Genomic DNA, 50,737 nt, shown 5'->3' on the forward strand with positions numbered 1-50,737 from the left:
CTTGGCGATTTCGGCGCGGATGGCGATCATGGCGTCGATGAAGCGGTCCAGTTCAGCCTTGGATTCGGATTCGGTCGGCTCGATCATCAGCGTGCCCGGTACCGGGAAGCTCATGGTCGGTGCGTGGAAGCCGAAGTCCATCAGGCGCTTGGCCACGTCTTCGTTGCTGATGCCGGTGGCATCGGTCAGCGGACGCAGGTCGATGATGCACTCGTGCGCCACCAGGCCGTCGTGGCCCGAGTACAGCACTGGGAAGTGCGGCGCCAGGCGGCGAGCAACGTAGTTGGCGTTCAGGATCGCGGTCTCGGTGGCGGCGGTCAGGCCTTCACCGCCCATCATGGCGATGTACATCCAGGAGATCGGCAGGATCGATGCGGAGCCGAACGGTGCGGCCGAGATCGAGCCGATGCCGTCTTCGCTGCGTACGTAGCCGTTGGAGCGCTGGTTCGGCAGGAACTTAGCCAGGTGGGCGCCAACGCCGATCGGGCCGACGCCTGGGCCGCCACCGCCGTGCGGGATGCAGAAAGTCTTGTGCAGGTTCAGGTGGGACACGTCGCCGCCGAACGAGCCTGGGCCGGCTACGCCAACCAGTGCGTTCATGTTGGCGCCGTCCACGTACACCTGGCCGCCGTGCTTGTGGATGATGTCGCACAGTTCGGTGATGCCGTCTTCGAACACGCCGTGGGTGGATGGGTAGGTCACCATCACGCAGGCCAGGTTCTTGGAGTGCTGTTCGGCTTTGGCTTTCAGGTCGGCCAGGTCCACGTTGCCCTTGTCGTCGCAGGCGGTGACCACCACCTGCATGCCGACCATGGCGGCGGAAGCAGGGTTGGTGCCGTGTGCCGAGGATGGGATCAGGCAGATGTTGCGGTGGCCTTCGCCGCGCGATTCGTGGTACTTCTTGATCACCAGCAGGCCGGCGTATTCGCCCTGCGAACCGGCGTTAGGCTGCAGCGAGACGGCGGCGTAGCCGGTCACGGCGCACAGCATCTCTTCCAGCTGGGCGATCATTTCGCGGTAGCCCACGGTCTGGTCGGCTGGCGCGAACGGGTGGATGGTCGAGAACTCCGGCCAGGTCACCGGGATCATTTCGCTGGTGGCGTTCAGCTTCATGGTGCAGGAACCCAGCGGGATCATGGTGCGGTCCAGCGCCAGGTCCTTGTCGGCCAGGGAACGCAGGTAGCGCAGCATTTCGGTTTCGCTGTGGTAGCGGTTGAAGGTCGGGTGCTCCAGGTAGGCGGAGGTACGCACCAGCGCTTCCGGGAAGTTGCGGTCCACGCTTGCTTCGACAGCGTCGAAATCAGGGGCAGCCTTGCCGCCGCTGAATACATTCCACAGTGCTGCCAGGGTGTCGCGGTCGCAGGTTTCGTCCAGCGATACGCCGATGTGGCGGCTGTCGATCTTGCGCAGATTGATGCCGGCGGCAACAGCGGCTGCGTGCAGCGCGTCGGCCTTGTCGGTGGCGATGGTCAGGGTGTCGAAGAAGGTGTCGTTGACCGAGTAGCCCAGCGACTTCAGGTTGGCAGCCAGGATGCCGGTGTAGCGGTGGGTGCGCTCCGCGATCTGCTTCAGGCCTTTCGGGCCGTGGTAGACGGCGTACATGGAGGCCATCACGGCCAGCAGTACCTGTGCGGTACAGATGTTGGAGGTCGCTTTTTCGCGGCGGATGTGCTGTTCGCGGGTCTGCAGGGCCAGGCGGTAGGCTTTGTTGCCGTTCTGGTCCACGGTCACGCCGACCAGGCGGCCCGGCATGGAGCGCTTGTACTCGTCGCGGGTGGCCATGTAGCCGGCGTGCGGGCCGCCGAAGCCCAGCGGTACGCCGAAGCGCTGCGAGTTGCCGACTACAACGTCGGCACCCCATTCGCCTGGAGGGGTCAGCATGGTCAGGGCCAGCAGGTCGGCAGCCACGATCACCATGGCGCCGGTGGCCTTCACGGTTTCAACGGCGGCGCGGTAGTCGCGCACCACGCCGTTCACGCCTGGGTACTGCAGCAGCACGCCGAAGGCGTCGGTCACGCCAGCCAGTTCGGCCGGGTCGAAGGTCTTGACGGTGATGCCCAGCGGCTCGGCGCGGGTCTGCACCACTTCCAGGGTCTGCGGCAGCACGTCGTTGGCGACGTAGAAGGTGTTCGACTTGGACTTGCCGACGCGCTGGATCAGGGTCATGGCTTCGGCCGCGGCGGTGCCTTCGTCCAGCATGGACGAGTTGGCGATGGCCATGCCGGTCAGGTCGATCAGGGTCTGCTGGAAGTTCAGGATCGCTTCCAGGCGGCCCTGGGAAATCTCTGGCTGATACGGGGTGTAGGCGGTGTACCAGGCTGGGTTTTCGAAGATGTTACGCAGGATCACGCCCGGGGTGTGGGCGTTGTAGTAGCCCTGGCCGATCAGGGATTTCAGCACCTTGTTCTTGGAAGCGATGCCTTTCAGCTTGGCCAGTGCTTCGTTCTCCGGCAGCGGCTGGAAGAACTGGCCCAGTGGCAGTTCGTTCTTGTTGCGGATGCCCGGCGGGACGATGGCATCGATCAGGGCGGCGCGGGTGGCGTAGCCGAGAACGTCCAGCATTTGCTGCTGTTCGTTGGCGTCCGGGCCGATGTGGCGGGCGATGAAGGCATCGCGGGCTTCAAGTTGGGTCAGGCTGGTGCGGGTCATGGTGAAAAATCTCTTGGCCAGAATGTGGAAAGGGCCGGCATGGAGCCGGCCCGATGATGCGGTGTTTACTGTGCTACTTTGCCGTAGGCTGCTGCGTCCAGCAGGCCGTTGATGGCGCCGGCATCGCTTGGCTTGATCTTGAACAGCCAGGCAGCGTAGGCGTCGGCGTTGATCGACTCTGGTGCGCCGGCCACGTCTTCGTTCACGGCCACCACTTCACCGGCGATCGGTGCGTAGATGTCGGATGCGGCTTTGACCGATTCCACCACGGCGGCGTCGGCGCCGGCGTCGTAGGTCTGGCCGACTTTCGGCAGCTCGACGAACACGATGTCGCCCAGTGCGTCTTGCGCGAAGGCGGTAATGCCGACGGTCACGGTGCCGTCTGCTTCAGCGCGTACCCACTCGTGGGACTCGGTGTACTTCAGGTCTGCTGGAATGTTGCTCATATTGGCTCCAAGGCTAGGTGATGTTGTTCAGTTTCTGGTCAAGCAACCAGGATTTTACCGTTACGGACGAAAGGCAGCTTGACCACGGTGGCAGCCAGCTTCTTGTCGCGGATCTCAACGTGCACGGTGTCGCCGACCTGCACGCCCATCGGCACGCGCGCCAGCGCGATCGCCTGTTGCATGGTCGGGGAGAAGGTGCCGGAGGTGATTTCGCCTGCTTCGCCGTTGGCGGCGATGACTTTCTGGTGGGCGCGCAGCACGCCGCCTTTTTCGCGCAGGATCAGGCCCACGAACTGGGCGTTCTGGCCTTTGGCTTGCAGGGCCGCTTTGCCGATGAAGTCGCGCTCGGCCACCAGGTCGATGGTCCAGGCCAGGCCGGCGTCCAGGGGGTTCACGGTTTCGTCCATGTCCTGGCCGTACAGGTTCATGCCGGCTTCCAGGCGCAGGGTGTCGCGCGCGCCCAGGCCTGCAGGCTTCACGCCGGCGGCGTTCAGGGCGTTCCACAGTTTTTCAGCCTGGTCGGCTGGCACGCCGATTTCGAAACCGTCTTCACCGGTGTAGCCGGTGCGGGCCACCATGGCTTCGCCGAAGGCGGTGCTTGGCACCAGCGCTACGTTGAATGGTTTCATTTCGGCGGTTGGCGCCTTCGCTTCAGGGATCACTTCCCATACCTTGGCGCGGGCGTTCGGGCCTTGCACGGCGATCAGGGCCATCGCGCCTTCGCCGTCGCGGCGCTGGGTGATGGTGATGCCGGCGCCGGTGGCGGCGTTCTGCTGGTTCATCCAGGCCACGTCTTTTTCAGCGGTGCCGGCGTTGACCACCAGGCGGAACCATTCTTCGTTGATGAAGTAGACGATCAGGTCGTCGATGACGGTGCCTTCCGGGGTCAGCATGCAGGAGTACAGGGCCTTGCCCGATACCTGCAGCTTGTCGACGTTGTTGGCGATCAGGCCGCGCAGGAAGGAGCGCACGTTCGCGCCTTTCAGGTCCACCACGCACATGTGGGCCACGTCGAACATGCCGACGTCGGTGCGCACGGCGTGGTGTTCTTCGATCTGGGAGCCGTAGTTGACCGGCATGTCCCAGCCGCCGAAGTCGACCATACGGGCGCCGAGGGCACGATGAGCGTTATTGAGTGGGGTTGCTTTGAGCGTCATTGATACCTCGGGCCTTAAGAGTAGGGTGTTAACTGAACGTAATTTCGCCTACCCCTCTGTCCTTGGTACCTGAGAGATAGCGGGAAGGTATTCCCGCACGCCCCTTCGGTGGGCCCTGCGCTGTGGCGGGCCGCTCTCCAGAGTTCAGCCCTATCGGGCCCCTGACCGGTCCTTTTGCCTGAGAGTTTCTGGGTTATGCCCCTTCGGCGCCAGCCTGTGCTGGTCTCTCCCGATCAAGACTTGGGACTATATGACAGGAGGGCAATAAAGTCAATCTTGCGGGCTGGTGGGAACTCGGCGCCGGGACGCTGGTCAAAGGGGCATGGAAACGCTAAATGACGACTATGACAACCCTTGGAAGGCCGGTCTCGAACGGTATATCTGGGATTTTATTATGCTGTTTTGCCCAGGGTTGGCTGCAGAAATCGACTGGTCGGTGGAGCCGGAATTCCGCGACCAGGAATTGCGCCAGGTGGTGCGTGACGCAAAGACGGGCTTGCGGCGGTTGGACAAGCTGGTGCGTGTGCAGTTGCGCGATGGGCGCGAGATGTTTATCCATATCGAGATCCAGCTGTCGCGGCAGCGCGGGTTTGCGGAGCGTATGTTCACCTGTTGGGGGCGCCTGTTCGACCGGTATGCTGCTCCGGTGTTCAGCATTGCTGTGCTGGCTGACCGCAGCCCGCGCTGGCGGCCGAGCGACTTTTCCTGGGATGTATGGGGGACAAGGGTGCGCTTTGAGTTCAATGTGGTGAAGCTGCTGGACTTCGTTCCTGTGGCGCCGGGGCTGGCGGCGAACTTCTTTGCCCTGTTTGCCGAGGCGCATTTTGCGACCATGCGCACCAAGCGTAATCCGGCGGCGCGTCTTGTCGTGAAGACGCTCCTGACACGCCGTGCGTATGGCCTGGGGTGGGGGCAGCAGCGCATCCTCGATTTTCTCAATGTACTAGACTGGTTGATGCGGCTACCCAGTGAGCAGGAGGCGAGCTATCGAGACTTCCTGCGAGACTTGGAAAGGAGTACGAAAATGCCTTATGTTCATAGTATGGTGCGCGAGGGGCGGCAGCAGGGGCTGCTTGAGGGGCGCCAGGAGGGTTGGCAAATCGGCTTGCATGAGGGGCGGCAAGAGGGCAGGCAAGCTGGCCTGCAGGAGGGCCGGCAAGAGGGCAGGCAAGAGGGCAGGCAAGAGGGCAGGCAAGCAGGGCTGCGAGACGGTCAGCTTGAGGGGCGGCGCCAGATGCTGGAAGAGTTCCTTTCCTTGCGTTTCGGTCCGCTGCCGGAGGTCGTGCGGCAGCGGCTGCAAGGAGCGTCGCATGAGCAATTGTCGCGTTGGGTGCGCCGGGCCGTAGGGGCAGGGACGCTGGCCGAAGTCACGGAGGAGTGATGCGGGCGTAGCAAGGAGCGCGCCTGCGCTAGAATGGCCTTTCCATCCATAGCCATAAGTGGAGCGACCATGAGCGAAAAAGAAGACAAGGCGGCCTGGTTTACCCTGTCCGGTGACGTGAACAGCGACATGGTGCACCGCGTCTTTGATGCGGTGGCGGACATGACGGAAGACGGCATTGAAACCGCCCATATCCTGATCCAGTCCAACGGCGGCTACGTCAGCGATGGCCTGTGCCTGCACAACTACCTGCGCAACCTGCCGATCAAGATCATCACCTATAACGGTGGGGCGGTGGCGTCGATTGCGGTAATCCTGTTCCTGTCGGGGAGTGAGCGCTATGCCAGCGAAACCGCGCGCTTCATGGTGCACAAATCGCATGCCAGCGCGCCGCATGGCGCCCGGCCCGACGCGCTGCGCATTATCGTGGAAGGCTTGCAGGCGGACGATGCCCGCACCGAGGCGATCCTGCGCAAGCATGTCCAGTTGACGGACGAACACTGGAACATCCACGCCTATTCGGACCTGCACCTGACCGCCACCGATGCGGCCAAAGTGGGCCTGATCAACGAAGTGGCCGACTTCCGCCCGCCCAAGGGCAAGCGCGTCACCAATATATAAGGCAAAGGGCCTGGCAGGGATCTGCCAGGCCGTGGCCGGCGCCAGTCAATCAGCGCTTTCCGCTGCGGCTGGCGGGCGTTTTCTTGTCGGTCTTGGCCTGGCGGCCGGTATCCGACTGCTCATTGGCCTGCTGTGCGCCCGAGCGCGATCCCTGGTCGGCCGACTGGCGGGTGCCGGAACTCGAACCCTGCTTGCTGGATTTTTGCTTCGATTTCATGACAGCTCCCTTTCAAAAGGATGGGAGCTTCATCATGCTTTGTGCAATAGTAAAGGTGTATCGGAATACAAGCGCAGGCCTTGTAGGACTAGGCCTTGCACTTTGTTGGTGTAAACGCAACTGTGTGCAACTTTTGCGTAAATATTTAGCGTTTCTTTGCTTTTGTGTATTGCCACGTGGCAATAATCTGCGACAATATGGATAACCCTCAAAGTCAGGTTCAATCATGATTCCAGAAAACCCATCATCTGCGGCGCCTAAAAAAGCGGTCACGCCGCGGCATGCGCTTCTGGAAAACCTGATCAGCCTGGTGAACAAGCACATCAGCGAACAGTTCAACGAACTGTCCACGAGCTGGGCCGCGCGCCTGGTGGATGTGACCGATGCGGGTGACTTGAAAGACCTGCAGGCGCGCCTGCGCTCGGGCAACCTGCTGCGCACCGACCATTACGCCTTCCTCGGCCTGTTTGCCAAGCAGCTGGAGAGCGACCTGCGCCACGAGATCGCCCAGCTGGCGCCGGGCCAGAAGGCCCAGGTGCGCAAGCTGGCCGAGCCGCTGTCCCTGGTTTCCATGGAAGAAATGGACACCAAGGTCACCATGGGCGGCTTCAGCAAAGCCTTTGAGGTCAAATATTCCGATGCGCTGGCGACGCTGAACGTGCGGCTGGCCTTCCTGCTCGACCGCGACATCCTGCGGATCAACCAGAACCCCTTCCGGCCCGAGGTCTTCCTCGGCGCCTTCCAGCAGGCCTGGATGGATTTCGTGAAGGATGAGGAGTCGAACGAGCTGGTGCAGGGCTTTTACAAGCCGGACGAGTTCTTCAACTTCGCGCCGATGCTGGAGGACCTGAACCTGGCGCTGGAACGCAAGGGTGTCGGCCCTGGCTCGGTGGAAAAGCACAAGTCGCGTCGCGCCGATTCGCATGACGCTTCGCAAGCGCCGAACCGCAAAAAGAACCAGCAGGCGGCGCTGGCCGAACAGCTGCGCCAGTTCTTCGCCGGCGCAGGCGATGCGCCGTCCGGCAAGCCATCGCCGACCGGTTTCGACCAGCTCGGCGACCTGGACCTGTCGCTGCCGACCATGAATGTGGCGCCCGGCCTGTATGGCACGCCAGCCCACACCGCGGCGGCCAGCGCGCTTGGCACCGGCGCCGCACCGGCGCTCGGTGCGTCCACCCCGGTCACGCCGGCGCCAGGATTTGCCACCGCCGGCATGCCCATGATGGCGCCGGGTGCGATGCCTGCGGGCGTGGCGGTGCCGGGCGGGGTGCCAATGATGCCGGGTGCCGTGGCAATGCCGGCTGCGGGCGGCGCGATGCCGATGATGGCTGGCGGCGGGAGCGCACTGCCTCCGGCGGCCGGCGTGATGAGCGGCATGCCGCTGGTTGCCGGCGGCGTCATGCCGGCGGGTGCCGGCGCTGGCGCCATGCCGGCTGGCGCTGGCGTGGGTATGCTGTCTGGCGTAGCCGTGCCGGGCGTACCGGGCGGCGTGGCGGTGCCGCCAGGCGGCTGGACCCAGGGCGCGGCCCAGGGCTTCCATGGTGGCGCCAACAATGAGGCTGCACAGCGCGCCTCCCTGATGTCGGCCAAAGAGCCATTGATGAATTTCCTGGCACAGCTGCAGCGCGGCGTGCCGCAAGGGGCCGTCTTTGCCAGTGCCGAAGGCGGCGCCATGCCGGCCGGCGGCTTTGTGGGCGGTGGCGCCGTCGCGGGCCAGGCTGTGGCTGGCGGGATCGCGGCCGGCGCGGGCGCGATGTCGGGCCCTGGCTTTGCGGCGGGCGGGTCCATGGGCAACGTCTTCATCCTGCCGCAGATTAAGGAGCAGGCCCCGGCCGGCAGCCTGACGCGCGCCGATGAGGGGACGATCGACCTGCTGTCGGCGGTGTTCGATACCGTATTCCGCGACCAGAGCATTTCGCCCGAGATCCGCGACCTGATCCGCTTCCTGCAGATTCCGGTGCTGAAGGCGGCGCTGGTCGACAAGAACTTCTTCTTCCAGGAGGCGCATCCAGCGCGCCGCATGATCGACCTGTTGTCGCGCATGGGATGGGAGCAGCACAAGGACCCGGACGATCCGCTGTACCAGGCCATGCAGCGCAGCGTGGAAAAGGTCAGCAAGGACCACGAGGAAGAGATTTCCGTCTTTACCGAGGCGGTGAATGAGCTGGAAGCCTCGATCAAGGCCGAGGAGGCCGCCGCTGCCGCCGCCATGGCGGAGCCGATCGCCAAGGCCCTGAAGCAGGAAAAGATGTCGGTGGCCGCCAAGTCGGCCAAGGATGCGGTGGCGCTGCGCATCGGCACCGGCGAGGTGGTGGCGATCGTCGAAGCCTTCCTCGAGAACAAGTGGGTGTCGGTGCTGACCATCGCCTACAGTGTGGAGGACGAAAAGCCGGGCGCCGTCAACAACGCGACCCAGACCATGGATGACCTGATCTGGAGCGTGCGCCCGAAGATCACCCAGGACGACCGCAAGAAGCTGATCGCCAAGCTGCCTTCGCTGCTGTCCACCCTGAACAAGTGGCTGGACGTGATCAAGTGGCAGGACTCGGACCGCCTGCAGTTCTTTGCCGAACTGGCGGAATGCCATGCCTCGATCGTGCGCGCGCCAATCGAGATGTCGCCTGAGCGCCAGGTGGAAATCGCCATGGAAGTGGCGCAGAAGGATGCCGAGCGCCGGCTGCAGCTGCAAGCCAAGGCGGAGTCCGAGGCGGAGGCGCAGCCGCAGGAGGATGACGACGCCACCATCGAGGTCGATAGCCTGGCGCGCGGCATGTGGCTGGAGTTCGACCAGGACGACGGCAGCAAGCGCAAGGTCAAGCTGGCGTGGATCAGTCCTTTGAAGACGCTGTACATCTTCTCCACCTCGGGCAAGCAGGAGGCCTTCTCGATCTCCGGCGAGGCGATGGCGCAGCAATTCCGCGAGGGTAAGGTACGCCTGATCCGCACCGAAGGCGTGGTGGCCGCCGCGCTGTCGGTGGCCATGGGCGGGGCCGTGGCGGTCAACGACGACCATCACGACTTGCCGGCCAACGGCACTTCCGCCTAATTCTTGCGCAGGACGGCGATCAGGCCGTCCGCCGCATCCTCCACATAATCGAGCACCATATCGAAGCCGTTCGCGCCGCCGTAGTAGGGGTCGGGCACGATGTCCGAGCCTGAGCGCGTCGCGTATTCCATGAACAGTTTGACCTTGTGGCGGTGCTGCGGCGGGCAGGCGCGCTGCAGGATGGCCAGGTTGTCGTGGTCCATGGCCAGGACATAGTCAAAGCGCTCAAAATCCTCGGCGGCGAACTGGCGGGCGCGCTGGCTGCTCAGGTCATAGCCGCGCGCGGCGGCGTGGCGGGTCGAGCGGGCGTCCGGCGCGTTGCCGACGTGATAAGCATGGGTGCCGGCCGAATCTATATCCAGTTGAAGTCCGGCGGCTTCGGCGCGGACGCGGAAAACCCCTTCGGCGGTCGGGGAGCGGCAAATGTTGCCCATACACACAAAAAGGATGGCAGTTCGGGTCTTCATTGGTGTTTAGCGTGCTGGTAAGATGGTATTATTAGCCACTTTTTTAACACGTCCCAGCGGGCGAAGTACAGATAAAACGTGCGTCTATCTTCCATTAAATTGTCGGGATTTAAGTCGTTCGTCGATCCTACCAATTTCCAGGTACCCGGCCAGCTGGTCGGCGTGGTTGGTCCAAACGGTTGCGGCAAGTCCAATATTATCGATGCTGTGCGCTGGGTGCTGGGTGAATCGAAGGCCTCCGAGCTGCGCGGCGAGTCGATGCAGGACGTGATTTTCAATGGCTCGACCCACCGCAAGCCGGCGGGACGTGCCTCCGTTGAACTGATCTTCGACAACCACGAGGGCAAGGCGTCCGGCCAGTGGGGCCAGTACGCCGAGATCGCGGTCAAGCGCACGCTGACGCGCGACGGCACGTCGACCTACTACATCAACGGCCAGCCTGTGCGTCGGCGCGATATCCAGGACATCTTCCTCGGTACCGGCCTGGGGCCGCGCGCCTACGCGATCATCGGCCAGGGCATGATCGCCCGCATCATCGAGTCGCGCCCGGAAGAATTGCGCGTGTTCCTGGAAGAGGCGGCGGGCGTGTCGAAGTACAAGGAGCGCCGCCGCGAGACCGAGAACCGGCTGCACGATACGCGCGAGAACCTGCTGCGGGTGGACGACATCCTGCGCGAACTGAATAGCAACCTGGAGAAGCTGGAAGGCCAGGCGGCGGTGGCGACCAAGTTCCACCAGCTGCAGGCCGACCAGGACGAGAAGCAGAAGCTGCTCTGGCTGCTGCGCAAGACCGAGGCACAGAACGAGCAGGCCCGCTACTTCCGCGAGATGGAACAGGCGCAGAACGACCTGGAAGAGCAGACCGCCAAGCTGCGCAATGTGGAGCTGACGCTGGAGCAGATGCGCCAGGCGCACTTCGCCGTCGGCGACCGCCTGCACCAGGCGCAGGGCCAGCTGTACCAGACCAATTCCGAGATCGGCAGCCTGGAAGCGCAGATCAAGTTCGTGATCGAGTCGCGCACGCGCCTGCAGCAGCAGCTGGCGACCCTGACCGCGCAGCGCGACCAGTGGCAGCAGCAGGCGGAGGACTATTCGTCCCAGGTGGCCGAGGCCGAAATCAACCTGGAAGAACTGTCGGCGCGTGTGGAAGAAGCACGCATGTTGGCGGAGCAGAAGGGCGAATTGCTGCCGGTGCTGGAGCAGGAGTGGCGCGAGGCGCAGACCAGGAGCACCGAGTCGCGCGCCCGCATCATGCAGGCGCAGCAGCAGCTGGAGCTGGAATCGGCGCACCAGCGTAATGCCTCCAACATCCTGGCCGGCCTGGCCACGCGCAAAGAACGCCTGCAGCAGGAGAAGGGCGGCCTGGCGATGCCCGATTCATCGCACCTGGCCAACCTGAAGATGCAGCTGGAGGAAAAGCAGCAGTCGCTGGAAGAGCAGAACATGCTGCTCGAGGAGGCGCTGGAGCAGCAGCCCAAGCTGGAGGAGGAGCGCCAGGCGGCGCAGGCTGCCGTGCAGTCGGAGTCGGCCGCCACGCACCAGCTGGAGGCGCGCCTGAACGCGCTGCGCCAGCTGCAGGAACGCGTGCAGACCGAGGGCAAGATCACGCCATGGCTGCAGAAGCATGAACTGAACGAGCTGCCGCGCCTGTGGCAGAAGCTGGATATCGAGCAGGGCTGGGAAACCGCGCTGGAGGCTGTGCTGCGCGAGCGTACCTCGGCGCTGCAGGTGTCCAACATCGAGTGGGCCAAGCATTTCTTCAGCGATGCGCCGCCAGCCAAGCTGGCGCTGTTCGCACCGGCCGTCGCGGCTCCTTCCGCGGCGCCCGCCGCCGGCGGCAGCGCGCTGCGCCCCTTCCTCGACCTGCTCAAGCTGAACGACCCCGGCCTGCGCGGCGTGCTGCAGGACTGGCTGCACAACGTCTTCCTGGCCGACGACAACGCCAGCGCCTTTGCGGCGCGCGGCACGCTGCCTGCTGGCGGCTGTTTCGTTACCAAGCAAGGCCACATCATCACGCAATCGTCAGTGCGCTTCTATGCGGCCGACGATGAGCAAGCCGGCATGCTGGGCCGCCAGCACGAGATCGACAACATCACCAAGCAGCTGCGCGCGCAGTCGATGCTGGCCGAGGAGGCCCGCAGCCGCGCCGTACGCGCCGATGCCGCGCTGGGCAACCACGGCCGCCTGCTGACCGAGCTGCGCGCCAAGGTGCAGAGCCTGACCGCCAGCGTGCATACGCTGCAGCTGGAAGTGGTCAAGTTGTCCGAGATCGAAGCGCGCTTCAACCAGCGCAGCAACCAGATCGAGACCGACCTGGCGGAAATCGCCGCGCAGGAAGAGGAGCAGATGCAGGTCAAGCTCGAATCGGAGGAAAAGTTCGAGCAGCTCGACATGGAGCTGGGCAACCTGCAGGGCGAGCACGAAGACGGCCAGACCGCCTTCATGCTCAAGGAGCAGCGCTTGGCCGACGCGCGCGAAGCGCTGCGCGAACTGGAACGCAAGGCACAGGAAGCAGAGTTCGCAGAGAAATCGGGCCGCAACCGGATCGACGAACTGCGCCGCAATATCGCCACCGCCACCGCGCAGGTGGCGCAAGTGACGGAAAGCCTGCGCGCCGGCCAGCTCGAACTGGAGGGCCTGGAAGCTGGCACCGCCAACGAAGGCCTGCAGGACTTGCTGGACCGCCGCACGCAGCAGGAACGCGCGCTGGCCGACGCGCGCCATGAGCTGGACCAGGTCACCCAGCAGCTGCGCCAGTTTGAAGACGCGCGCATGCAGGGCGAACGCAGCCTGCAGCCGCAGCGCGACAAGATCATGGAAATGCAGCTGAAGGAGCAGGCCGCGCGCCTGAACCAGGAACAGTTCGCGCAGCAGCTGGCGGAAGTGCAAGCTGACGAAGCGGCGCTGGCCGAAAAACTGCATCCGGACATGAAGGCCTCCTACCTGCAGGGCGAAGTGACGCGCCTGACCAACGCCATTGCGGCGCTGGGCGCAGTCAACCTGGCCGCGCTGGACGAGCTGGCCACCGCCTCCGAACGCAAGAACTTCCTGGACGCGCAGAACCGCGACCTGAACGAAGCGATTGCGACGCTGGAGGACGCGATCACCAAGATCGACAAGGAAACGCGCGACCTGCTGCAGGATACTTTCGACCGCGTCAACCAAAGCTTCTCCGAACTGTTCCCGATCCTGTTCGGCGGCGGCCAGGCCAAACTGATCATGACCGGCGAGGAAATCCTCGACTCCGGCGTGCAGGTCATGGCGCAGCCGCCCGGCAAGAAGAACGCCACCATCCACCTGCTGTCCGGCGGCGAAAAGGCCCTGACCGCAACGGCGCTGGTGTTCTCCATGTTCCGCCTGAACCCTGCGCCATTCTGCCTGCTGGACGAGGTGGACGCGCCACTGGACGACGCCAATACCGAGCGCTTCTGCCGCATGGTCAAGCGCATGTCCGACCAGACCCAATTCCTCTTCATCTCGCACAACAAGATTGCGATGGAGATGGCCAATCAACTTATCGGTGTGACGATGCAGGAACAAGGTGTATCGCGCATCGTGGCGGTGGACATGGAATCCGCCGCATCCTTTGCTACTGAGGCTCAAGCCGCATGATTACTGATTTTCAACTGAGTTTGCTTGCCGCCGGCGGTGTGTTCGTCGTGGGCGTAATTAGCTATAACAAATGGCAGGAGTACAAGCTGAAAAAGCGCGTGGAACGCGCCTTCGACGGCCAGCATGACGACGTGCTGATGCGCACCGACGGCGGCGCGCGCGCCGAACCGAGCTTCCACATGGACGACGTGCCGATGCCCGACGCCGGCTCCGGCGCCTACGGCGTGCCCGAACACATGGGCGGCCATGTTGGCGCGGTCACGGCGCCCGGCATCCTGCCCGACGACGAAGCCGGCGCCACCGCCGCTGCAGCGGTGGCTGGCGCCCCGGTGCGCAGCGCCGATGCCGACGTGCCGGTGGAAGAACTGGCCACCTGCCTGGTCGACCCGCTGATCGACTGCCTGCTGCCGCTGGAACTGGAAGCCCCGTCGCGCGGCGAGAAGCTGCTGCCGGCGCTGCAGAAGCTGCGCTTCGTCGGCAACAAGCCGGTGCACTTCATCGGCCTGGCCGTGAGCGGCGACTGGGAGCCGGTGCGCCACGGCGTGGTGTACACCAAGCTGCAGGGCGGCGTACAGCTGGCCAGCCGCAGCACCGCATTGAACGAACTGGAATACTCCGAACTGGTGACGCGCCTGCGCAGCGTGGCGGACGAAATCGGCGCCGAACCGCAGATCCCGGACATGATCGAAGTCATGCAGGACGCCAAGAACCTGCACCGCTTTGTCGCCAACCACGACGCCCAGCTGGGCGTCAACCTGGCCTCCAACGGCGCGCCGTGGAATATCGCGACCCTGCTGGGCGCCCTGGAAAAGCTGGGCTTCGACGTGCGCCCGGACGGCCGCTACGCGATGCCGGACGGCGAGGGCGGCCACCTGTTCTCCCTGTCCACCAACGTGACCCTGGCCGAGGAAACCACCTCGCGCCTGACCCTGCTGCTCGACGTGCCGTGCGTGGCACCGGCCCGCGACGGTTTCGGCTCCATGATCGCCTGCGCCAAGAACCTGATGGCGCGCCTGGACGCCACCATCGTGGACGACGCCAACCAGCCGCTGGCTGACGAAACCCTGGCCAGCATCGCCGGCCAGGTCAAAGAGTTTTACGACGACATGGCGGCTTCCGACATCCCGGCCGGTTCCACCCGCGCGCTGCGCCTGTTCAGCTGACAAGAGCCATGAGCAACACCGAACACGCAACACCCGCCGAACGCGCCGCCTGGCTGACGGCGGAGCTGAACCGCCACCTGCACGCCTACCACGTGCTGGACGCGCCCACCATCCCGGACGCGGAGTACGACAAACTGTTCCTGGAGCTGCAAGCCATCGAGGCCGCGCACCCGGAACTGCGAGCCCCCGATTCGCCGACCCTGCGCGTCGGCGCGCCGCCGCTGGACGAATTCGCCACGGTGACCCACGCGGTACCGATGCTGTCGCTGAACAACGGCTTTAACGACGAGGATATCGAGAACTTCGACCGCCGCGTACGCGAAGGGCTGGATGCGGTGGAAGTCGAGTATTCGACCGAAGTGAAGTACGACGGCCTGGCCATCAGCCTCCGCTACGAGAACGGCGTCTTCGTGCAGGCCGCCACGCGCGGCGACGGCTACACCGGCGAGGACGTCACCGCCAATATCCGCACCATCAAAGCCATCCCGCTGCGCCTGAAGACCGACGCGCCGCCGCCGGTGCTGGAAGTGCGCGGCGAGGTACTGATGTTCAAGGCCGATTTCGAGGCCCTCAATGCGCGCCAGCGCGAGCTGGGGCTGAAAGAATTCGTCAACCCGCGCAACGCCGCCGCCGGCGCCTTGCGCCAGCATGATTCGCGCATCACGGCGCAGCGCAAGCTGAGTTTCTACGCCTACGGCGTCGGCGAATTGACCGGCGCCGAGCTGCCGGCCACCCACAGCGCCTTGCTTGACTGGTATGCGCAGCTTGGCCTGCCGGTGAGCGCCGAGCGCGACGTGGTGCGCGGCAAAGACGGCCTGACCGGCTACTACGAGCGCATTGGCAAGGCGCGTCCGGCGCTGCCGTACGAAATCGACGGCGTGGTGTACAAGACCAACCGCTTTGCGGACCAGCGCGCGCTGGGCTTTGTCTCGCGCGCGCCGCGCTTCGCGCTGGCTCATAAATTCCCGGCCGAGGAGGCGCTGACCACGGTGCAGGCCATCGAGGTGCAGGTCGGCCGTACCGGCGCCATCACCCCGGTGGCGCGTCTGGTGCCGGTATTCGTGGGCGGGGTGACCGTGACCAATGCGACGCTGCACAACGAAGACGAAGTGCGGCGCAAGGACGTGCGCGTGGGCGACACCGTGATTGTGCGGCGTGCCGGCGACGTCATCCCGGAAGTGCTGGCGGTGGTGCTGGAAAAACGCCCAACGCCGGAGCCGCTGATGTGGGCGCTGCCGGCGCAATGCCCGGTGTGCGGCTCGCATGTGGTGCGCGAAGAAGGCGAGGCGGTGGCGCGCTGTTCGGGCGGCCTGTTCTGCTCGGCCCAGCGCAAGGAGGCGATCCGCCACTTCTGCGGCCGCCGCATGATGGATATCGAAGGCCTGGGCGACCGCTACATCGACAACCTGGTGGAGTGCAACCTGGTGCACGGCGTGGCCGACCTGTACCGCCTGACGTTGGACGACCTGCTGAAGATGAAGCGCATGGCCGACGAGCGCGACGGCACGACGCCGGACACCGTGGCCCAGGGCAAGGTGCCGACCAAGTGGGCCGAGAACCTGCTGGAAGCCATCGCGGCCGCCAAGAACCCGCCGCTGGAGCGCCTGCTGTTCGCGCTCGGCATCCGCCATGTGGGCGAGTCGACCGCCAAGACCCTGGCCGACTGGCTGGGCCGCCTGGACCTGGTGCGGCGTGCCCCGGTGGCGCTGCTGCGCGTGCTGCCCGATATCGGCGGCATCGTGGCCGAATCGATTGCCGACTTCTTCTCCGAAGCGCGCAACCAGGAAGCGCTGGATGCGCTGCTGGCGGCCGGCGTGGCGCCGAAAGGCGAGCATGCGCCGAAAGCCGCGCTGCGCGAGAAGCTGGAGCCGGTGGCTCTGCTGGCCGCGCTGGGCATCCCGAAACTGACCGAACCGCGCGCGCGCCAGCTGGCCGAGCAGGTCGACCAGGTGAGCCCGGGCGCCACGCTGCTGGCGCTGGCCCATCTGCAGGTGTTCAATGTGTTCGGCCTGCCGGCTGCCGTGGCCGAAGCGCTCGACGCGTGGATGCGCGTGCCGGGCAACCGCGAGGCCCTGGTGGCGTTGCACGAGCTGCGCGAAGAACTGCTGGCGCAGCTGCCGGAAGCGGCCGAAGCGGAAGGCGCCATGACCGGCAAGACCTTCGTCCTGACCGGCACCTTGCCCACCATGAGCCGCGACCAGGCGCAAGCCATGATCGAACAGGCCGGCGGCAAGGTCTCCGGATCGGTATCGAAGAAAACTTCGTATGTGGTGGCGGGGGCGGAGGCGGGCAGCAAGCTGGCCAAAGCCGAGGAGCTGGGCATCACCATCCTTGATGAAGCGGGCTTGCTCGCGCTGCTGGGAGGCTAAGCATGGCCGTGCGTGAGATCCTGAAGATGGGCGACCCGCGCCTGCTGCGCGTGGCGGAGCCGGTGCGCGAGTTCAATACCAAAGAGCTGCACGCGCTGATCGTCGACATGTTCGACACCATGCATGCCGCCAATGGCGCCGGCCTGGCCGCGCCACAGATTGGGGTCAACCTGCAGCTGGTGATTTACGGCTTCAAGTCCAACCCGCGCTACCCCGATGCGCCGCAGGTGCCGGAAACGGTGCTGATCAACCCCGTGCTGACGCCGATTGGGGAGCAGATGGAGGAGGCCTTCGAAGGCTGCCTGTCGGTGCCGGGCCTGCGCGGCAGCGTGCCGCGCTACACGCGCCTGCACTACGAGGGCTACGACCAGTTCGGCGCGCGCATCGTGCGCGACGCGGAAGGCTTCCATGCACGCGTGGTGCAGCACGAGGTGGACCACCTGCTCGGCATCCTGTATCCGGCGCGCATCCGCGACTTCAGCAAATTTGGATTTACCTCGGTGATGTTCCCGGAGCTTGACCCGAACGACGATGATTGAGGTAATATTCCGGCAAGTTTGTTTCCTTATCATTAAATCGGATCCCCCCTCCAGATGAGCAACCAGTCGCATAACAACCCGCTTGAATTCAGTGTCCGGGGCATCGCCCTCGGCATCCTTATCACGCTGGTTTTCACTGCCGCGCAGGTGTACCTGGGCCTGAAAGTCGGCCTCACCTTCGCCACCTCGATTCCTGCCGCCGTGATCTCCATGGCTTTGCTGAGCGCCTTCAAGGACGCCACCATCCAGGAAAACAATATCGTCCAGACCATCGCTTCCGCCGCCGGCACGCTGGCGTCGGTGATCTTCGTGCTGCCTGGTCTGCTGATGATCGGCTGGTGGGCCGAGATCCCGTTCTGGCCAACCTTCGGCGCCTGCGCCGTGGGCGGCGTGCTGGGCGTGATGTACACCATGCCGCTGCGCCGCGCACTGGTGGCGCAATCGAACCTGCCATACCCGGAAGGCGTGGCGGCCGCGGAGGTGCTGAAAGTCGGCACCCAGTCGCGCTCCGGCGCGCGCGAAGGTAAAGCCGGCCTGTGGGCGGTGATCTGGGGCGCGGTGGCGTCCGCCGTTTTCGCCTTCCTGGGCGCGGCCAAGCTGGTGGCGGCTGAACTGGCGCACTTCGTCAAATTCGGCAATGGCGCGACCGGCCTGGGCGCATCGAGCTCGCTGGCCCTGGTCGGCGCCGGCCACCTGATGGGCATCACCGTCGGCATCGCCATGCTGGTCGGCCTGATCATCGCCTGGGGCGTGCTGGTGCCGCTGCTGACCGCTGCCAGCCCGGCTGCTGCCGGCGTGTCGTTCGCCGACCACGCCATCGCGGTCTGGCGCAGCGACGTGCGCATGATGGGCGCGGGCACCATCGGCGTCGCCGCCATCGTCACCCTGGCCACCCTGGCCAAGCCGGTGGTCGGCGGCCTGAAGTCGGCGATGGAAGCATCGCGCCGCGCCAAGCAAGGCGGCGCCGACGTGCCGCGCGAAGACAAGGACCTGCCGATTTTCTATGTCGGCCTGGTCACCATCCTCTCCATGGTGCCAGCCGGCTGGCTGCTGGCATCGTTCCTGTCGGGCGGCCCGCTGGCGTCCATCTCGACCCCGCTGGTGGTGGTCGGCATCGGCTACATCCTGGTGGCCGGCATGCTGGCGGCCGCGGTGTGCGGCTATATGGCGGGCCTGATCGGCTCCTCCAACTCGCCCGTTTCCGGCCTGGCGATCCTGACCATCCTGGGTGCGGCCACGTCGGTCGGCTGGGTTGGCCGTGAAGTGATGGGCCCCGACACCGCGCAGGCGCTGATCGCCTTCGCCCTGTTCGTCACCACCGTGGTGCTGGCGGTTGCCGTGATCGGCAACGACAATCTGCAGGACCTGAAGACTGGCCAGCTGGTTGGCGCCACCCCATGGAAGCAGCAGATCGCGCTGATTATCGGCGTGTTCGCTGGTTCCTGCGTGGTGCCGCCGGTGCTGGAGCTGCTGAACCACGCCAACGGCTTTGCCGGTGCGCCGAACGCCAATGCGATTTCCGACCAGCCGCTGGCGGCGCCGCAGGCGACCCTGATCTCGACCCTGGCCAAGGGCGTGATCGGCGGCGACCTGCCATGGCACCTGGTGGGCTACGGCGCCCTGATCGGCCTGGGCCTGGTGGCGATCGATTTTGCGCTGAAAACGTTCAGCAACAAGAAGTACAGCCTGCCGCCGCTGGGCGTGGGCCTGGCGATCTACCTGCCGTCGTCGGTGACGTCGCCGGTGGTGGTGGGCGCCGTTGCCGGCTACTTCTTCGAGAAGGCCATGCGCCGCAAGAAGCATGGCGAGGCTGCGTCCCGCCTGGGCGTGCTGGTGATGTCCGGCTTTATCGTCGGCGAAAGCCTGTTCAACGTGGCGCTGGCCGGCCTGATCGTGCTGACCAATAAGGGCGAGCCGCTGGCCATCGCCAACAGCATGTCGGAAGCGACCGGCATGCTGGTTGCCATTGCAGTTGCCGCTGCTGTCATCGTGGGACTGTATCGCTGGTCCGCCAACTCGGCGCGTGCAATCGAGGCCTGATGGGCCTGGGAGAAATCCTCGACAGCGCCGGCCAGGCTTTCACCCTGGTCGGCGCGGCACCCTGGTCCCTGCTGGCGGGCGTGCTGGTTTACTTTATCGTTGCAGAAGGGCTGATGCTGGTTCCCCGCATCGGCTTCCTCCTCAAATTCTGCGTGGCGGCTTTGCTGGCGCCGCAAATGCTGGCCATGTTCCGTGTCGCCGCGCAAGGCGACACGCCATCGCTGCGCATCCTGGCCGGCTTCATCCACCTTCCATTGCCTTCCATGCTGGTGCTGTGCGGCACAGCGCTGCTGCCGTTCTTCATCGGCCTGTGCTACTTTGGCGTGATGGGGCGCGCCGATGGCCTGCGCTTCTTCTTTGGCAATGTGCTGCGGCAGAAGGCGCCCGAGGCGCGGCACTTCCTGGCGTTCAAGGTCATCATGACGGTGGCCAGCCTGCCATTCACTTATGTGGCGCCGGCCATGGTGTTGCGGGGCTATAGTGGCGGCAACGCGCTGGAGCACGGCCTCCAAGCGGCGCTGCGGCACTGGCCTTCGCTGCTCGCCTTGCTGGCCGTGGCGATGGCGTTTGAAGCGCTGGTGGCGCTGCTGCCGCGCCGCTTGTCCGCGCTGTTGGCGGCTCCGCTGGTGGCGGGCTTCCTGTTGTTCCTGTTTGCTTTCACTTACGCGCTTTCCGTGCGCGCTTTTGGAGTGTGACCATGACGCTATCGAGGATGGGGCAGGGTACCTGGAATATGGGCGAGCGGGCGGCCGACAAGGCTGCCGAGGTGCGCGCCCTGCAACTGGGGATGGACCTGGGCATGACGGTGATCGACACGGCGGAAATGTATGCCGACGGCGGGGCCGAGCAGGTGGTCGGCGAAGCCATTGCCGGGCGCCGCAGCGAAGCCTACCTGGTCAGCAAGGTGCTGCCGCAGAATGCCTCGCGCAAAGGCGTGGTGGCCGCCTGCGAAAGGAGCCTGAAGCGCATGCAGGTCGAGCATATCGACCTGTACCTGCTGCACTGGCGCGGCAGCGTGCCGCTGGCGGAGACGCTGGAGGGCCTGGCGGCGTTGAAGAAGGCGGGCAAGATCCACGAGTACGGCGTCAGCAATTTTGACCTGGCCGACCTGAAGGAAGCCAGTGCGCTGCTTGGCGGCGACGCGATCGAGGCCAACCAGGTGTTGTACAACCTGCGCCGGCGCGGCGTCGAATGGGACGTGCTGCCATGGTGCGAGGAGCGCGGCATCCTGCTGATGGCTTATTCGCCGCTGGAGTCGGACCGGGAGGAGCAGGCGCGCCTGCTGGCCGAGCCGGCGCTGCGGGCGGTGGCGGCGCGGCACCAGGCCACGCCGGCCCAGATCGCGCTGGCCTGGCTGCTGCGGCGCGACGGCGTGATGCCCATCCCCAAGGCCGTCAGCGAGGCGCACGTGCGCGCCAACGCAGCGGCCATGACGCTCCGCCTCGACCAGGAAGACCTGGCCGTGCTGGACCGTTCCTTCGCGCCGCCGCGCCGCGCCACCCCGCTCGACATGCTGTGAAGCGGGGCCGGCGCACGGGTCAATAGCGGTAGCTGGCGTACAACGCCGCCGTCGGCGACGTGCTGCGCAGCGTGAGCGGGCTGCGCGCGGCATCGCGCACCAGGGTGCTCGAACCGAGCATGCCGGTCACGCTCCAGCGCTCGTCCACCCGGTGTTCCCAGGCGATGTTCAGTACCGCCTCGTACAGGCCGGCCTGCGGGGTGAACTGCTTGCGCTTGGCGCGCTGCGCCTGCAGGGCGGTGACGCCATGGTAGGTCTGCATATATTTTCTGTCGGCGAAGCTGGCGCCCAGCGAGATGGCGATCTTGTCGCTGTCGTCCTGGTGCAGTATGCCTGTGACCACCAGTCCGGCGTTCTTGCCGTTCTGGCGCTGCGACAGCGGCAGCGAAAGCGAGGCGCCGAGCACCAGGCCGGGTGTGATGCTGTAGCCGGCGCGCAGGTTGGCGGTGGCGCTGGCCTTGATGTCGCCCATGCCGCGCAGTTCGGTGCTGCCCCGGTTGCCTGCGAAACCGCTTTCATTCTTTTCCTTGCGTTCGCCGCGCACGCCAAGCGCGGCGTCCAACGACACCGGGCCGAGCGCCGTGCCGAAGCCCAGGCCGCGCATGGTGCTGGCATAGAAGCCGTTCGCCATCTGGTAATCAATGGCGATGATAGGGGCCGCCTGCATTTCCTTCGAACCGGCGTAGCGCGGCGCCGCAGCCAGGCCGCCGCCGAGCGTGAGGGTGTTTTCCTGGGCCTGGACGCTGGCTGCTGCTGCCAGGATGGCGAATAGTGCGTATGTTTTCATGACTTTTTTTGTGAAGTAAGTGATGGAGCCGGCAGTCTCGCAGCGCAGCATGAAGATTGGATAAAGGGCGTCTTCACCATTCCTTCAGGTAGGCATGCTTAAATAGCGGCCATGAAGATCCTGCTGATTGAAGACGATATGGACCTGGGCAACGGCATCCGCATTGCGCTGGCCGACCAGGGCATGGATGTGACCTGGGTGCGCCAGCTGGGCGAGGCGCAGCGCCAGGTGGGGCAGCGCGGCTTCGACCTGCTTCTGCTGGACCTGGGCCTGCCCGATGGCGATGGCATGTCCCTGCTGGCTGCGCTGCGCCGTGAGCGCGAAGGCGTGCCGATCCTGATCCTGAGCGCGCGCGACGCGCTGGCGGACCGCCTGCAGGGCCTGGATACCGGCGCGGACGACTACCTGGTCAAGCCATTCGAGCTGGCGGAGCTGCTGTCGCGCGTGCGCGCGCTGGCCCGGCGCAGCTACGGTTTCGACGGCGAGACGCTGGAACTGCGCGGCATCGTGCTGCATGCGCCGACACGCCGCGTCACCGTGCACGGGCGCGCCACCGACCTGACGGCCAGCGAGTACGAGCTGCTGCGCATGCTGATGATGCGTGCCGACCGCGTGGTGCCGCGGCGCGCGCTGGAAGAGCAGGCATTGCCCGGCGCCCAGGCCAACGCCAGCAATTCGCTGGACGTGCACATGGCCAACCTGCGCCGCAAACTGGGCGAGGGGCTGGTGCGCACGGTACGCGGCGTGGGCTATGTCATCGACCAGCGCGAGGGCGGCCGATGAGCGGAATCGCCTGGCGAAAACAGATCGGGGGCAGCCTGATGGCGCGCCTGATGCTGGCGCAGATGTTCGTGCTCTGTCTTTTGTGGCTGCTGCTCATGGCCTTTGTGGTGTACGACGCCAGCAAGGACAAGGTCACCCTGCAGCAGCAGGAACTTTACGATGCCGCCTTCGCGGTGGCGGAGGGCCTGCAAGCCGAGCCGGACAAGCTGGTGCGGGCCATGCACGCCATGGAGGAGGCCTTGCGCCGCATTGGCGGCGCAGGCGTCGGGGACGGCGCGGAAGGCAAGGCGTTCCCGGGTCCGGGCATGGTCGTCGCAGGCCGGGACGGCATCCTGTACCGCTCACGCCTGGTGCCGGATCAATTGCCGGTGGCGGTGCCGGGGGGGGGTGTCCAGTTCGAAAGCGGCGGCAAGCAATGGCGCGCGCGTACCGTGCAGGCGCCGCGTTCCGGCCTGCTGGTCACGGTTGTGATGCCGGCGGACGGTGTCAACATCTTCCTGACCATGGCCTCGCACGGCGTCCTGGTGACGCCCCTGATTATCAGCCTGCCGTTCCTGATCCTGCCCGCCTGGTTCAGCATCCGCGTGGCGCAGGGGCCATGGCGCGACGCCATGGCGGAACTGGCTACGCGCGGCCCGCGCGACCTGAGCCCGCTGCCGGTGGAAGGCCGGCCCCGCGAGCTGGCCGGCATGTTCACGCGCATCAACGCGCTGCTGGCGCGCGTCAGCGACAGCGCCCAGCGCGAGCGCGCCTTCATCGCCGATGCGGCGCATGAGCTGCGCACGCCGCTGGCCGCCATGCGCGTGAATGTGGAAGCGCTGCAGCGGCAAACCAGCGAGGCGCGCCAGCAGCAGCTGCTGGATGGCATCGTGAGCGGCAATGCGCGCGCCACGCGCCTGGTGAGCCAGTTGCTGCGCCTGATGCGCAGCGATGCCACCAGCGGTGAGCAGACGGAACGCATCTGCTTCGACGCGCTGGTGCAGGAACGCATGGCGGCGTTGTCCGGCATCGCCGACGCGCGCGCGGTGGAGCTGGAGATGAGCGGCGATAGCGGCCTGCTGGTGGACGGCCGCCGGGAAAGCCTGGTCTCGCTGGTGGACAACCTGCTCGATAACGCCATCAAGTACAGCCCCGCAGGCGGCAAGGTGCTGGCCGACGTGCGCGGCGAAGACGGCGCTGCGGTGCTGCGCATTTCCGACCAGGGGCCGGGCATTGCACCGGAGCTGCGCGAACGCGTGTTCGATCGCTTCTTCCGCGACCCGCGCCAGGCGCAGGGCGGCAGCGGCCTGGGGCTGGCGATTGCGCGGGCGGTGGTGGAGCAGCACGGCGGCAGCATCGGACTCGATGCCGCCGGCAGCTTGGGACTGTGCGTGACGGTGCGCCTGCCTAGCGTTGCAGGCGCGAGGCGCTGAGGCGCTCCAGGATGCGGTGCAGTTCTTCCTGCATCGGCTGGGACAGGTTGCTGAACTTGCAGCCGATCTGCACCTGTTCGCCCAGCAGGAAGGAACGGAAGTGGCGCGACAAACGGATTTCCAGGTCACAGATCAGCACCGAGCCCGGTCCCATTTCCAGCCTGACGCGCTGCAGCTTGCGGCCCACATGCAGGCCGACCGCGTCGCGCGGCGAGCAGCGCATGCCGACGCCGCCGACGGCGAAGTCGTACAGCTGCATCTCATATGGCTTGCCGTTCAGGACAAAGGACGCGGTGTGGTAGGTGCCAAGCGGGGTTTCCAGGCGCGGCGCGGCGCGGCGGTTCAGCACCTGGCAGCGCTCCGGGAACTGGGCCGGGACCAGGGTTGGCTGTTCCGGCAGCGCATTCCAGTGCGGGTCGCTCAGCTTGAACTGGAACTTGGCGTTGCGCAGCCAGGCAACGAAGGTGCACTCGCCGGGCGGCAGGGTGGCGCCTTCATTCAACTGGATCACGAAATGCGGCAGTTCGGGGTCGACCGACAGGAAGCGCGCCAGGATCACCTCGGCACTGTCACGGTGGTAAATCGAAATGGCGTCGCCCGCTTCGGCGAGCGTACTCAGCGCATCGCCAATCTCATCAGGATCGACAATATCGTGAGGGTGTGACCCCGCGGCGATTGGCTCCACAGCGTCTTGCGGACGTGGTGGACCTTTGCGGAAGTCGGATGGCATTGGATCGTTCACAGCTTAATGTTCTCGTTTTTTGGGAGAAGACGCCAGCTACTTTACAGTGTTCCGGCGCCTTTCGCTTGCTAAACGGCAATCAATGCTGCTTTTGTGTTGCATCGATGCCGATTCAGAAGCGCTCATCCGGGCCAAGGTAGCGCCATTGCCCTTCAGGCAAGTTTCCAAGTTTGACACGGCCAATGCGCACGCGCTTCAAGCCTACCACGCGCAGGCCGACCATTTCGCACATGCGGCGGATCTGGCGTTTCTTGCCTTCACGCAAGGTAAAGCTGAGCTGGTCATCGTTCTGCCAGCGCACTTTGGCGGGCAGCAGCGGCTTGCCATCCATCCACAGGCCATGGTTCAGCTTTTGCAGGTCGCTGTCCGGCAGCCGGCCGGGACGCGTGTATTCGACGCGCACCAGGTATTCCTTGTCGACGTTGGTGTGCTCGCCGATCAGCTGCTTGGCGATGCGGCCATCCTGGGTCAGCACCAGCAGGCCGACCGAATCGATATCCAGGCGCCCGGCCGGTACCAGGCTGCGCAGCTGGTTGCGGTCGAAGCGCTCCGGCGAGCGGTCCTCGGCCCAGCGGTTTTCCGGCTTGATCAGGACTACGGCCGGCTGGTAGCCGTCTTCGGCCTGGCCGGAGACGTAGCCGACCGGTTTGTTGATCAGGATCGTGACGCGGCGCGCCTGTTCGGCGGCTGCCTGGCGCTCCACGGTGACTTTCTGGCTCGGGTAGACTTTGGTGCCCAGTTCGGACACCACCTTGCCGTCCACCCGCACCCAGCCCTTGGCGATCCATTCATCGGCCTCGCGGCGGGAGCACAGGCCCAGTTCGGACATGCGCTTGGACAGGCGTAACAGTTCTTCAGACATCAGATTTTCAGTGCTTCAAGTAAGTCGGTTTCCAGCTGCAGCTGGGTACGGGCATTGGCCAGGGCCGGGCCGTCGACGATGAACACGTCTTCCACGCGTTCGCCGAGGGTCATCACCTTGGCCGTATGCAGGTTGATCTTATAGTTGGTCAGGACCTTGGCGATCGAATACAGCAGGCCGGTGCGGTCGTTGGCCGCCACCGACAGCAGGTAGTACTGGCCGCGTTCGTCCGGGCGCAGGTCCACCGTCGGCTGGATCGGGAAGGTGCGCGACAGGCGCGACAGGCGGCCCTTGCTGGGCGCCTGCAGCGGCCCCTGCGTGATCAGCAGCTCGCACAGCTCATGCTCGATCAGGTTGATGATGTCGCGGTAGCTCTTGGCGAAGTTCTGCTCGGTGACCAGGAAGGTGTCGAGCGCGTAGCCGTGCTTCGTCGTGTGGATCTTCGCATCGAGGATGCTGAAGTTCTTGCGGTCGAAGTAGGAGCAGATGCGGGCGAACAGGTCGGGCTGGTCCTTGATATAGACCGCCACCTGCAAGCCTTCGCCGATCGGCGCCAGGCGCACTTTTACCACCGGCTGCTCGCTGTCCAGGCGGTCCCACAGGGCGCGCGTCTGCCAGGCGATATCGCTGGCGTCGTGGCGCAGGAAGTAGGCCAGGTCGAGCTGCTTCCACAGCGCTTCGTGCGCGTCGGGCGGCAGGCCGTACAGGCGCAGCGTGGCCAGCGCTTCCTGCTGGCGGTTCTTCAGTTCGCGGTCGGCGCTGTGCGGTTCGCCGCCCAGCACGCGCAGGGTCATCTTGTACAGGTCTTCCAGCAGCTTGCCTTTCCAGGCGTTCCAGACCTTCGGGCTGGTGCCGCGGATGTCGGCCACCGTCAGCAGGTACAGGCCGGTCAGGTGGCGCTCGTCGCCGACGGTCTTGGCGAAGGCCTGGATCACGTCCGGGTCGGACATGTCCTGCTTCTGCGCCACGTGCGACATGGTCAGGTGGTGCTCCACCAGGAAGGCCACCAGTTCGATGTCCTCCGCGCCCATGCCGTGCTCCTGGCCGAACTGGATCACGTCGGCCACGCCCAGCTTGGAGTGGTCGCCGCCGCGGCCCTTGGCAATGTCGTGGAACAGCGCCGCCACGTACAGCAGCCAGTGCTGCGGGTAGTTCGCCATCAGTTGCGAGCAGAACGGGTATTCGTGCGCGTGCTCGGTCATGGTGAAGCGGCGCATATTGCGCAGCACCATCATGATGTGCTGGTCCACGGTGTAGACGTGGAACAGGTCGTGCTGCATCTGGCCGGTGATTTTGCGGAAGCTCGGCAGGTAGCGGCCCAGGATGGACAGCTCGTTCATGCGGCGCAGGTTATGGATGATGCCCTGCGGCGCCTGCAGGATGCGCAGGAAGTAGGCCTTGTTGACCGGGTCGGCGCGGAAATCGGCGTCGATCTTGAAGCGCTCGTGCCACAGCGCGCGCATGGTGCGCGCCGTCATGCCCTTTAGCGCCGGGCGCTCGCACAGCAGCACGAAGATCTCCATGATGGCCGACGGCGTCTTCTCGAACGTGTCGTCGTCGTTCATGTCGATCAGGCCGTTCACTTCGCTGAAGCGCTCGTTGATACGCACCTTTTCCTCGTTGTGCGGGAACAGGTAGGCTTCGATGTTCTGCAGCAGGATGGTGTTCAGCTGCACCACGGCCTTGGCGGCCCAGTAGTAGCGCTGCATCAGGTATTCGCTGGCGCGGCGCATGTGCACGCCGCTGCCGGTGGCTTTCAGGCCCAGGGTTTCCGCCACGGCGGTCTGCACGTCGAACACCAGGCGGTCTTCGCGCCGGCCGGCCACCAGGTGCAGGCGCACGCGGATATCCTTGAAGGCGCGTTCCTTCTCCATCAGCTGGCGCGCCTCGGTCTGGGTGATCAGGCCGCGCACGGCCAGGGTGCGCCAGGAGTTGGCCAGGCCGGCGGCCTTGGCCATCCACAGGATCACGTGCAGGTCGCGCAGGCCGCCCGGGCTTTCCTTGACGTTCGGCTCCAGGCTGAAGGGCGTGTCCTCGTACTTGGCGTGGCGCTGGCGCATTTCGATGGTTTTCGCCTCGAAGAAGGCGCGCGGGTCCATCGCCTTGTTGTACGCGTCCTGCATCTGCGCGAACAGCACCATATTGCCGGTGATGATGCGCGCCTCCAGCAGGCTGGTTTGCACCGTGATGTCGGCTTTCGACTCGGCCAGGCATTCCTCGATGGTGCGGATGCTGTGGCCCACGTCCAGGCCCAGGTCCCACAGCAGCTGGACGAATTCCTCCAGGCGGCCGCGCGTGGCGTCGTCCGGCGCTTCGTGCAGCAGGATCAGGACATCGACATCGGAATAGGGGAACAGTTCACCGCGCCCGTAGCCGCCCACCGCCACCAGGGCCGCCTGCGGCGGCAGGCGGCTGGCGGCCCAGGCCTGGGTCAGCACGTCGTCGACGCTGCCGCGCAGGTTGCGCAGCAGCTTCTCCGGCATGCCGTCTTCGTGGAAGTTGGCGATCAGGCGCTGGCGGTCCGTTTTCAGGCGCGCCTTCAGCTGTTCGCGCAGGTCCTTCTTCATCGCGGCGTGGGGCATGCGTGCTCAGGCCTTCGCTTAAGCTGCTGCTTTTTCGGTGACAAAGGCCGGTGGTTGCGGGCTGCCGGCGGACAGGGTCAGCACCTCGTAGCCGGTTTCGGTCACGAGGATGGTGTGCTCCCACTGGGCCGACAGGCTGCGGTCCTTGGTCTTGATGGTCCAGCCGTCCGGCATTTCCTTGATCTCGCGGCGGCCGGCATTGATCATCGGTTCGATGGTGAAGATCATGCCTGCTTCCAGCACGGGACCGGTACCCGGCTTGCCGTAGTGCAGGATTTGCGGTTCTTCGTGGAAGACCTTGCCGATGCCGTGGCCGCAGAATTCGCGCACCACGCTGTAGCCGGCTTTCTCGGCATGCACCTGGATGGCGTGGCCAATATCGCCCAGGGTGGCGCCCGGTTTGACTTGTTCGATGCCGAGCCACATGCATTCGTAGGTGATGTCCGACAGGCGCTTGGCCAGGATCGACGGTTTGCCGATCAGGAACATGCGGCTGTTGTCGCCGTGGTAGCCATCCTTGATGACGGTGATGTCGAGGTTGACCACGTCGCCATCTTTCAGCACTTTCTCATTCGGGATGCCGTGGCAGATCACGTCGTTGACCGAGGTGCAGATGGCCTTGGGGTAGGGCGTGTAGCCCGGCGGGCAGTAGTTGAGCGGGGCCGGGATGGTGCCCTGCACATTGGTCATGTACTCGTGGCACAGGCGGTCCAGCTCGGCGGTGGTGACGCCGGCCTTGACGAAGGGGGTGATGTAGTCGAGTACTTCCGAGCCGAGGCGGCCGGCAACGCGCATGCCTTCGATGTCCTCGGGGGTTTTGATATTGATAGTCATGGATTCTTGCTGGGTTGTCTAGGTCGCGCACGGGGCGCGTTATCAACGAGATTATAAACGACAGCCCCCTCCAGCGCGCCTGTGCCGATTTCGACTGTTGCCAAGGTGAAATCAGAACAGGCGTCGCGCACGTGTAACAGTTGATATTTGATTGTCATATAAGCAAAGTAGCATCGCGCAACCTTCAACTCAACCGTGAGGCAAGCCGATGTCTACCAGCCGCCGCAAATTCCTGGGCATGGCCACTGCTGGCGCCGCCAGTACCCTGTTCCCGGACCTGATCCGCCAAGCGCTGGCAGTGCCGGCCTATAACGCCACCGGCACGCTGGCCGATGTGCAGCATGTTGTCATCTTCATGCAGGAGAACCGGGCCTTCGACCATTACTTCGGCACGCTGGCCGGGGTGCGCGGTTTCAACGACCCGCGCGCGATCACGCTGCCGAGCGGGAAACCGGTCTGGTACCAGCCGGACAACGCCGGCGGCTATGTACTGCCGTTCCATTTCGACGCCAGGAACACCAGTGCACTCTCGCTCGGCACCAACCATAGCTGGAAAGGGTCGCAAAGCACCTGGCAGGCCTGGGATGCCTGGGTCAGGCAGAAGACGCCGCAGTCCATGGGCTATTTCGACCGCGGCGACCTGCCGTTCTATTACGCGCTGGCGGATGCCTTCACCATCTGCGACGACTACCACTGCTCGATCTTCGGCGCCACCGACCCGAACCGCATGTATTCGCTGACCGGCACCAACCAGAACTGGCTGGGCTCAATGGGCAGCTTGTACAACATCGACAGCGCCGGCTATTACAACAATGATCCCAAGTACGACAACATCACGCCGTCGGTAACGGCCGGCGCGCCGAACTGGCGCACCTATGCCGAAGTGCTGGAAGCGAACGGCATCAGGTGGAAGGTCTACCAGGAATGGGACAACTACGGCGACAACTACCTGGCCTACTTCCGCAATTTCCGGGTGAATGCGGACGGGACGCGGCTGGCGCAATCCAGCCCCCTGTACCAGAAGGGCCGCGCCATCGCCGCCGGCTCGACCGAGGCCAACGCGCGCGGCACCAAGGGCGACTGGCTGGTCAACGCTTTCGCCGAGGATGTGCGCAATAACCGCCTGCCGCGCGTATCGTGGATCTGCGCGCCGAACGACTACACCGAGCATTCGCCGAACTCGCCCAATGCCGGGGAAAACCTGACCGCGCGGCTGCTGGCCGCGCTGGTGGCCAATCCGGAAGTGTGGTCGAAGACCGTCTTCCTGCTTACCTACGACGAGAACGACGGCTTCTTCGACCACATTCCGTCGCACCTGGCGCCGCTTAATCCGGGCATGGGACGCGCCACCATGGCCGATGTCGGGCAATACGAAAACTACAACGGCATTCCGGTCGGCCTCGGCCCGCGCGTGCCGATGCTGGTGATCTCGCCCTGGAGCAAAGGCGGGCGGGTCTGCTCGCAGCTGTTCGACCATACGTCCAAACTGCGTTTCCTGGAGGAGTGGCTGGCGGCGCTGGGGGCGCCGCGCAGCGCCGTCCGCTGCGAGCACATCTCGCCATGGCGGCGCGCCGTCTGCGGCGACCTGACCTCGGCCTTCGACTTCAAGTCGCCTAACAGCTCCTGGCCGGCCACGGTGCCGAAGACAACCAGCTACCAGCTGGTGTCCGGCAAACCCTATCCGCAGCCGCCCGCCATCCAGTCCCTGCCGGTGCAGGAACCGGGCAGCCCGCGCTATTCCTGCGCCTTGCCGTATGCGCTGGGCAGCACGGCGCGCATCAACAGCAACAAGCAGCTCGAACTGTCCTTCTTCAACCAGGGCGCGGCGGGTGCCGCCTTTATCGTCTATTCGCGCGTGCGCAGCGACGGACCCTGGTACTACACCGTGGAGGCCGGCAAGCGGATCGAGCGCGAAACATGGAACTGGAACGTAGCAAACTACCATCTGGCAGTGACCGGTCCGAACGGCTTCCTGCGCGAGTACGCGGGTGCGCTGGCCGCGGCCACGGCGAACGGCGCGGCACGGCCGGAGGCGTGGCTGAACTATGTGCCGGCAGCCGGCGCGGTGGACCTCGTGCTGTCCAACGCCGAAGGCGCGCAGGCGGCGACATTCCGCGTGAGCGACAACGCCTATGGGCGCCCGGCCAGCAGCTACACGGTGGCGGCGGGACAGCAGGCCGTGGTGCGCGTGGCCGTTGGCGCCAGCTTTGGCTGGTACGACCTGTCCGTGACCTGCGACGCCGACAGCCAGTACCTGCGCCGCCTGGCCGGCCGCCTGGAGAACGGGCTGCCCAGCCGAACCGACCCGGTGCTGGGCCGCAGCGGCGCAGCCGGCCGTGCTGCCATTTCCGTCTCGCCGGCGACCGTGGCACGTGGCGCACCGATCAGCGTGAACTACTCGGTACCAGTGCCGCAGGCCGGCAGTAAAAACTGGATCGGCATCTACCGCAGCGGCAGCACGCCCGGTTCAAGCAATTCGGTGCAATGGCAGTACGTCAGCGCGGCCAGCGGCACCGCCACCTTCGCCACCAGCGGTTTTGCGGCGGGCAGTTATGCCGCCTGGCTGCTGTTTAACGACGGTTACACCGCACTCGCCGGTCCGGTCGCCTTCAATGTGACCTGACCCGGCAGGTTCCACCTGCAGCAAACCTCACAATAACCAATAACCCGGAGAGAAAAATGCGATTGAAAGTTACAACTGCGGCAGCACTGCTATTAACCAGCCTGTTCGCGCAGGCCGGCATTCCCTACAAGGACAGCGTCTACGAGTTCAAGCAGCCGAACGGCGAAAAGCTGCGCGTGCACCTGGACGGCAACGATTACTACGCCGAGCAGCGCACCGACGACGGCTCGCTGGTGGTCTATGACGCGGCCAAGAAGGGGCTCTGCTACGCCGAGGTGAACGCGGCCGGCGACGACCTGGTGTCGACCGGTGTGCTGGCGTCCAACACCCAGAAGCGCAGTTTCGCCACGGCGGACGCGAAGCAGAAGGGCCTGAGCCACGAAGCGCGCGCCCGCAAGGCGAAGGAGAAATTCGAGCAGATGCAGGGCCGCTCGCTCGAGACCGCCCAGAAAGCCGCCAAGGCCGCCGCCAGCGCGCCGCAGCCGCTGGCCGCCATCACGGGGCAGGTGAAGGGCTTAACGGTGATTATCGATTTCCCCGATGTGCCGGGCACCATCACCCAGGCGCAGGTGAACTCCTTCCTGAACGACATGCCGTACACCGGTTTTGGCAATGCGCAGTCGGTGCGCGGCTACTTCCACTCGGTTTCGGGCGGCAAGCTGGATTACACCAATACGACCACGGTGTACTACCGTGCCAAGAACAGGAAGTCCTACTATGCCGACAGCAGCCTGAGTTCTTCGGTGCGCTCGCAGGAGCTGATCCGCGAAGCGCTGGCGTGGCTGGAAAACACCCAGGGCTTCAACTTCTCGACCCTGAGCGTGGACGCCAACAAGCGCATTCGCGGCCTTAACTTCTTTTATGCTGGCGGCGCCGACAGCGCCTGGTCGAAGGGCCTGTGGCCGCATATGGGCTGGCTGAGCAACCAGTTCTGCGCCGACGGCGTCTGCACGGGCTACTACCAGATCACCAATATGGGCAGCACCCTCAGCATCGGCACCTTCTCCCACGAGACCGGGCACCTGGTCATGGGCTGGCCCGACCTGTACGATTACGACGGCAGTTCCGAAGGCTCGGCCGCCAGTTATTGCATCATGGGTTACGGGAGCATCGGTGCGCAGAGCCAGTACCGCCCGGTCCAGCCGAATGGCTTCTTCCGCTACCTGGCGGGCTGGGATACGGTCACGGAGCTGAATCCGGCATTGAACGCCAGCGCGCCCAAGGGGCGCCTAAGCCACACATCGGGCTCGCATGCGTTGTACCGCTGGACCAACCCGGCCAAGCCGGACGAGGCGTTCTATGTGGAGGCCATCCACAAATCGAACCAGAACCTGCACCAGCCGGGGTCCGGCCTGGCGGTATGGCACGTCGACCCGGCGGGCAACAATTCGGATGAATGGCATCCGTACGTGCAGCTGGAGCACGCCGACGGCCGGCGCGATCCGGAATACCGCGTCAACCGCGGCGACGCCACCGACTTGTACGACGGCGCCATCTACAAGGCCTTCTACGATACGGTGCCGAACAACTACGCCAGCCGCGGCACCAACTCGCGCTGGTGGAGTGGCAGCGGCTCGAACTTCGGCCTGGCCAACATCAGCGCCGCCGCGCCGACCATTTCGTTCGACGTGGTGAAGGGCGATGGCAGCAGCGGCGGCGAGGTGTATACCGGCTACCTGTCGGGCGCCAACGCGTCGGCTATCCACCCGTCGCCTTACTTCTACTACAACGGCGGTACCATCAAGGCCAACCTGAGCGGCCCTGCGAATGCCGACTTTGAGCTGAAGCTGGAGAAGTGGAATGGCAGTGCGTGGGTGCAGGTGGCGTCGTCCACCAGCCCGACCTCGTCCGAGGCGATCAGCTACAGCGCTGCTGTGGCCTACTACCGGCTGACGGTGTACTCGTACAGCGGGGCCGGCAACTACACGCTCACGGTAAGCAAGTAATAAATATGGCCGGGCTGCGGTTGGGCCGCCGCTTGGCCTAACCGTCTTTTGCGGGGCGCAACTCGTCGAGCCGGCGCCTGATTGCGTCCAGGTCCGATTGCATTTTCAGGGAGCTGGATTGCAGCGCATCGATATCGGCTTGCATCTTCACCTGCGCCGGCGAGGCCTGGCGGCCCGCCTCAAAAGCCGACTGGACGCTTTGGATCAGCGCCGCGTTGAAGGCGGCGACGCCAAATACCGTGCTCAAGGTCGCGGCGATGCCAGTCGTGACCACTGCGCGTTTCACGCCCACAACGGTTGTTTCGAACTGCTGCATGCGCCGCTCGACGTCACGGGCGCGAAGCTCTTCACGCTCCCGGGCCGCCGCCTCCCGCTCCCGGGCCGCGGCCTCCCGCTCCCGGGCGGCCGCCTCGCGTGCATCGGCACGCTCCCGGGCTGCTTCATCCCGAGCGTCGGCACGCGCCATGTATGCCTCTACCACAGCACGGAACTCAGCCAGTTTCGCGTCCGTGCGGGCGTCGGCTACTTCTTGGCAAGAATCGACGTACTGTTTGGTGGCGGGATCCATCGTTTCATCTTCGGCTGCGGGGGCGGGGATGTCAACCAAGCTCATGGGGAACCTCGTCGGAGTTTCCCGATTATGGCAGCAGCCACCGCCCGCCGCTTAGAGCAGGATCAATCTTTGCCCGCTTTATTGCCAGCCAGGTGGTGTGCGACGAGCGCGTTGGCGTGGCCGTGGCCCATGGCGTGCTCGTTCTTCAGCACCGCTACCATGTCCATATGCTTCATGCCTTTCATGCCTTGCAGCAGCTTGAGCCAATGCTCGACCGGCTTGCCGTATTTGGCTTCGATGGATGGGAAGTAGGAAGATGGGGTACCCATGGCCGGCTCCTTATTGTTCCACCAGCAAAGCCAGCAGGGCCAGCGATTGTTGCCAGCCCATGTAGCACTGGTCGGCCGGGATCACCGCCGGCACTCCCTCCTGCGTGATCTCAACTTCGGTGCCGCAGGATACGGCGCGCAGGATGATGGTGGTGGTCATCTGGCCTGGCAGGTTAGGGTCGTCGAACGCGGCGGTGTAGCGGATTTTCTCGCCCGGATGCAGTTCGAGGTATTCGCCGCCGAACGAGTGCGCAAAGCCGGTGCCGAGGTCGGTGAAGGACATGCGGTACCTGCCGCCCACCCGGGCGTCCATTTCATGCACCTCGCCCAGGTAGCCGTTGGGCGGCAGCCATTTGTTGAAGGCGGCGGCGGTAGTCCATGCTTTGTAGATGCGGTCGGGGGAAGCGCGCAGGACGCGGTGCAGTTTGATGGTGCTGGTCGTCATTTCAGGTCTCCTTGCTGGTGGTTCAGTGGGTTGGTACCAGCACGACGAACCAGGAAACGCGAAATCGACAAAGCGTGGAATTATTCTTTTTGCGCTCCGCGCGGCAGCCGGCGCTTGATCTCATTGATGTCCGTTTGCATTCGCTCTATGTTGGACTGCATTCGAACCATGTTTGATTGCATCTGGGCGATATTTGACTGCATCTGAACGATGGTCGATTGCGTCTGAACGATGGTTGATTGCATCTGAACGATGGTTGATTGCATCTGATCTATGTTCGACTGCATTTTGCCAATGCTCGTTTGCATCTGGCCCATGTCCGACTGCATCCGCGCTTGCACGGGCGACGCCTGGCGGCCGGATTCAAAGGCTGCCTGGATATTCTGGAGGAGGGCGGCGTTAAATGCGGCAACCCCGAATACCGTGCTTAAGGTCGCTGCGATGCCGGTGGTGATGACGGCGCGTTTGACGCCTGCGACGACGATTTCGAACTGCTGCATGCGCCGTTCAACGTCGTGGTGGCGGATCTGTTCCCGTTCCCGAGCCGCCTGGTCGCGCTCCTCCGCGCGCGCGGTGTAACTCTCGATAATGGCACGGAACTCGGCCAGTTTCGCGTCGTTGCGCGCATCGGAAACGGCAAGGGAGGAATCGAGATACTGCTTGGTGGCGGGATCCATAGCTTCATCTTCGGCGGGGAGGTGGGTGATGTCAACCAGGCTCATGGGGCACCTTGAAGTCGGTTCCCCCATTCTGGCGACGCACGCCTCCCGGCGTTTAGACGGGGATCAAGCTATGGCTGAGTCCTTATTGCTCAACCAGCAAAGCCAGCAGGGCCAGCGACTGCTGCCAGCCGATGTAGCACTGGTCAGCCGGGATCACCGCCGGCACGCCCTCCTGGGTGATCTCGACTTCGGTACCGCAGGATACGGGGCGCAGGGTGACGGAGGTGGTCATCTGGCCGGGCAGGTTGGGATCGTCGAACGTGGCGGTGTAGCGGATCTTCTCGCCGGGATGCAGTTCCAGGTATTCGCCGCCGAAGGAGTGCGAGAAGCCGGTGCCGAGGTCGGTGAACGACATGCGCCACTTGCCGCCCACGCGGGCGTCCATTTCATGCACTTCGCCCAGGTAGCCGTTGGGCGGCAGCCATTTGTTGAAGGCGGCGGCGGTGGTCCAGGCTTTGTAGATGCGGTCCGGGGAAGCGCGCAGCACGCGGTGCAGCTTGATGGTGTTGGTGGCCATTTTGAGTCTCCTGGTGGGTGGTTGGTATAGGCACGACGCGCCAGCGCGGCCGAAAACGACGGGATTTACACGGGAAAAGCGAAAATTTTTGTATTCATTAGCAATATTGCACTAAAATGCCGCCCGGCGCAGGGCATTACAGTTGGCAACATGCTTGCACCGTACCCCCGCAATACGCTAAAATTTATGGTTGCCTGACCTAGCGTCTTGCAATAGTAGTAAATTTTCTTATTTTATAAACCCGAATCCCCCCAACAAGGGTGCCCGCAAGGGTCACTGGGCGGATTCCAGACCCAACCCTGGAGTAAATAATGTCTGTAACGATGCGTGAAATGCTGGAAGCCGGCGTCCACTTCGGTCACCAAACCCGTTTCTGGAACCCAAAGATGGCTCCGTTCATCTTCGGCCACCGCAACAAGATTCACATCATCAACCTGGAAAAGACCCTGGCCATGTACCAGGACGCGATGAAAACCATCCGTCAAATCTCCGCTTCCCGTGGCACCATCCTGATGGTTGGCACCAAGCGCCAGGCTCGCGACATCATCGCTGCTGAAGCTCAGCGCGCCGGTGTTCCGTTTGTTGACCAGCGTTGGCTGGGCGGCATGCTGACCAACTTCAAGACCATCAAGACCTCGATCAAGCGCCTGAAAGACATGGAAGCCGCTATCGAAGACGGTTCCGTGGAAAAGCTGACCAAGAAAGACGCACTGCTGTTCCGTCGCGAACTGGACAAGCTGCAGAAGTCGATCGGCGGCATCAAGGATATGGGCGGCGTTCCTGACGCAATCTTCGTGGTGGACGTTGGCTACCACAAAGGCGCGATCACCGAAGCTGCGAAACTGGGCATCCCAGTGATCGGCGTGGTTGATACCAACCACTCCCCAGAAGGCGTGACCCACGTTATCCCTGGCAACGACGACTCCTCCAAAGCGATCACCCTGTACGCCCGCGGCGTGGCAGACGCGATCCTGGAAGGCCGTGCAAACGCCACCACTGAAGTCCTGGAATCGATCAAGACTGCAGCTGGCGACGAGTTCGTAGAAGTTAACGAGCAGGCTTAATTGCCTGGCTGCCGCAAGGCAGCTTCAGCTTGAGAAAGGGGTGGCCCACCAGCTCCCCCTTTTTTTTAAACAGAATCCCCCGGAAGAGCAGGCTGCCCCAGGCGCCGCCCCGGACCAGAATCCCCAACCGAATACAGGAGAATCACATGGCAGCAATTACTGCAGCAATGGTAGGTGAACTGCGCGCTAAGACCGACGCGCCAATGATGGAATGCAAAAAAGCGCTGACCGAAGCCGGCGGCGACATGGACAAAGCAGAAGAGCTGCTGCGCGTTAAGCTGGGCGGCAAAGCTGCCAAGGCTTCCGCACGTATCACCGCTGAAGGCGTGGTTGCTTCCCACATCGCTGGCAACATCGGCGCCCTGGTTGAAGTGAACTCCGAAACCGACTTCGTGGCCAAGAACGACGACTTCCTGGCCCTGGCTGCCCTGGCTGCCAAGCTGGCCGCTGAAAACAACCCAGCTGACGTTGCTGCCCTGCTGGCCCTGCCAGCTGGCAACGGCCAGACCCTGGAAGAAGTGCGCGCTGCCCTGGTTGGCAAAATCGGCGAAAACATGTCGATCCGTCGCTTCCAGCGTTTCGAAACCACCGGCAAGCTGGCTTCCTACCTGCACGGCACCAAGATCGGCGTGATCGTCGAGTTCGAAGGCGCTGACGACCAGGTTGGTAAAGACGTGGCCATGCACATCGCTGCAATGAAGCCAGTGGCGCTGTCCTCCGAAGGCGTGCCTGCTGAGCTGATCGCCAAAGAGCGTTCGGTTGCCCAGGCCAAGTCCGACGAAGACGCAGCTGCCGCTGTTGCCGCTGGCAAGCCAGCCCAGCCAGCCGACATCGTTGCCAAGCGTATCGATGGCGCCGTTGCCAAGTACCTGAAAGAAGTGTCGCTGATGAACCAGGTATTCGTGAAGAACGACAAGCAGACCATCGAGCAGATGCTGAAAGCCGCTAACACCACCGTTAAGGGCTTCACCATGTACGTGGTGGGCGAAGGCATCGAGAAGAAAGTTGACGATTTCGCGGCGGAAGTCGCAGCCCAGATGGCTGCCTCCAAAGGCGCTTAATTAAGAAGAACGGGCCGCAAGGCCCGTTTTTTTAAGCTGCACTTTTAAACCGGGAAACCGGGGTACGGCCGAAGGGCCGGACCCGGCACACGGGGCGGCCCCCGGACCCCGGTTTAATGTTTGTTAAGCCATATTTAAGGCTTTCAAACACGAATATAACGGTGGACAATGGCATTTCCGTTATCATTGCCGCCGAAGCCTGACCGAACAAAACATTGAAAAGGAGCCCCAGCTCATGTCAAAACCAGCCTTCAAGCGCGTCCTCCTGAAATTGTCCGGCGAAGCCCTGATGGGCGACGACCCGTACGGCATCAACCGCGCCACCATCGAGCGCACGGTGGCCGACGTCGCCGAAGTTGCCAAGCTGGGCGTGGAAGTGGCGGTTGTGATTGGCGGTGGCAACATCTTCCGCGGCGTGGCGCCTGGCGCCCAGGGCATGGACCGTGCGACTGCCGACTACATGGGTATGCTGGCTACCGTGATGAACGCGCTGGCGCTGGCCGACGCCATGAAACACGTGGGCGTGACCGCGCGCGTGATGTCGGCGATCGGCATCGAGCAGGTGGTCGAGCCGTATGTGCGCCCGAAAGCGCTGCAGTACCTGGAAGAAGGCAAAGTCGTGATCTTCGCCGCCGGCACCGGCAACCCGTTCTTCACCACCGACACGGCGGCTGCGCTGCGCGGTTCGGAGATGAGCGCGGAAATCGTGCTGAAGGCCACCAAGGTCGACGGCATCTATACCGCCGATCCGAAGAAGGACCCGAACGCCACCATGTATCACAAGATCAGCTTCGACGAAGCGATCGCCAAGCACCTGCAGGTGATGGACGCCACCGCCTTTGCGCTGTGCCGCGACCAGAAGCTGCCGATCAAAGTATTCTCCATCACCAAGCCGGGCGCGTTGATGAACGTGATTATGGGCGAGGAAGAGGGTACACTGGTACACGTTTAATAATATTCAAGTTAAAGCAACAGGAGTTATGAATGTCTACTGCTGACATTAAAAAGAACGCCCAGGACAAAATGGGCAAATCCCTGGAAACCCTGCGCGCCAACCTGGCCAAGGTGCGTACCGGCCGTGCCCACACCGGCATGCTGGACAGCGTGATGGTTGAGTACTACGGCAACCCGACCCCGATCAACCAGGTGGCCAACCTGACCCTGGTCGATGCGCGCACCATCGGCGTGACCCCGTTTGAAAAGAAAATGGGCGCCGCCATCGAAAAGGCGATCCGCGATTCCGACCTGGGCCTGAACCCGGCGTCGCAGGGCGACACCATCCGCGTGCCGACCCCACCGCTGAACGAAGAGCGCCGCAAGGAAATGGTCAAGCTGTGCAAGGGCGAAGGCGAAGACGCCAAGGTCGCCGTGCGCAACATCCGCCGCGATGCCAACGAGGCCATGAAGAAGCTGGTCAAGGACAAGGCGATCTCGGAAGACGAGGAGCGCCGTGGCGTGGATGAGGTGCAGAAGCTGACCGACAAGTTCATCGCCGACATCGACAAGATCGTTGCCGAAAAAGAGAAAGAAGTCCTGACCGTCTAAAGGTCGCGAAAACCTGAGCAAAGGCAGGGGTCTGACCCTCAGGGTCAGGCCCCGGTTTTTTGGTTTTTAGTATAAGAAGCTATGAAATATTCGAGTTCGACGACCGGAGTGCCCGATGCGCCGAAGGTGCCGCGCCACCTGGCCATCATCATGGACGGCAACGGACGCTGGGCAACCAAGCGTTTCCTGCCACGCGTGGCAGGCCACGTGAAAGGCGTGGAAGCGGTGCGTACCGTGGTGGAAGCCTGCGCCTTGCGCGGCATCGAGTACCTGACCGTCTTTGCGTTCAGCTCCGAGAACTGGCGCCGGCCGGAAGAGGAAGTTTCGCTGCTGATGAAACTCTTCGTTACGGCCCTGGAGCGCGAGGTGTCGAAGATGCATGCGAATAATATCCGGCTGAAGGTGGTGGGCGACCTGTCGCGCTTCGATGCCAAGCTGCAGGACATGATCGCCAATGCCGAGCGCAAGACCGCCAACAACACCCGCATGACCGTTACCGTGTGCGCCAACTACGGCGGGCGCTGGGATATCATGCAGGCCATCGGCAAGATGGTGGCCGAACACCCGGGCGTGACCGATTTCTCCGAAGAGCAGCTGGCGCCGTACCTGTCGATGGCTTACGCGCCGGAACCGGACCTGTTCATCCGCACCGGCGGCGAGGAGCGCATCTCCAACTTCCTGCTGTGGCAACTGGCGTATACGGAGCTGTACTTCACCGATACCTACTGGCCCGACTTCAATGCCGAACGCCTGGACGAGGCGATTGCCTCCTACCAGAACCGTGAACGCCGCTTTGGCCGCACTGGCGACCAGGTGGCCCAGAAAAGCTAAACAAGCATGCTGAAAACCCGCGTGATTACTGCCGTCCTGCTGCTGGCGGTACTGCTGCCCGTCCTGTTCTCCGGCTACCAGCCGGCGGTGGACGTGGTGGTGACCATCTTCTTCGCCGCCGCCGTGTGGGAAGCCTTCCGCCTGTTCCAGAACCGCGCCGCGCTGGTGGTGGCCGGCGCCTGGACCGCGGCCTTCGTATACACCTTCTTCTTCAGCGCCGGCCTGGAGCAGGCCAAGTTCTGGCTCGCCATTGGCGCCGCCATCTGGCTGATCCGCTTCGCGCCGGCCCTGAAACTGGGCTTGCCGCCGGTGGACGGTACCGGCAGCACCATGCTCAGCATGGTGTACGCCGCCACCCTGGTGTCCTGCTTCGTCGCCATCCTGCTGCTGTTCGCGCGCGGCCCGGTCTACCTGCTGTCGGTGATGGCGGTGGTATGGGCGGCCGACATCTTTGCCTATTTCTCGGGCAAGGCCTTCGGCAAGCACAAACTGGCGCCGACCATCTCTCCGGGCAAATCGTGGGAAGGCGCGGTGGGTGGCCTGCTGGCCGTGCTGCTGCTGGCGATCGTGACCGTGCTGCTGGCGCCTTCGGTGCCGCTGCTGCAGGATACTTTCGCCGTACGCCTGGCCGAGCGCATGGGCTGGGGCATCATGCTGGCGGTGCTGGTGCTGGTGGTTGCCGCCTCCATCGTCGGCGACCTGTTTGAATCCATGCTCAAGCGCCGCGCCGGCATGAAGGACAGCAGCAACCTGCTGCCTGGCCATGGCGGCGTGCTTGACCGTATCGACGCGCTGGTGCCGGTGCTGCCCATTGCCGCGTTGATCACCCCAAGGCTGTTCTAAGGAATTCCATGCAACGCATTACCATCCTCGGCGCCACCGGTTCCATCGGCGTCTCCACGCTGGACGTCATCGCGCGCCACCCGGACCGTTATTCCGTCTACGCGCTGACCGCGCATAGCCGCGTCGAAGAACTGGCGGCGCAGTGCATCCAGTTCCGCCCGGCGCGCGCCGTGGTCGGCAGCGCCGCCGGCGCCGAGCAGCTGGCAGCCTTGCTGCGCGCCGCCGGCTGCCGCACGGAAGTGGAGTGGGGTGAGGCCGCCCTGTGCGCCGTGTCCGCCGCCGCCGAGACCGATGCCGTGATGGCCGCCATCGTCGGCGCCGCCGGCCTGGCGCCGACCCTGGCCGCCGCGCGCGCCGGCAAGAAGGTCATGCTGGCCAATAAGGAAGCGCTGGTCATGTCCGGCCAGCTGTTCATGGACGCCGTGGCCGCCAGCGGCGCGCTGCTGCTGCCGATCGACTCCGAGCACAACGCGATTTTCCAGTGCCTGCCGCAGAACTTTGGCCGCGCGCCGGCGGCGGCCGGCGTCACCAAGGTGCTGCTGACCGCCTCCGGCGGCCCGTTCCTGAAGCGCGACGTCGCCACGCTGGAGAACGTCACCCCGGATGAAGCCTGCAAGCACCCGAAGTGGGTCATGGGCCGCAAGATTTCGGTGGATTCCGCCACCATGATGAACAAGGGCCTGGAAGTGATCGAGGCGCACTGGCTGTTCGGCGCCTCCGCCGAGCAGATCGAAGTGGTGATCCACCCGCAGTCGGTGGTGCATTCCATGGTGTCCTACAATGACGGTTCGGTGCTGGCTGAGCTGGGCAATCCGGACATGCGCACGCCCATCGCGCACGCGCTGGCCTACCCGGAGCGTATTGCCTCGGGCGTGGCGCAGCTGGACCTGACGCAAGTCGGTACGCTGCAGTTCGAAAAGCCGGACTTCAACCGCTTCCCCTGCCTGGCGCTGGCGTTCGAGGCGCTGCGCGCCGGCGGCACGGCGCCAGCCCTGCTGAACGCGGCCAACGAGGTGGCGGTGCAAGCCTTCCTGGATGAGCGGATCGGCTTCCGCCGCATCGACCGCGTGATCGCCCAGGTGATGGACGAGCTGCCGCACGGCGCGGCCAGCAGCATCGAGGCCGTGATGGCGCAGGACGCGCTGGCGCGCGCTGCTGCGGAACGTATTATTTCGGGATAATCCAGGAGGGCCAGCCATGGACGCCTTGCGCACAATCCTCGCCACCATCGTCTGTCTCGGCTCCCTGATCGTGATCCACGAACTGGGCCACTACCTGGTGGCGCGCTGGTGCGGGGTGAAGGTGCTGCGCTTTTCGGTCGGCATGGGCCGCGTGGTCTGGATGCGCCGCTTCGGCAAGGACCAGACCGAGTGGGCCCTGTCCGCCATCCCGCTGGGCGGCTACGTCAAGATGCTGGACGCGCGCGAAACCGAGCTGGCCGGCCTGCCGCCGCAGGACCTGGCGCGCGAATTCACCCGCCAGAACGTCTGGAAGCGCATCGCCATCGTCGCTGCCGGCCCGCTGGCCAACTTCCTGCTTGCCATTGCACTGTATGCCGGCCTGTATATGTCCGGTGTGCGCGAACCGGCGGCGCGCCTGGCCGAGCCGGCGGCCGCCAGCGCCGCTGCGGCGGCCGGCCTGCAGCGCGGCGACCAGGTGAAAACCGTCAACGGCGAAGCGGTGCAGGGCTGGTCAGAGCTGCGCTGGGCCATCATCCAGGCTGCCATCCATAAAGAGGATTTGCGCATCGAAGCCGAACGCCCCGGCTACGGCGTCGTGCGCGCCACCTTGCCGGCAGCGGCGGCGGCCGGCATCAAGCTGGAGGACGACGTGCCGAGCGCCCTCGGCCTGGACCTGATGCGGCCGCCGGCCGTGATCGGCCGCACGGAGGAGGGCGGCGCCGCGCGCCGCGGCGGCATGCTGAAGGGCGACGTGGTGCTGGCCGTGGACGGCCAGGCGGTGAACGACGCGCGCGCCTTCCTGCGCGAAGTGCAGCGCGCCCCGGGCCGCACCCTGGCGGTCACCGTGCAGCGCGACGGCAAGCCGGTGCAGCTGTCCATCACGCCGGAGGCGGTGGAGGACAAAGGCGCCAACAGCAAAGGCCTTGTAACAGTCGGTAAGATCAAGGCCGAACTGGTGGGCGCGGTTGATACGATAGTGGTGCATTACGGCCCGCTGGAAGCGGGCGCCAAGGCGGTGCGGCAGGTGGCGGAAACCTGCAGCATGACCCTGCGCATCCTGGGCCGCATGATCGTCGGCGAGGTTTCGCTGAAAAACATTACCGGCCCGATTACCATCGCTGAATATGCCGGTGAAACGGCGAAAATGGGCGCCGAGTCTTTTATCGCCTTCGTCGCCTTTATCAGCGTGAGCCTTGGCTTAATGAATTTGCTGCCAATTCCTGTTCTGGATGGGGGGCATTTGCTGTATTATTCGCTGGAAGTTTTGACCGGGCGTCCTGTTTCGGAGCGTATTGCCGATCTGGCGCAGCGTATTGGACTGGGATTGCTGGTGTCTTTAATGGCGCTGGCGATATTCAATGACCTGGCCCGGAAGCTTTAATATTTTTCGATTTGCCGATGAAATTACACACTGATCGTATCGCCCCCAATTTCCGCCGCAGCCTGGTAGGCGCCGCTGTCCTGGCAATCTGCTCCGGCAGCGCCCTGGCCGCCGAGCCGTTCGTCGTCAAGGATATCCGTGTCGAAGGCATCCAGCGTACCGAAGCCGGTACCGTATTCAGCTACCTGCCGGTGCGCGTGGGCGAAACCTTCAGTGATGACAAGAGCGTGGCCACCATCAAGGCCCTGTACGCGACCGGCATTTTCAAGGATGTGAAACTGGAGCGCGACGGCAACGTGCTGGTCGTGATCGTGGAGGAGCGCCCGGCCATCGCCAAGGTGGACTTCAAAGGCACCCACGAGTTCGAGAAGGACATGCTGATCAAGGCGCTGAAGGATATCGGCGTCGGCGAAGCCAAGACCTTCGACAAGGCATCGGTCGACCGCGCCGAGCAGGAGCTGAAGCGCCAGTACCTGTCGCGCGGCCTGTACGGCGTGAAGGTCACCACCACCGTGACCCCGATGGAGCGTAACCGCGTCAGCATCGACTTCGAGGTCGACGAAGGCGAAGTGGCGCGCATCAAGCAGATCAGCTTCGTCGGTAACAAGGCCTTCAGCGACAAAGAGCTGCGCGAACAGATCGCCCTGAATACCGGCGGCTGGTTCAGCTGGTACACCAAGGCCGACCAGTATTCCAAGACCAAACTGAATGGCGATATCGAATCCCTCAAGTCCTTCTATACGGACCAGGGTTATATCGAGATGAATGTGGATTCCACCCAGGTGTCGATCACCCCGGACAAGAAGGACATCTACATCACCATCAATATCACCGAAGGCGAGAAATACACCGTCTCGGACATCAAGTTCGAAGGCGAAATGTACGGCCGCGAGGACGAACTGCGCCAGCTGGTGCTGCTGAAAAAGGGCAAGCTGTACTCCGGCAAGCTGCTGACCGCCACCAACAAGCTGATCACCGACCGCCTGGGCACCTTCGGCTTCGCCTTCGCCAACGTGAACGCGAACCCGGAAATCGACCAGCAGAAGCGCGAAGTCGCCTTCACCTTTATCGTCGACCCGGGCAAGCGCGCCTACGTGCGCCACATCAACATCTCGGGCAACACCACCACCCGCGACGAGGTCATTCGCCGCGAGTTCCGCCAGTTCGAATCGAGCTGGTACGACGCCAACAAGATCAAGCAGTCGCGCGACCGCGTCGACCGCACCGGCTACTTCAAGGACGTGACGGTCGATACGCCGGAAGCGCAGGGCACCTCCGACCAGGTTGACATCAACCTGACCGTGGTGGAACGCCCGACCGGCAACTTCCAGATCGGCGGCGCTTTCTCGCAGGCCGAGAAGTTCACCTTCAACGCTGCGATCCAGCAGGCCAACTTTGCCGGTTCCGGCAATACCGTGGGCCTGGAGCTGAACACCTCCAAGTACAGCCGCACCATCGCCTTCAACCACACCAACCCGTACTTCACCGAAGACGGCGTGTCGCGCAGCTACGAGCTTTACCTGCGTACCTTCCGCCCGCCAGCAGTGAACTCGGGCCTGTACAACATCAAGCAGACCGGCGGCCGCATCAACTTCGGCGTGCCGTTCTCCGAGACCGACACCGTGTTCTTCGGCCTGGGCCTGGAGAAATCGCGCGTGGAAACCGACGAATCGTCGCCGGCCTACTTCCTGCAGTACGTGCGCGACCTGGGCGGCCCGGCCAGCGGTATCGGTTCGGTCAACGCCTACTCGGTGCCGCTGACCGTGGCCTGGGCGCGCGACAGCCGCGATTCGGCCATGACCCCGACCATCGGCTTCATGCAGCGTATCAACCTGGAGCTGGACGCGATCGGCGAGACCAAGTACTGGCGTACCGTGTACGAGTCGCAGTGGTACAAGCCGCTGACCAACAAGATCACGCTGGCCCTGAAAGGCGAGTTCGATTACGGCCGCGGCTTCAGCGGCAAGCGCTATCCTGTGTTTAAGAACTTCTACGCCGGCGGCATCGGTTCGGTGCGCGGCTACGCCAGCTCCTCGCTGGGCGTGGTCGACCCGCGCTTCGGCGACACGCTGGGCGGCGCCTCGCGCCTGATCCTGAACACCGAGCTGCAGATGCCGTTCCCGGGCCAGGGCCAGGACCGTTCGCTGCGCTGGTTCGGCTTCCTCGATGGCGGCCAGGTGTACCAGGAGCGCGCCAAGATGCGCCTGTCGGAGCTGCGCTTCTCCGCCGGCCTGGGTCTGAGCTGGATTTCCCCGGTCGGCCCGCTGAAGTTGAGTTATGCTTTGCCTCTGAATGAAAAGTTTGGCGACCGCCTGGAACGCTTCCAGTTCCAGATGGGTACCGGCTTCTAATTGCTGCAAAGCAACGTCTTTTTATACGGAGAATGAAGTTGAAGACTGCCACCGCTACGCTGAGCAAAATGGCTGCCGTCCTGGCGCTGGGCTTCCTGGCCACGGCGCCGGCACACGCGCAGTCCTCCAAGATTGCCTGGTTGAGCGCCGAGCGCATCTACAACGAGTCGAAGCTGGCGAAACTGGCCGACAACAAGCTGCGCGAAGAGTTTTCCAGCCGCGAGAAGGCGCTGCAGGAACTGGCGGCCCGCTCCAAGGCGGCGGCCGAAAAATGGGAAAAGGAAGGCGCCATCAAGCCCGAGCCTGAGCGCAGCCGGCTGCAGCGCGAAGCCTACGAGGCCGACCTGAACTTCCAGCGCCGCCAGCGCGAGTTCCGCGAAGACCTGAGCCAGCGCACCAACGAGGAGCGCGCGGCGATCGCCGAAAAAGCGACCAAGATCATCAAGCAGATCGCAACGACCGAAGGCTTCGACATCGTCCTGCAGGACGCCGTCTGGGCCAGCCCGCGCATCGACATCACCAACAAGGTGCTGGAAGCGCTGGACAAATAACAAACAGATTGGATTTCTAAGATGGGCCTTCGACTAGGAGAACTGGTCGAGCGCCTGGGCGGCCAACTGGTGGGGGACCCGGAACTTTATGTGACGGGTATCGCGCCGTTGACCGATGCAGGCGCTTCGCAGATCAGCTTCCTCAGTAACAGCAAATTCCGCTCGCAGGCGGGGCAAAGCCAGGCGGCGGCCCTGATTGTCAGCGTCAATGACGATGCCACCGTGGCAGAAGCCTACAAAGGCGCCCGCATCGTCGTCAAGAATCCCTATGTGTACTTCGCCCGCGCCGCGCAGATTTTCGAGGCGCAGACGGCCTACGTGCGTCCGGCCGGCGTGCACCCGACCGCCTTTGTCGACCCGGCCGCCAAGGTCGACCCGGGCGCCCACATCGGCCCCAAAGTGGTGGTGGAAGCGGGCGCCGTGATCGGCGCCGGCGTGGTGCTCGATGCCGGCTGCTATATCGGGCGCGACGCGCAGGTGGGCGAGGGCACGCACTTCTTCGCCAACGTGACCTTCCACGCCAAGTGCGTGATCGGCAAGCGCGGCATCATCCACTCGGGCGCCGTGATCGGCACCGACGGCTTCGGCTTCGCCAACGACGGCGGCGTGTACGTGCGCATTCCCCAGGTGGGGCGCGTGCTGATCGGCGACGACGTCGACATCGGCGCCAACACCACGGTCGACCGCGGCGCGCTGGCCGATACCATTATTGAAGACGGCGTGAAGCTGGACAACCAGATCCAGATCGGCCACAACTGCGTGATCGGCGCGCACACCGCCATGGCCGGCTGCGTCGGCGTGGCCGGCAGCGCGAAGATCGGCAAGCACTGCACGTTCGGCGGGGCGGCCATGATCCTGGGCCACCTGACCATTGCGGACAACGTGCATATTTCATCGGGCAGCCTGGTATCGCGCTCGATTTCCGAACCCGGCCAGTACACGGGCATCTACCCGCTGGCCAAAAACAGCGATTGGGAGAAGTCGGCAGCCATAGTCCGCAACCTGCCGACGATGCGCGATAAAATGCGCGCGCTGGAAAAAACCATTAAAACTAAAACCGAAGACGAAGAATCATGACCACTACCGAAACCAAAACGATGGACATCTGCGAGATCAAGGCCTACCTGCCGCACCGCTACCCGCTGCTGCTGGTTGACCGCGTCATCTCCTACGAGGAGAACAAGTCCATCACCGCCATCAAGAACGTGACCGTGAACGAAGAGTTCTTCAACGGCCACTTCCCGCACAAGCCGGTCATGCCGGGCGTGCTGATGATCGAAGCGATGGCGCAAACCGCAGCCCTGCTGTCGTTCAAGTCCATGGGCATCAAGCCGGACGAGAATTCGGTGGTGTACTTCGTCGGCATCGACAACGCCCGCTTCAAGCGCCCGGTCGGCCCCGGCGACCAGCTGAAGATGGACGTGGAAATCCTGCGCAATGCGCGCGGCATCTGGAAATACAAGGCGGTCGGCTCGGTCGACGGCCAGGTGGCGCTGGAAGCTGAACTGATGTGCACCATCCGCGCCGTGGAGTAAGACTATGGCAAACATCCACCCAACCGCAATCGTCGACCCGAAGGCCGAACTGGCCGCGGGCGTCGAGATCGGCGCTTACACGATCATTGGCCCGAACGTGGTGATTGGCGAGAACACCGTGGTGGGCCCGCACGTCGTGATCGAGGGCCATACCACGATCGGCAAGAACAACAAGTTCTTCCAGTTTTCCTCCATCGGCGCCGCGCCGCAGGACAAGAAGTGGAAGGGCGAACCGACACGCCTCGAGATCGGCGACGACAACACCATCCGCGAGTTCTGCACCTTCAACCTGGGTACGGTGCAGGACAAGGGCGTGACCAAACTCGGTAACAACAACTGGATCTCGGCCTACGTCCACCTGGCGCACGACTGCGTGGTCGGCAACAACACCATCTTCTCGAACAACGCGCAGATGGCCGGCCACGTGGAGATTGGCGACTGGGTCATCATGTCCGGCTTCGCCAACGTGCACCAGTTCTGCAAGATCGGCGCCCACGCCTTTGTCGGCATGAGCACCAGCCTGACGCAGGACGTGCCGCCGTACGTTCTGCTGAACGGCAACCCGGCCGCCGCCCATGGCGTCAATATCGAAGGCTTGAAACGCCGCGGCTTCAGCCGCGAGCAGATCAACGCCATCCGCAACGCGTACAAGATCCTGTACCGTTCCGGCCTGACGCTGGAAGAAGCCAAGGCGGCGATGATCGAAGCCGAAGCCGGCCTGCCGGAAGACTGCGCCGCCGCCGCGCGCTCGATGCGCGAGTTCCTCGATACGACGACCCGTGGCATCGTCCGCTGACGTCTCGATCGCAGTCGTCGCCGGCGAACCGTCCGGCGACCTGCTGGCGGGCCGCCTGCTGGGCGGCCTGCGCCCGCACCTGCCCGAAGCCCGCTTCCACGGCATCGGCGGGCCCGCCATGCAGGCGCACGGCTTTGAATCGCAATGGCCGCTCGAGAAGATGACGGTGCGCGGCCTGTTCGAGATCATCCCGCGCTACCGCGAGCTGAAAGGCATCCAGAACAGCCTGCGCGACCAGCTGCTGGCCGAACGGCCGGCCTGCTTCATCGGCGCCGACTACCCCGGCTTCAACCTTGGGCTGGAAGCGCAGCTGCGCGACGCCGGCATCCCGACCGTGCATTACATCGGCCCGCAGATCTGGGCCTGGCGCGGCGGCCGCATCAAGAAAATCATCAAATCGGTCTCGCACATGCTGGTGATCTTCCCGTTCGAGGAAGAGATCTACAGGAACGCCGGCGTGCCCGTGACTTACGTCGGCCACCCGCTGGCCGAAGTGATTCCTGTGCAGCCGGACGAAGCGGCCGCGCGCCGCCAGCTCGGCCTGGCCGAAGACGCCAACGTGGTCTGTGTCATGCCCGGCAGCCGCATGGGCGAACTGAAGTACAACACGGCCGCCTTCATCGGCGCCTGCAAGCTGCTGCTGCAGCGCGACCGCTCGCTCAAGTTCGTGGTGCCGATGGCCGGCGAAAAGCAGCGCCAGTACTTCCTGCAGCTGATCGCCGAAGCGGGCCTGCAGGACATTGAGCTGATGCTGCTGGACGGCCAGTCGCACACCGCCATCTGCGCCGCCGACGCCGTGCTGGTCGCCTCCGGCACCGCCTCGCTGGAAGTGGCGCTGTTCAAGAAGCCGATGGTCATCGCCTACAAGATGATGGCCGCCAGCTGGCACATCATGCGCCACATGGGCTACCAGCCCTGGATTGGGCTGCCGAACATCCTGGCGCGCGAGTTCCTCGTGCCGGAGCTGCTGCAGAACGCCGCCAGCGCCGAAGCGCTGGCCGAGGCCATGTGGAAGCAGCTGAGCGACGCCCCGCACCGCCTGCAGCTGGCGCAACGTTTCACCGACATGCATCACAGCCTGCTGCGCAACAGCGCCCAGGAAGGCGCCGCCGCAGTCTTGAAAGTCATCAACAGATAGGGGAGTTCGAGGGCCAGGTGGGGTAGAAAAAATGGGAAAAATGGGGACGTACCCCATTTTTTCCGCTGCGCGGAAAAATGGGGTACGTCCCCATTTT

General features: G+C 64.2%; 43 protein-coding genes and 2 riboswitches. Of the genes, 28 read left to right on the forward strand and 15 right to left on the reverse strand.

All coding sequences use genetic code 11. From position 1 onward, the window contains the following. The 3 genes from gcvP to gcvT all read right to left on the reverse strand — a co-directional run. The coding region (gene gcvP / locus ACE3TQ_RS18065) for an aminomethyl-transferring glycine dehydrogenase (protein WP_374583679.1) at positions 1–2,649 on the reverse strand (2,649 nt) is incomplete at its 3' end. 65 nt (positions 2,650–2,714) lie between these two features. Further along, a complete protein-coding gene (gcvH, locus tag ACE3TQ_RS18070; RefSeq protein WP_374583680.1) occupies positions 2,715–3,095 on the reverse strand; it encodes a glycine cleavage system protein GcvH in 381 nt (126 codons plus the stop codon). 38 nt (positions 3,096–3,133) lie between these two features. Then, a complete protein-coding gene (gene gcvT / locus ACE3TQ_RS18075) occupies positions 3,134–4,252 on the reverse strand; it encodes a glycine cleavage system aminomethyltransferase GcvT (protein WP_374583681.1) in 1,119 nt (372 codons plus the stop codon). Between the two features lie 46 nt (positions 4,253–4,298). After that, a riboswitch (glycine riboswitch) is annotated at positions 4,299–4,403 on the reverse strand. A 5-nt stretch (positions 4,404–4,408) separates the two neighbouring features. After that, positions 4,409–4,494: riboswitch (glycine riboswitch) on the reverse strand. Between the two features lie 80 nt (positions 4,495–4,574). On the opposite strand from gcvT, the gene ACE3TQ_RS18080 reads away from it, so the two are divergent. Then, entirely contained in the window at positions 4,575–5,633 is a 1,059-nt protein-coding gene (locus tag ACE3TQ_RS18080; protein WP_374583682.1) for a DUF4351 domain-containing protein, read from the forward strand. A 69-nt stretch (positions 5,634–5,702) separates the two neighbouring features. Further along, positions 5,703–6,254 (forward strand): ATP-dependent Clp protease proteolytic subunit, encoded by a 552-nt coding sequence (locus ACE3TQ_RS18085; protein WP_374583683.1) that lies wholly within the window; start codon positions 5,703–5,705, stop codon positions 6,252–6,254. Between the two features lie 49 nt (positions 6,255–6,303). Here the strand turns inward: ACE3TQ_RS18085 and ACE3TQ_RS18090 are convergent, their stop codons facing one another. Further along, the gene (locus ACE3TQ_RS18090) at positions 6,304–6,471 is read right to left on the reverse strand and encodes a hypothetical protein (RefSeq protein WP_374583684.1); all 168 of its coding nucleotides are present in this window, start codon (positions 6,469–6,471) and stop codon (positions 6,304–6,306) included. 226 nt (positions 6,472–6,697) lie between these two features. Between ACE3TQ_RS18090 and ACE3TQ_RS18095 the strand changes: the two genes are divergently transcribed. Then, complete coding sequence (locus ACE3TQ_RS18095) at positions 6,698–9,517, forward strand: DUF1631 family protein (RefSeq protein ID WP_374583685.1); 2,820 nt, start codon at positions 6,698–6,700, stop codon at positions 9,515–9,517. Here the strand turns inward: ACE3TQ_RS18095 and ACE3TQ_RS18100 are convergent. Next, on the reverse strand, positions 9,514–9,984 hold the full coding sequence (locus ACE3TQ_RS18100) for a low molecular weight protein-tyrosine-phosphatase (protein ID WP_374583686.1): 471 nt from the start codon (positions 9,982–9,984) through the stop codon (positions 9,514–9,516). The two genes, ACE3TQ_RS18095 and ACE3TQ_RS18100, sit on opposite strands and share 4 nt — an antisense overlap. Before the next feature lie 78 nt (positions 9,985–10,062). On the opposite strand from ACE3TQ_RS18100, the gene smc reads away from it, so the two are divergent. Genes smc through ACE3TQ_RS18135 form a run of 7 tightly spaced genes read left to right on the forward strand, consistent with a single transcriptional unit; the run spans position 10,063 to position 21,226 of the window. After that, positions 10,063–13,596 (forward strand): chromosome segregation protein SMC, encoded by a 3,534-nt coding sequence (gene smc, locus ACE3TQ_RS18105; RefSeq protein ID WP_374583687.1) that lies wholly within the window; start codon positions 10,063–10,065, stop codon positions 13,594–13,596. After that, positions 13,596–14,759 carry a cell division protein ZipA C-terminal FtsZ-binding domain-containing protein gene (locus tag ACE3TQ_RS18110; RefSeq protein WP_374583721.1) on the forward strand — a complete coding sequence of 388 codons (1,164 nt, stop codon included), beginning with the start codon at positions 13,596–13,598 and terminating at the stop codon, positions 14,757–14,759. Before smc ends, ACE3TQ_RS18110 begins: the two co-directional genes overlap by 1 nt. Before the next feature lie 8 nt (positions 14,760–14,767). After that, positions 14,768–17,128 carry an NAD-dependent DNA ligase LigA gene (gene ligA, locus ACE3TQ_RS18115; RefSeq protein WP_374583688.1) on the forward strand — a complete coding sequence of 787 codons (2,361 nt, stop codon included), beginning with the start codon at positions 14,768–14,770 and terminating at the stop codon, positions 17,126–17,128. A 2-nt stretch (positions 17,129–17,130) separates the two neighbouring features. After that, positions 17,131–17,667, forward strand: coding sequence for a peptide deformylase (gene def / locus ACE3TQ_RS18120; RefSeq protein WP_374583689.1), 537 nt, complete (start codon positions 17,131–17,133; stop codon positions 17,665–17,667). Between the two features lie 54 nt (positions 17,668–17,721). Next, a complete protein-coding gene (locus ACE3TQ_RS18125; RefSeq protein WP_374583690.1) occupies positions 17,722–19,707 on the forward strand; it encodes an OPT family oligopeptide transporter in 1,986 nt (661 codons plus the stop codon). Then, positions 19,707–20,402, forward strand: coding sequence for a hypothetical protein (locus ACE3TQ_RS18130; protein WP_374583691.1), 696 nt, complete (start codon positions 19,707–19,709; stop codon positions 20,400–20,402). Before ACE3TQ_RS18125 ends, ACE3TQ_RS18130 begins: the two co-directional genes overlap by 1 nt. Positions 20,403–20,404: 2 nt before the next feature. Further along, a complete protein-coding gene (locus ACE3TQ_RS18135) occupies positions 20,405–21,226 on the forward strand; it encodes an aldo/keto reductase (RefSeq protein ID WP_374583692.1) in 822 nt (273 codons plus the stop codon). Between the two features lie 19 nt (positions 21,227–21,245). On the opposite strand, the gene ACE3TQ_RS18140 is transcribed toward ACE3TQ_RS18135, so the two are convergent. Further along, the gene (locus ACE3TQ_RS18140) at positions 21,246–22,013 is read right to left on the reverse strand and encodes a MipA/OmpV family protein (RefSeq protein ID WP_374583693.1); all 768 of its coding nucleotides are present in this window, start codon (positions 22,011–22,013) and stop codon (positions 21,246–21,248) included. 111 nt (positions 22,014–22,124) lie between these two features. Here ACE3TQ_RS18140 and ACE3TQ_RS18145 point away from each other — a divergent pair, with 111 nt between their 5' ends. Together ACE3TQ_RS18145 and ACE3TQ_RS18150 are read left to right on the forward strand one after the other, a co-directional pair. Then, a complete protein-coding gene (locus ACE3TQ_RS18145; protein ID WP_374583694.1) occupies positions 22,125–22,796 on the forward strand; it encodes a response regulator in 672 nt (223 codons plus the stop codon). Next, a complete protein-coding gene (locus tag ACE3TQ_RS18150; RefSeq protein ID WP_374583695.1) occupies positions 22,793–24,208 on the forward strand; it encodes a sensor histidine kinase in 1,416 nt (471 codons plus the stop codon). Before ACE3TQ_RS18145 ends, ACE3TQ_RS18150 begins: the two co-directional genes overlap by 4 nt. Here ACE3TQ_RS18150 and ACE3TQ_RS18155 read toward each other — a convergent pair. The 4 genes from ACE3TQ_RS18155 to map form a co-directional block, all read right to left on the reverse strand. Further along, a complete protein-coding gene (locus tag ACE3TQ_RS18155) occupies positions 24,183–24,893 on the reverse strand; it encodes a flagellar brake protein (RefSeq protein ID WP_374583696.1) in 711 nt (236 codons plus the stop codon). The two genes, ACE3TQ_RS18150 and ACE3TQ_RS18155, sit on opposite strands and share 26 nt — an antisense overlap. Positions 24,894–25,062: 169 nt before the next feature. Then, positions 25,063–25,812, reverse strand: a complete 750-nt coding sequence (locus ACE3TQ_RS18160) for a pseudouridine synthase (RefSeq protein WP_374583697.1) — start codon at positions 25,810–25,812, stop codon at positions 25,063–25,065. Beyond that, positions 25,812–28,394, reverse strand: a complete 2,583-nt coding sequence (locus ACE3TQ_RS18165; protein WP_374583698.1) for a [protein-PII] uridylyltransferase — start codon at positions 28,392–28,394, stop codon at positions 25,812–25,814. Before ACE3TQ_RS18165 ends, ACE3TQ_RS18160 begins: the two co-directional genes overlap by 1 nt. 18 nt (positions 28,395–28,412) lie before the next feature. Then, positions 28,413–29,228 carry a type I methionyl aminopeptidase gene (gene map, locus ACE3TQ_RS18170; protein WP_374583699.1) on the reverse strand — a complete coding sequence of 272 codons (816 nt, stop codon included), beginning with the start codon at positions 29,226–29,228 and terminating at the stop codon, positions 28,413–28,415. Positions 29,229–29,436: 208 nt separating this feature from the next. On the opposite strand from map, the gene ACE3TQ_RS18175 reads away from it, so the two are divergent. Next, a complete protein-coding gene (locus ACE3TQ_RS18175; RefSeq protein WP_374583700.1) occupies positions 29,437–31,851 on the forward strand; it encodes a phosphocholine-specific phospholipase C in 2,415 nt (804 codons plus the stop codon). Positions 31,852–31,907: 56 nt separating this feature from the next. Then, entirely contained in the window at positions 31,908–33,797 is a 1,890-nt protein-coding gene (locus ACE3TQ_RS18180; RefSeq protein ID WP_374583701.1) for a M6 family metalloprotease domain-containing protein, read from the forward strand. Between the two features lie 37 nt (positions 33,798–33,834). On the opposite strand, the gene ACE3TQ_RS18185 is transcribed toward ACE3TQ_RS18180, so the two are convergent. The 5 genes from ACE3TQ_RS18185 to ACE3TQ_RS18205 all read right to left on the reverse strand — a co-directional run bounded on the left by ACE3TQ_RS18185 (position 33,835) and on the right by ACE3TQ_RS18205 (position 36,363). Further along, positions 33,835–34,410 (reverse strand): hypothetical protein, encoded by a 576-nt coding sequence (locus tag ACE3TQ_RS18185; protein WP_374583702.1) that lies wholly within the window; start codon positions 34,408–34,410, stop codon positions 33,835–33,837. 62 nt (positions 34,411–34,472) lie between these two features. Next, positions 34,473–34,679, reverse strand: a complete 207-nt coding sequence (locus ACE3TQ_RS18190; RefSeq protein ID WP_374583703.1) for a DUF4287 domain-containing protein — start codon at positions 34,677–34,679, stop codon at positions 34,473–34,475. 10 nt (positions 34,680–34,689) lie between these two features. Beyond that, a complete protein-coding gene (locus tag ACE3TQ_RS18195; protein ID WP_374583704.1) occupies positions 34,690–35,124 on the reverse strand; it encodes an SRPBCC family protein in 435 nt (144 codons plus the stop codon). A gap of 80 nt (positions 35,125–35,204) precedes the next feature. Continuing rightward, positions 35,205–35,846, reverse strand: a complete 642-nt coding sequence (locus tag ACE3TQ_RS18200) for a hypothetical protein (protein WP_374583705.1) — start codon at positions 35,844–35,846, stop codon at positions 35,205–35,207. An 82-nt stretch (positions 35,847–35,928) separates the two neighbouring features. Next, a complete protein-coding gene (locus ACE3TQ_RS18205) occupies positions 35,929–36,363 on the reverse strand; it encodes an SRPBCC family protein (RefSeq protein ID WP_374583706.1) in 435 nt (144 codons plus the stop codon). Between the two features lie 311 nt (positions 36,364–36,674). Here ACE3TQ_RS18205 and rpsB point away from each other — a divergent pair, with 311 nt between their 5' ends. The 14 genes from rpsB to lpxB all read left to right on the forward strand — a co-directional run bounded on the left by rpsB (position 36,675) and on the right by lpxB (position 50,640). Then, positions 36,675–37,427 (forward strand): 30S ribosomal protein S2, encoded by a 753-nt coding sequence (rpsB, locus tag ACE3TQ_RS18210; RefSeq protein ID WP_374583707.1) that lies wholly within the window; start codon positions 36,675–36,677, stop codon positions 37,425–37,427. 146 nt (positions 37,428–37,573) lie between these two features. Continuing rightward, the gene (gene tsf / locus ACE3TQ_RS18215) at positions 37,574–38,488 is read left to right on the forward strand and encodes a translation elongation factor Ts (protein WP_374583708.1); all 915 of its coding nucleotides are present in this window, start codon (positions 37,574–37,576) and stop codon (positions 38,486–38,488) included. 235 nt (positions 38,489–38,723) lie between these two features. After that, entirely contained in the window at positions 38,724–39,440 is a 717-nt protein-coding gene (pyrH, locus tag ACE3TQ_RS18220) for a UMP kinase (protein ID WP_374583709.1), read from the forward strand. 32 nt (positions 39,441–39,472) lie between these two features. Beyond that, on the forward strand, positions 39,473–40,033 hold the full coding sequence (frr, locus tag ACE3TQ_RS18225; RefSeq protein WP_374583710.1) for a ribosome recycling factor: 561 nt from the start codon (positions 39,473–39,475) through the stop codon (positions 40,031–40,033). A gap of 81 nt (positions 40,034–40,114) precedes the next feature. Beyond that, positions 40,115–40,864 carry a polyprenyl diphosphate synthase gene (uppS, locus tag ACE3TQ_RS18230; protein WP_374583711.1) on the forward strand — a complete coding sequence of 250 codons (750 nt, stop codon included), beginning with the start codon at positions 40,115–40,117 and terminating at the stop codon, positions 40,862–40,864. A 6-nt stretch (positions 40,865–40,870) separates the two neighbouring features. Beyond that, positions 40,871–41,707 carry a phosphatidate cytidylyltransferase gene (locus tag ACE3TQ_RS18235; RefSeq protein WP_374583712.1) on the forward strand — a complete coding sequence of 279 codons (837 nt, stop codon included), beginning with the start codon at positions 40,871–40,873 and terminating at the stop codon, positions 41,705–41,707. Between the two features lie 8 nt (positions 41,708–41,715). Further along, a complete protein-coding gene (gene ispC / locus ACE3TQ_RS18240; protein WP_374583713.1) occupies positions 41,716–42,888 on the forward strand; it encodes a 1-deoxy-D-xylulose-5-phosphate reductoisomerase in 1,173 nt (390 codons plus the stop codon). Positions 42,889–42,904: 16 nt separating this feature from the next. Next, entirely contained in the window at positions 42,905–44,269 is a 1,365-nt protein-coding gene (gene rseP / locus ACE3TQ_RS18245) for an RIP metalloprotease RseP (protein ID WP_374583714.1), read from the forward strand. Positions 44,270–44,286: 17 nt separating this feature from the next. Continuing rightward, a complete protein-coding gene (bamA, locus tag ACE3TQ_RS18250) occupies positions 44,287–46,620 on the forward strand; it encodes an outer membrane protein assembly factor BamA (protein ID WP_374583715.1) in 2,334 nt (777 codons plus the stop codon). Between the two features lie 32 nt (positions 46,621–46,652). Further along, positions 46,653–47,171 carry an OmpH family outer membrane protein gene (locus ACE3TQ_RS18255; RefSeq protein WP_374583716.1) on the forward strand — a complete coding sequence of 173 codons (519 nt, stop codon included), beginning with the start codon at positions 46,653–46,655 and terminating at the stop codon, positions 47,169–47,171. A 21-nt stretch (positions 47,172–47,192) separates the two neighbouring features. Then, positions 47,193–48,248: a UDP-3-O-(3-hydroxymyristoyl)glucosamine N-acyltransferase gene (gene lpxD / locus ACE3TQ_RS18260; RefSeq protein WP_374583717.1), complete on the forward strand. Its 1,056-nt coding sequence runs from the start codon at positions 47,193–47,195 to the stop codon at positions 48,246–48,248. Continuing rightward, positions 48,245–48,706, forward strand: coding sequence for a 3-hydroxyacyl-ACP dehydratase FabZ (gene fabZ / locus ACE3TQ_RS18265; protein WP_374583718.1), 462 nt, complete (start codon positions 48,245–48,247; stop codon positions 48,704–48,706). Before lpxD ends, fabZ begins: the two co-directional genes overlap by 4 nt. 4 nt (positions 48,707–48,710) lie before the next feature. Next, positions 48,711–49,502: an acyl-ACP--UDP-N-acetylglucosamine O-acyltransferase gene (lpxA, locus tag ACE3TQ_RS18270; protein ID WP_374583719.1), complete on the forward strand. Its 792-nt coding sequence runs from the start codon at positions 48,711–48,713 to the stop codon at positions 49,500–49,502. Further along, a complete protein-coding gene (gene lpxB, locus ACE3TQ_RS18275; RefSeq protein ID WP_374583720.1) occupies positions 49,486–50,640 on the forward strand; it encodes a lipid-A-disaccharide synthase in 1,155 nt (384 codons plus the stop codon). The genes lpxA and lpxB overlap by 17 nt, the downstream gene beginning before the upstream one ends. Positions 50,641–50,737: the final 97 nt, after the last annotated feature.

It is taken from the genome of Pseudoduganella sp. (assembly GCF_041914865.1).
GTDB lineage: Bacteria > Pseudomonadota > Gammaproteobacteria > Burkholderiales > Burkholderiaceae_D > Rugamonas.

Bases quoted from the DNA above. Each gene is read 5' to 3' on its own strand.
- rpsB (WP_374583707.1), top strand. From the start codon at position 36,675: ATGTCTGTAACGATGCGTGAAATGCTGGAAGCCGGCGTCCACTTCGGT.
- ACE3TQ_RS18175 (WP_374583700.1), top strand. From the start codon at position 29,437: ATGTCTACCAGCCGCCGCAAATTCCTGGGCATGGCCACTGCTGGCGCC.
- ACE3TQ_RS18185 (WP_374583702.1), bottom strand. From the start codon at position 34,410: ATGAGCTTGGTTGACATCCCCGCCCCCGCAGCCGAAGATGAAACGATG.
- ACE3TQ_RS18255 (WP_374583716.1), top strand. From the start codon at position 46,653: ATGAAGTTGAAGACTGCCACCGCTACGCTGAGCAAAATGGCTGCCGTC.
- ACE3TQ_RS18205 (WP_374583706.1), bottom strand. From the start codon at position 36,363: ATGGCCACCAACACCATCAAGCTGCACCGCGTGCTGCGCGCTTCCCCG.
- frr (WP_374583710.1), top strand. From the start codon at position 39,473: ATGTCTACTGCTGACATTAAAAAGAACGCCCAGGACAAAATGGGCAAA.
- ACE3TQ_RS18195 (WP_374583704.1), bottom strand. From the start codon at position 35,124: ATGACGACCAGCACCATCAAACTGCACCGCGTCCTGCGCGCTTCCCCC.
- map (WP_374583699.1), bottom strand. From the start codon at position 29,228: ATGACTATCAATATCAAAACCCCCGAGGACATCGAAGGCATGCGCGTT.
- uppS (WP_374583711.1), top strand. From the start codon at position 40,115: ATGAAATATTCGAGTTCGACGACCGGAGTGCCCGATGCGCCGAAGGTG.
- ACE3TQ_RS18180 (WP_374583701.1), top strand. From the start codon at position 31,908: ATGCGATTGAAAGTTACAACTGCGGCAGCACTGCTATTAACCAGCCTG.
- ACE3TQ_RS18125 (WP_374583690.1), top strand. From the start codon at position 17,722: ATGAGCAACCAGTCGCATAACAACCCGCTTGAATTCAGTGTCCGGGGC.
- ACE3TQ_RS18130 (WP_374583691.1), top strand. From the start codon at position 19,707: ATGGGCCTGGGAGAAATCCTCGACAGCGCCGGCCAGGCTTTCACCCTG.
- ACE3TQ_RS18135 (WP_374583692.1), top strand. From the start codon at position 20,405: ATGACGCTATCGAGGATGGGGCAGGGTACCTGGAATATGGGCGAGCGG.
- ACE3TQ_RS18160 (WP_374583697.1), bottom strand. From the start codon at position 25,812: ATGTCTGAAGAACTGTTACGCCTGTCCAAGCGCATGTCCGAACTGGGC.
- pyrH (WP_374583709.1), top strand. From the start codon at position 38,724: ATGTCAAAACCAGCCTTCAAGCGCGTCCTCCTGAAATTGTCCGGCGAA.
- ACE3TQ_RS18190 (WP_374583703.1), bottom strand. From the start codon at position 34,679: ATGGGTACCCCATCTTCCTACTTCCCATCCATCGAAGCCAAATACGGC.
- ACE3TQ_RS18095 (WP_374583685.1), top strand. From the start codon at position 6,698: ATGATTCCAGAAAACCCATCATCTGCGGCGCCTAAAAAAGCGGTCACG.
- ACE3TQ_RS18090 (WP_374583684.1), bottom strand. From the start codon at position 6,471: ATGAAATCGAAGCAAAAATCCAGCAAGCAGGGTTCGAGTTCCGGCACC.
- ACE3TQ_RS18200 (WP_374583705.1), bottom strand. From the start codon at position 35,846: ATGAGCCTGGTTGACATCACCCACCTCCCCGCCGAAGATGAAGCTATG.
- ligA (WP_374583688.1), top strand. From the start codon at position 14,768: ATGAGCAACACCGAACACGCAACACCCGCCGAACGCGCCGCCTGGCTG.
- ACE3TQ_RS18165 (WP_374583698.1), bottom strand. From the start codon at position 28,394: ATGCCCCACGCCGCGATGAAGAAGGACCTGCGCGAACAGCTGAAGGCG.
- ACE3TQ_RS18150 (WP_374583695.1), top strand. From the start codon at position 22,793: ATGAGCGGAATCGCCTGGCGAAAACAGATCGGGGGCAGCCTGATGGCG.
- ACE3TQ_RS18145 (WP_374583694.1), top strand. From the start codon at position 22,125: ATGAAGATCCTGCTGATTGAAGACGATATGGACCTGGGCAACGGCATC.
- ACE3TQ_RS18100 (WP_374583686.1), bottom strand. From the start codon at position 9,984: ATGAAGACCCGAACTGCCATCCTTTTTGTGTGTATGGGCAACATTTGC.
- gcvT (WP_374583681.1), bottom strand. From the start codon at position 4,252: ATGACGCTCAAAGCAACCCCACTCAATAACGCTCATCGTGCCCTCGGC.
- ACE3TQ_RS18140 (WP_374583693.1), bottom strand. From the start codon at position 22,013: ATGAAAACATACGCACTATTCGCCATCCTGGCAGCAGCAGCCAGCGTC.
- bamA (WP_374583715.1), top strand. From the start codon at position 44,287: ATGAAATTACACACTGATCGTATCGCCCCCAATTTCCGCCGCAGCCTG.
- rseP (WP_374583714.1), top strand. From the start codon at position 42,905: ATGGACGCCTTGCGCACAATCCTCGCCACCATCGTCTGTCTCGGCTCC.
- ACE3TQ_RS18080 (WP_374583682.1), top strand. From the start codon at position 4,575: ATGGAAACGCTAAATGACGACTATGACAACCCTTGGAAGGCCGGTCTC.
- lpxD (WP_374583717.1), top strand. From the start codon at position 47,193: ATGGGCCTTCGACTAGGAGAACTGGTCGAGCGCCTGGGCGGCCAACTG.
- ACE3TQ_RS18085 (WP_374583683.1), top strand. From the start codon at position 5,703: ATGAGCGAAAAAGAAGACAAGGCGGCCTGGTTTACCCTGTCCGGTGAC.
- def (WP_374583689.1), top strand. From the start codon at position 17,131: ATGGCCGTGCGTGAGATCCTGAAGATGGGCGACCCGCGCCTGCTGCGC.
- ACE3TQ_RS18235 (WP_374583712.1), top strand. From the start codon at position 40,871: ATGCTGAAAACCCGCGTGATTACTGCCGTCCTGCTGCTGGCGGTACTG.
- fabZ (WP_374583718.1), top strand. From the start codon at position 48,245: ATGACCACTACCGAAACCAAAACGATGGACATCTGCGAGATCAAGGCC.
- gcvH (WP_374583680.1), bottom strand. From the start codon at position 3,095: ATGAGCAACATTCCAGCAGACCTGAAGTACACCGAGTCCCACGAGTGG.
- lpxA (WP_374583719.1), top strand. From the start codon at position 48,711: ATGGCAAACATCCACCCAACCGCAATCGTCGACCCGAAGGCCGAACTG.
- tsf (WP_374583708.1), top strand. From the start codon at position 37,574: ATGGCAGCAATTACTGCAGCAATGGTAGGTGAACTGCGCGCTAAGACC.
- ispC (WP_374583713.1), top strand. From the start codon at position 41,716: ATGCAACGCATTACCATCCTCGGCGCCACCGGTTCCATCGGCGTCTCC.